Annotated in this window: 58 protein-coding genes and 1 riboswitch (1 of these 59 running past the window's edge); of the genes, 38 read left to right on the forward strand and 20 right to left on the reverse strand. The window is 36.7% G+C overall.

Going from position 1 to position 57,671, the window contains the following annotated elements; all coding sequences use genetic code 11:
• Positions 1-46: 46 nt before the first annotated feature.
• Together MHB75_RS03285 and MHB75_RS03290 are read right to left on the reverse strand one after the other, a co-directional pair.
• Positions 47-424 carry a transposase gene (locus MHB75_RS03285; RefSeq protein WP_340995908.1) on the reverse strand — a complete coding sequence of 126 codons (378 nt, stop codon included), beginning with the start codon at positions 422-424 and terminating at the stop codon, positions 47-49.
• The gene (locus MHB75_RS03290) at positions 408-1,184 is read right to left on the reverse strand and encodes an ISL3 family transposase (RefSeq protein ID WP_340995910.1); all 777 of its coding nucleotides are present in this window, start codon (positions 1,182-1,184) and stop codon (positions 408-410) included. Before MHB75_RS03290 ends, MHB75_RS03285 begins: the two co-directional genes overlap by 17 nt.
• A gap of 671 nt (positions 1,185-1,855) precedes the next feature.
• Between MHB75_RS03290 and MHB75_RS03295 the strand changes: the two genes are divergently transcribed.
• The 8 genes from MHB75_RS03295 (at position 1,856) to MHB75_RS03330 (ending at position 10,805) form a co-directional block, all read left to right on the forward strand.
• A complete protein-coding gene (locus MHB75_RS03295) occupies positions 1,856-3,211 on the forward strand; it encodes a transposase (RefSeq protein WP_109350943.1) in 1,356 nt (451 codons plus the stop codon).
• 42 nt (positions 3,212-3,253) lie between these two features.
• The gene (locus tag MHB75_RS03300; RefSeq protein ID WP_340995911.1) at positions 3,254-3,676 is read left to right on the forward strand and encodes a hypothetical protein; all 423 of its coding nucleotides are present in this window, start codon (positions 3,254-3,256) and stop codon (positions 3,674-3,676) included.
• Between the two features lie 65 nt (positions 3,677-3,741).
• A complete protein-coding gene (locus MHB75_RS03305; RefSeq protein WP_340995912.1) occupies positions 3,742-4,932 on the forward strand; it encodes a DUF4272 domain-containing protein in 1,191 nt (396 codons plus the stop codon).
• A 292-nt stretch (positions 4,933-5,224) separates the two neighbouring features.
• Complete coding sequence (locus MHB75_RS03310) at positions 5,225-6,229, forward strand: ABC transporter ATP-binding protein (protein ID WP_141274491.1); 1,005 nt, start codon at positions 5,225-5,227, stop codon at positions 6,227-6,229.
• Positions 6,222-7,214: an ABC transporter ATP-binding protein gene (locus MHB75_RS03315; RefSeq protein ID WP_087682599.1), complete on the forward strand. Its 993-nt coding sequence runs from the start codon at positions 6,222-6,224 to the stop codon at positions 7,212-7,214. The genes MHB75_RS03310 and MHB75_RS03315 overlap by 8 nt, the downstream gene beginning before the upstream one ends.
• 21 nt (positions 7,215-7,235) lie before the next feature.
• Positions 7,236-8,828, forward strand: coding sequence for an ABC transporter substrate-binding protein (locus MHB75_RS03320; protein ID WP_141274492.1), 1,593 nt, complete (start codon positions 7,236-7,238; stop codon positions 8,826-8,828).
• Between the two features lie 67 nt (positions 8,829-8,895).
• Positions 8,896-9,900 carry an ABC transporter permease gene (locus MHB75_RS03325; RefSeq protein WP_068454132.1) on the forward strand — a complete coding sequence of 335 codons (1,005 nt, stop codon included), beginning with the start codon at positions 8,896-8,898 and terminating at the stop codon, positions 9,898-9,900.
• 14 nt (positions 9,901-9,914) lie between these two features.
• Positions 9,915-10,805 carry an ABC transporter permease gene (locus tag MHB75_RS03330; protein ID WP_141274493.1) on the forward strand — a complete coding sequence of 297 codons (891 nt, stop codon included), beginning with the start codon at positions 9,915-9,917 and terminating at the stop codon, positions 10,803-10,805.
• A gap of 42 nt (positions 10,806-10,847) precedes the next feature.
• On the opposite strand, the gene MHB75_RS03335 is transcribed toward MHB75_RS03330, so the two are convergent.
• Both MHB75_RS03335 and MHB75_RS03340 read right to left on the reverse strand, forming a co-directional pair.
• The gene (locus tag MHB75_RS03335; RefSeq protein ID WP_340995915.1) at positions 10,848-11,339 is read right to left on the reverse strand and encodes a hypothetical protein; all 492 of its coding nucleotides are present in this window, start codon (positions 11,337-11,339) and stop codon (positions 10,848-10,850) included.
• A gap of 74 nt (positions 11,340-11,413) precedes the next feature.
• Positions 11,414-12,301 carry a LysR family transcriptional regulator gene (locus tag MHB75_RS03340; RefSeq protein WP_068454123.1) on the reverse strand — a complete coding sequence of 296 codons (888 nt, stop codon included), beginning with the start codon at positions 12,299-12,301 and terminating at the stop codon, positions 11,414-11,416.
• Positions 12,302-12,428: 127 nt separating this feature from the next.
• On the opposite strand from MHB75_RS03340, the gene hutG reads away from it, so the two are divergent.
• The 3 genes from hutG to MHB75_RS03355 all read left to right on the forward strand — a co-directional run bounded on the left by hutG (position 12,429) and on the right by MHB75_RS03355 (position 16,130).
• Positions 12,429-13,376, forward strand: a complete 948-nt coding sequence (hutG, locus tag MHB75_RS03345; RefSeq protein WP_340995917.1) for a formimidoylglutamase — start codon at positions 12,429-12,431, stop codon at positions 13,374-13,376.
• A gap of 1 nt (position 13,377) precedes the next feature.
• Positions 13,378-14,559 (forward strand): sodium/glutamate symporter, encoded by a 1,182-nt coding sequence (gene gltS / locus MHB75_RS03350; protein WP_340995919.1) that lies wholly within the window; start codon positions 13,378-13,380, stop codon positions 14,557-14,559.
• 1,331 nt (positions 14,560-15,890) lie between these two features.
• On the forward strand, positions 15,891-16,130 hold the full coding sequence (locus MHB75_RS03355) for a hypothetical protein (RefSeq protein ID WP_340995920.1): 240 nt from the start codon (positions 15,891-15,893) through the stop codon (positions 16,128-16,130).
• Between the two features lie 364 nt (positions 16,131-16,494).
• Here the strand turns inward: MHB75_RS03355 and MHB75_RS03360 are convergent, their stop codons facing one another.
• A complete protein-coding gene (locus tag MHB75_RS03360; RefSeq protein ID WP_141275080.1) occupies positions 16,495-16,704 on the reverse strand; it encodes a hypothetical protein in 210 nt (69 codons plus the stop codon).
• Between the two features lie 264 nt (positions 16,705-16,968).
• Here MHB75_RS03360 and MHB75_RS03365 point away from each other — a divergent pair, with 264 nt between their 5' ends.
• The 9 genes from MHB75_RS03365 (at position 16,969) to MHB75_RS03405 (ending at position 23,048) form a co-directional block, all read left to right on the forward strand.
• Positions 16,969-17,583, forward strand: coding sequence for a hypothetical protein (locus MHB75_RS03365; RefSeq protein WP_340995921.1), 615 nt, complete (start codon positions 16,969-16,971; stop codon positions 17,581-17,583).
• Positions 17,584-17,693: 110 nt separating this feature from the next.
• Positions 17,694-18,134 (forward strand): BrxA/BrxB family bacilliredoxin, encoded by a 441-nt coding sequence (locus tag MHB75_RS03370; protein WP_068454104.1) that lies wholly within the window; start codon positions 17,694-17,696, stop codon positions 18,132-18,134.
• Complete coding sequence (locus MHB75_RS03375; protein ID WP_340995923.1) at positions 18,122-18,919, forward strand: class I SAM-dependent methyltransferase; 798 nt, start codon at positions 18,122-18,124, stop codon at positions 18,917-18,919. Before MHB75_RS03370 ends, MHB75_RS03375 begins: the two co-directional genes overlap by 13 nt.
• Before the next feature lie 109 nt (positions 18,920-19,028).
• Positions 19,029-19,181 (forward strand): hypothetical protein, encoded by a 153-nt coding sequence (locus MHB75_RS03380; protein ID WP_340995924.1) that lies wholly within the window; start codon positions 19,029-19,031, stop codon positions 19,179-19,181.
• A gap of 157 nt (positions 19,182-19,338) precedes the next feature.
• Positions 19,339-19,734 (forward strand): hypothetical protein, encoded by a 396-nt coding sequence (locus MHB75_RS03385; protein WP_340995925.1) that lies wholly within the window; start codon positions 19,339-19,341, stop codon positions 19,732-19,734.
• Positions 19,735-19,809: 75 nt separating this feature from the next.
• Entirely contained in the window at positions 19,810-20,370 is a 561-nt protein-coding gene (locus tag MHB75_RS03390) for a TVP38/TMEM64 family protein (protein ID WP_121176622.1), read from the forward strand.
• A 151-nt stretch (positions 20,371-20,521) separates the two neighbouring features.
• Complete coding sequence (locus tag MHB75_RS03395) at positions 20,522-21,097, forward strand: YpjP family protein (protein ID WP_141275076.1); 576 nt, start codon at positions 20,522-20,524, stop codon at positions 21,095-21,097.
• 125 nt (positions 21,098-21,222) lie between these two features.
• Positions 21,223-22,074 carry a VOC family protein gene (locus tag MHB75_RS03400; protein WP_340995926.1) on the forward strand — a complete coding sequence of 284 codons (852 nt, stop codon included), beginning with the start codon at positions 21,223-21,225 and terminating at the stop codon, positions 22,072-22,074.
• A gap of 335 nt (positions 22,075-22,409) precedes the next feature.
• Positions 22,410-23,048: a LysM peptidoglycan-binding domain-containing protein gene (locus MHB75_RS03405; RefSeq protein WP_285216108.1), complete on the forward strand. Its 639-nt coding sequence runs from the start codon at positions 22,410-22,412 to the stop codon at positions 23,046-23,048.
• Between the two features lie 203 nt (positions 23,049-23,251).
• On the opposite strand, the gene MHB75_RS03410 is transcribed toward MHB75_RS03405, so the two are convergent.
• Together MHB75_RS03410 and MHB75_RS03415 are read right to left on the reverse strand one after the other, a co-directional pair.
• A complete protein-coding gene (locus tag MHB75_RS03410) occupies positions 23,252-23,875 on the reverse strand; it encodes a hypothetical protein (protein WP_141274137.1) in 624 nt (207 codons plus the stop codon).
• A 54-nt stretch (positions 23,876-23,929) separates the two neighbouring features.
• A complete protein-coding gene (locus MHB75_RS03415; RefSeq protein ID WP_340995928.1) occupies positions 23,930-25,318 on the reverse strand; it encodes an alkaline phosphatase in 1,389 nt (462 codons plus the stop codon).
• A gap of 212 nt (positions 25,319-25,530) precedes the next feature.
• Between MHB75_RS03415 and MHB75_RS03420 the strand changes: the two genes are divergently transcribed.
• From MHB75_RS03420 to MHB75_RS03430, 3 genes are read left to right on the forward strand one after another with little or no spacing between them, the layout of a single operon-like run.
• A complete protein-coding gene (locus tag MHB75_RS03420; RefSeq protein WP_340995930.1) occupies positions 25,531-26,502 on the forward strand; it encodes a glycosyltransferase family 2 protein in 972 nt (323 codons plus the stop codon).
• Positions 26,503-26,518: 16 nt separating this feature from the next.
• Positions 26,519-26,902 (forward strand): GtrA family protein, encoded by a 384-nt coding sequence (locus MHB75_RS03425; protein WP_340995931.1) that lies wholly within the window; start codon positions 26,519-26,521, stop codon positions 26,900-26,902.
• Positions 26,883-29,447, forward strand: a complete 2,565-nt coding sequence (locus MHB75_RS03430; protein WP_340995932.1) for a YfhO family protein — start codon at positions 26,883-26,885, stop codon at positions 29,445-29,447. Before MHB75_RS03425 ends, MHB75_RS03430 begins: the two co-directional genes overlap by 20 nt.
• Before the next feature lie 58 nt (positions 29,448-29,505).
• Here the strand turns inward: MHB75_RS03430 and MHB75_RS03435 are convergent, their stop codons facing one another.
• The 3 genes from MHB75_RS03435 to MHB75_RS03445 all read right to left on the reverse strand — a co-directional run bounded on the left by MHB75_RS03435 (position 29,506) and on the right by MHB75_RS03445 (position 31,814).
• Positions 29,506-30,252, reverse strand: coding sequence for an amino acid ABC transporter ATP-binding protein (locus tag MHB75_RS03435; RefSeq protein ID WP_141274133.1), 747 nt, complete (start codon positions 30,250-30,252; stop codon positions 29,506-29,508).
• A gap of 11 nt (positions 30,253-30,263) precedes the next feature.
• The gene (locus tag MHB75_RS03440; protein WP_087680570.1) at positions 30,264-30,923 is read right to left on the reverse strand and encodes an amino acid ABC transporter permease; all 660 of its coding nucleotides are present in this window, start codon (positions 30,921-30,923) and stop codon (positions 30,264-30,266) included.
• A gap of 111 nt (positions 30,924-31,034) precedes the next feature.
• Positions 31,035-31,814, reverse strand: coding sequence for an amino acid ABC transporter substrate-binding protein (locus tag MHB75_RS03445; RefSeq protein WP_340995933.1), 780 nt, complete (start codon positions 31,812-31,814; stop codon positions 31,035-31,037).
• Positions 31,815-32,005: 191 nt separating this feature from the next.
• On the opposite strand from MHB75_RS03445, the gene MHB75_RS03450 reads away from it, so the two are divergent.
• Positions 32,006-33,301: a hypothetical protein gene (locus MHB75_RS03450; RefSeq protein ID WP_340995934.1), complete on the forward strand. Its 1,296-nt coding sequence runs from the start codon at positions 32,006-32,008 to the stop codon at positions 33,299-33,301.
• A 171-nt stretch (positions 33,302-33,472) separates the two neighbouring features.
• Here MHB75_RS03450 and MHB75_RS03455 read toward each other — a convergent pair whose 3' ends face one another.
• The 4 genes from MHB75_RS03455 to MHB75_RS03470 form a co-directional block, all read right to left on the reverse strand.
• A complete protein-coding gene (locus MHB75_RS03455; protein WP_340995935.1) occupies positions 33,473-33,841 on the reverse strand; it encodes a hypothetical protein in 369 nt (122 codons plus the stop codon).
• A gap of 273 nt (positions 33,842-34,114) precedes the next feature.
• The gene (locus tag MHB75_RS03460; RefSeq protein ID WP_340995936.1) at positions 34,115-35,107 is read right to left on the reverse strand and encodes an MFS transporter; all 993 of its coding nucleotides are present in this window, start codon (positions 35,105-35,107) and stop codon (positions 34,115-34,117) included.
• Positions 35,108-35,131: 24 nt separating this feature from the next.
• Positions 35,132-35,437, reverse strand: coding sequence for a hypothetical protein (locus MHB75_RS03465; protein ID WP_340995938.1), 306 nt, complete (start codon positions 35,435-35,437; stop codon positions 35,132-35,134).
• 756 nt (positions 35,438-36,193) lie between these two features.
• Positions 36,194-37,165 carry an aromatic ring-hydroxylating dioxygenase subunit alpha gene (locus tag MHB75_RS03470; RefSeq protein ID WP_340995939.1) on the reverse strand — a complete coding sequence of 324 codons (972 nt, stop codon included), beginning with the start codon at positions 37,163-37,165 and terminating at the stop codon, positions 36,194-36,196.
• 254 nt (positions 37,166-37,419) lie between these two features.
• Between MHB75_RS03470 and MHB75_RS03475 the strand changes: the two genes are divergently transcribed.
• Together MHB75_RS03475 and MHB75_RS03480 are read left to right on the forward strand one after the other, a co-directional pair.
• Complete coding sequence (locus MHB75_RS03475; protein ID WP_068454054.1) at positions 37,420-38,757, forward strand: uracil-xanthine permease family protein; 1,338 nt, start codon at positions 37,420-37,422, stop codon at positions 38,755-38,757.
• Between the two features lie 85 nt (positions 38,758-38,842).
• The gene (locus MHB75_RS03480; protein ID WP_340995941.1) at positions 38,843-39,802 is read left to right on the forward strand and encodes a thymidylate synthase; all 960 of its coding nucleotides are present in this window, start codon (positions 38,843-38,845) and stop codon (positions 39,800-39,802) included.
• A gap of 45 nt (positions 39,803-39,847) precedes the next feature.
• Here the strand turns inward: MHB75_RS03480 and MHB75_RS03485 are convergent, their stop codons facing one another.
• Positions 39,848-40,144, reverse strand: coding sequence for an SLAP domain-containing protein (locus MHB75_RS03485; protein WP_068454048.1), 297 nt, complete (start codon positions 40,142-40,144; stop codon positions 39,848-39,850).
• 167 nt (positions 40,145-40,311) lie between these two features.
• On the opposite strand from MHB75_RS03485, the gene folA reads away from it, so the two are divergent.
• Both folA and MHB75_RS03495 read left to right on the forward strand, forming a co-directional pair.
• On the forward strand, positions 40,312-40,782 hold the full coding sequence (gene folA / locus MHB75_RS03490; protein WP_340995944.1) for a type 3 dihydrofolate reductase: 471 nt from the start codon (positions 40,312-40,314) through the stop codon (positions 40,780-40,782).
• Between the two features lie 50 nt (positions 40,783-40,832).
• Positions 40,833-41,897, forward strand: a complete 1,065-nt coding sequence (locus tag MHB75_RS03495) for a CAP domain-containing protein (RefSeq protein ID WP_340995945.1) — start codon at positions 40,833-40,835, stop codon at positions 41,895-41,897.
• Positions 41,898-42,148: 251 nt separating this feature from the next.
• Here the strand turns inward: MHB75_RS03495 and trhA are convergent, their stop codons facing one another.
• A complete protein-coding gene (trhA, locus tag MHB75_RS03500; RefSeq protein ID WP_141274125.1) occupies positions 42,149-42,787 on the reverse strand; it encodes a PAQR family membrane homeostasis protein TrhA in 639 nt (212 codons plus the stop codon).
• A gap of 186 nt (positions 42,788-42,973) precedes the next feature.
• Here trhA and MHB75_RS03505 point away from each other — a divergent pair, with 186 nt between their 5' ends.
• The 5 genes from MHB75_RS03505 to msrB all read left to right on the forward strand — a co-directional run bounded on the left by MHB75_RS03505 (position 42,974) and on the right by msrB (position 46,336).
• A complete protein-coding gene (locus MHB75_RS03505; protein WP_340998546.1) occupies positions 42,974-43,813 on the forward strand; it encodes a DegV family protein in 840 nt (279 codons plus the stop codon).
• Positions 43,814-43,970: 157 nt separating this feature from the next.
• Positions 43,971-44,783 carry a GDSL-type esterase/lipase family protein gene (locus tag MHB75_RS03510; RefSeq protein WP_340995946.1) on the forward strand — a complete coding sequence of 271 codons (813 nt, stop codon included), beginning with the start codon at positions 43,971-43,973 and terminating at the stop codon, positions 44,781-44,783.
• Positions 44,776-45,357, forward strand: a complete 582-nt coding sequence (locus MHB75_RS03515; RefSeq protein WP_340995947.1) for a YpmS family protein — start codon at positions 44,776-44,778, stop codon at positions 45,355-45,357. The genes MHB75_RS03510 and MHB75_RS03515 overlap by 8 nt, the downstream gene beginning before the upstream one ends.
• An 18-nt stretch (positions 45,358-45,375) precedes the next feature.
• A complete protein-coding gene (gene msrA, locus MHB75_RS03520) occupies positions 45,376-45,912 on the forward strand; it encodes a peptide-methionine (S)-S-oxide reductase MsrA (RefSeq protein WP_121176645.1) in 537 nt (178 codons plus the stop codon).
• Positions 45,902-46,336, forward strand: a complete 435-nt coding sequence (gene msrB, locus MHB75_RS03525; RefSeq protein WP_340995949.1) for a peptide-methionine (R)-S-oxide reductase MsrB — start codon at positions 45,902-45,904, stop codon at positions 46,334-46,336. Before msrA ends, msrB begins: the two co-directional genes overlap by 11 nt.
• A 46-nt stretch (positions 46,337-46,382) precedes the next feature.
• On the opposite strand, the gene MHB75_RS03530 is transcribed toward msrB, so the two are convergent.
• The 4 genes from MHB75_RS03530 to MHB75_RS03545 all read right to left on the reverse strand — a co-directional run bounded on the left by MHB75_RS03530 (position 46,383) and on the right by MHB75_RS03545 (position 51,549).
• Positions 46,383-47,549: a PLP-dependent transferase gene (locus tag MHB75_RS03530; protein ID WP_340995950.1), complete on the reverse strand. Its 1,167-nt coding sequence runs from the start codon at positions 47,547-47,549 to the stop codon at positions 46,383-46,385.
• A complete protein-coding gene (locus tag MHB75_RS03535; RefSeq protein WP_340995952.1) occupies positions 47,542-48,663 on the reverse strand; it encodes an aminotransferase class I/II-fold pyridoxal phosphate-dependent enzyme in 1,122 nt (373 codons plus the stop codon). The genes MHB75_RS03530 and MHB75_RS03535 overlap by 8 nt, the downstream gene beginning before the upstream one ends.
• A 77-nt stretch (positions 48,664-48,740) precedes the next feature.
• Positions 48,741-48,847: riboswitch (SAM riboswitch) on the reverse strand.
• Between the two features lie 142 nt (positions 48,848-48,989).
• The gene (locus MHB75_RS03540; RefSeq protein ID WP_340995953.1) at positions 48,990-49,565 is read right to left on the reverse strand and encodes an SH3 domain-containing protein; all 576 of its coding nucleotides are present in this window, start codon (positions 49,563-49,565) and stop codon (positions 48,990-48,992) included.
• A gap of 181 nt (positions 49,566-49,746) precedes the next feature.
• Positions 49,747-51,549 carry a methyl-accepting chemotaxis protein gene (locus tag MHB75_RS03545; protein WP_340995954.1) on the reverse strand — a complete coding sequence of 601 codons (1,803 nt, stop codon included), beginning with the start codon at positions 51,547-51,549 and terminating at the stop codon, positions 49,747-49,749.
• A gap of 131 nt (positions 51,550-51,680) precedes the next feature.
• On the opposite strand from MHB75_RS03545, the gene MHB75_RS03550 reads away from it, so the two are divergent.
• From MHB75_RS03550 to MHB75_RS03570, 5 genes are all read left to right on the forward strand, one after another.
• On the forward strand, positions 51,681-51,902 hold the full coding sequence (locus MHB75_RS03550; protein WP_340995955.1) for a YozE family protein: 222 nt from the start codon (positions 51,681-51,683) through the stop codon (positions 51,900-51,902).
• A 116-nt stretch (positions 51,903-52,018) separates the two neighbouring features.
• On the forward strand, positions 52,019-52,723 hold the full coding sequence (gene deoD / locus MHB75_RS03555) for a purine-nucleoside phosphorylase (protein ID WP_325942809.1): 705 nt from the start codon (positions 52,019-52,021) through the stop codon (positions 52,721-52,723).
• A gap of 196 nt (positions 52,724-52,919) precedes the next feature.
• The gene (locus MHB75_RS03560; protein WP_340995956.1) at positions 52,920-54,932 is read left to right on the forward strand and encodes a type I restriction-modification system subunit M; all 2,013 of its coding nucleotides are present in this window, start codon (positions 52,920-52,922) and stop codon (positions 54,930-54,932) included.
• Positions 54,929-56,209, forward strand: a complete 1,281-nt coding sequence (locus MHB75_RS03565; RefSeq protein ID WP_340995957.1) for a restriction endonuclease subunit S — start codon at positions 54,929-54,931, stop codon at positions 56,207-56,209. The genes MHB75_RS03560 and MHB75_RS03565 overlap by 4 nt, the downstream gene beginning before the upstream one ends.
• Positions 56,210-56,224: 15 nt before the next feature.
• A protein-coding gene (locus MHB75_RS03570) for a type I restriction endonuclease subunit R (protein ID WP_340995958.1) crosses the window boundary here: on the forward strand, positions 56,225-57,671 show its 5' end (the start). 1,544 nt of this gene lie beyond the right edge of the window; the window shows 1,447 of its 2,991 coding nt (coding positions 1-1,447); its start codon is at positions 56,225-56,227; its stop codon lies beyond the right edge, outside the window.

The raw sequence follows: 57,671 nt of genomic DNA on the forward strand, positions 1-57,671 counted from the left end.
TTTAACAGAATAAACGAGTCGGTTTTTCGAGCGAGCTGTGTTTCATTTATGAAACGCAGCTCGCTCTTTTCAATTTGAAATGAATGAAGATTCGTTGACGGTAGTTCGTGAAATTACGATACCCATAGGCAACACGATTTAAGACTTTGATTTTATTATGGATGCCTTCAATTCTTCCGTTATTGAATGGATACATAAAACTGTTTTCAATGGAACTTAAGTGATGTTTTAGTGTGCGTATACTTCTTCTAAAATCAAGTGAAATTTCTTCGTGTAAAGGCTGTTTTAAGAGCGTTTGTAAGGCGTTTATATCTTTTTCTTTCATGGCGTTTAATAGGGATTGATACAGTGTATAGTTGACTTGTAAACGTTCATCATAACTCAATAATGTATCGACAACGGTCCTGTCAAGTCGTTTGCCCAAATAACCCAAACGGTTTATAAACGGCGTAGGTTAGGTCTTTTTCGTTTTTTAAAAGTAGTTTCCAATATCTTTTCAGTCGACGATATTTCTTCTGATCTTCGTTGTGCCCGCGTCTAAAACCATTCATGACTTGGATTCGCAGTTGATTCATCGAACGACTGATCAATTGAACGAGATGGAATCGGTCGATGATGATCTTCGCTTTTGGAAACAGTTCTTGTATGAGTTTTTCATATCCGGCATTCATATCAATCGTAATGGTTTTGACCGAACAGCGTTCACGATAGCTGTAACGCGTGTAGAAATGGTTCTTAATATGAAAACTGAAGCGACTCGGTAAAATATCCAAAATCGTGCCTGTTTGGGCATCAATATATTGAAAAGCCATGCGCCCTTTGGCATATTTAAATTCATCGAACGACAGGTTTTCCGGTAGTCGATTCGTTGGTTTCAGGCATTCATTCGCATACGCTTGAATAAAGCGTTGCACAGAAGACACCGAAATCATCGCATCTTGGGCAATCAACGTGATGGATTGCGCTTCGGTCGCTTTCATCGTAACGCGTGCTTTCGTTTGATTGGAAATAAAACAATGGCGATCGACAATAGACGAACGCGCCACGAAAGTACATGAACAGCTTTTACAAAAGAAGCGCTGTTTTTTGAGTAAAAGGAAGGTACGATGCACCCCCGTGAGTGGCAACGTGATGCGGGATGTTTGTGTCCCGTTTTTAATCACGGAAAAATGTTCATTTTTCATACCACAAACCGCGCAATGGGTCGGTATATAGGTAAGTGTAGCGGAAATAAATTTACATACCTTTCCTCTATCTTGCTTTATTTCCACACATGCATCGGAAAAAGTGATGTTTGGGTCTTGTATATCTAGTAAATTTTTAATATCATGAGTAGTATGCAAGTGAGTCTCTCCTTTAGTATGGGTTTTAGTCGACTTTTATTCTATCGGGAAACTCACTTGTTTTCTATGGTTTTATATAAAAAAATAACGCAAGTGAAGTTCCAGCACCGATCTCATGTGAGTTCGGTGCTTTTTTCTTCACCAACGTTATTTATTGTAGAGCCCATTTTTCATATAGAAGGGTTTGAAGTAATTGTTTATTTGTATTCATGCACATCATTCAAATCAGAAGTGGATGGACGCCGTATTACCGGGCGATTAATTACAGTATGTTGTCATCGGAAATTTACTAGCATGCACAGAACGTCTGCAAGTAGAAAAAAAGGTATTTGAAAAGCTAGAAAGTTTATGTGAGAATCAAAAACCAATTGCTATTTTTATTACATGTGAGTTAATTTCATAATTCCAATCCCTTTGTTATCAAGGGGTAAAATTAAATAAAAATGAGGCACCTCCCCAAATTCGGTATAATGGTAGCGACTAAACAACCCACCCGAAAGGAATGATGCCTCATGACTATTGTAAAACAAATTAGCCTGTTTGACATCCAAGAATTATTCGAAATGGAAAGTTCGCACCGATTTGATGCCATTTTCTCCACTTTCGATGTACAACCTATCTTTCATCTCTTTTCTAAAAAGACAATGCGTGGTGCTCCACGCGAATGTAATTACGGGGCCATGATTCAATCATTAATAGTACGTATCGTCGAACGTATTCCAACAATAAAGGACTTAGTCAAACGTTTAGTCAACGACCCTTTATTCCGTTTGGATTGCGGATTTCTTGTTTCGGATTCAGTTCCGTCAGAAGCGTCATATTCTCGTATGATTGATGTCATTAGTCAATCTGATGTACTAGATTTCATGCAGGATCAACTTATCCTAGCCGCTTTGACGGAAGGATTTCTCGAAGACGAGTGTCTCGGTTTTGATGCAACACACTTCGAATCACGTGATGCCTCAAAGCCTTCAGAGAAAAAAGAAGCAGCTCCACCAAAAAAACGTGGTCGAAAAACGTCTGAAGAACAAGCGATTTGGTTAGCTGAACAATCTGAGATTGAGGTCAATCAAACAACCTATGAAAAGAAGCTAGAAGCTCAGTTGACGATTCCGACGAACACACTTTGGCAAGATATCCCCATTGAACCGAAGTGGGGAATTAAGAAAAATAGTAATGGCAAAAATACGTTCTGGTATGGCTTTAAGGGACATTTAGCTGTTTCAACTAAAAGTCAATACATTGTCGCTCGCATCATGTCCTCAGGGAATTTAAGCGATAGTAAAGCAGCTATACCCTTGTTGAAAAAAATCGCAGACTTCTTGCCAAATCATTTCGCTACCGCAATTTTTGATGCAGGATATGATTACGAGCCAATTTACCGTCAAATATTAAATCAAACAATGCGTGCTGTTATTCCGTATAATGTCCGACGAGAGAGCGAAGTAATTGGATTTGACCAACATTTCCGCCCAACCTGTGTGCGCGAACATAGTTATCGTTATGACAGCTTTGATGAAAAATATCAGACACTCAAATTCACAAGACCAAAGGAATGTGAAACTTGTCCATTACGCGATGATTCCCTATGTCAAAAGGTTTTCAAAATAAAATGCGAAACAGATATTCGTAAGTATACGTCTCCAGCACGTGGCTCAGATTTATGGAAGAAACTCTATAAAGAACGTACGGCAGTAGAACGTGTAAATGCTTATTTAAAGCAATATTTCCAGTTAAATAACATCCGTCACAGAACAGGTCGCAAAGCAAAATTGCATTTCAATCTAGTGACGTTTATTTATAATGCCTGTAAGTTAGCAGTTGACCGCATCAATTCGCAATTAAGTCATGCAAAAGTACCTGCATAAATTTTAAAAACGATAGTTTTTACATCGGAGCAATCTAAGCTCTTGAAAAAATCGAATTATGAAATTGATTCATGTACGTATTTTGCTGCACATCTACCAAAAGAGTATAAAGTACTGCTCATTCCATTAGATGCTTTATTATTTGAACAACTAGCTATATTACTCGCTATTCAAATCGTCTTTACAAATCCTGGGACAGTTGAACCAACAATGGCTAGATATCAATCGTGGCAACCAGAAAATCAGCAAGTAACTGTACATGTAATACCTAACGTATTTCAATATATTGAACAAGAAAAGTGGGAAGAATACGCACAGAAAATTACGCAGTTTGTAGCTAATTTACCACAGGAAATTCCGACTGCTTTTGCACAGCTATCAATGGAATGTGCCATTCGTACAGATGACTATAGTTGCTTGACAGCATTGCCTAAAACCGTTCAAAAATTGAAATCTTTTGCATAGAAACAGAACAAGGAATCATCTATACTAAGGTGGATATAAAAGAATCATAAAGGAGGATGTTCTAATTGTCAGTAAACATCACGCTCTATGCATCATTAGAAAGTCCAACAACGATTTTTGAAAAAATAATGGAACAAAAACAAGATCGTTATATAGTAGAATTTGGGGAAGAAACACTCCAAATTTTTAAAAAAGGTCTATTTAAAAAGAAATTAATTGGACAATTCACACATCGAACTCGACAACAAGAAGATGCCAATCAATTTACACAAGGTTTAATCGGATATATTCATCAAGAAATACATGGTGATGAAGCAATTAAACAAAAGTTGCTTATTCAAGGCGAACATACGAATGTTATGCTCGGTTGCATGATTGAAGAAGATGAAGCAGAAGCATTTTTCCCTTCGTATTTTCAATTCATTCAACAATTGAATGGTTTCATCTATGTACCATCAGGCGATATTATTTCGGTTGACGGACAAGAAATTGCAAATGGTGAAGGGCAAATTGTTGCTGAAGATTTCACCGTACAAGTAGCAAAACGTGAATTGAAACCATTATTTGACGTAACAGAAACAGTTGAAAATCAGGGAAGACGTGTAGCCACGATTGCTAAAATAAAGGCAAGACATATTCCTTATACGGAAAATCTCTCGCTATTACCAGACTCAAAACAAGTGCGCATGCGCTCAGCAGAAGAAATTGCGAGACGTGCTGTAGTCGTGTTAATTCTTATTCAATTTGTTCGTGAATTATTAGATGAAAAAGAAGAAACGAATTTAAAAACGTCAAAACGCATTGCAGAAGTCTTTTTAAATCGCTACGGTGTAAAGATGAATTTAACAGCTGAAGAAGAAGCTTTTTTAGCGCAAGAAGACTATACACAACAAGAATTAATTAATAAAATGTGGCTATATGAAGCCGTATGGGTGATGTTATGGAGTATTCATCTAGTTGAAGAATTAGTTGAGCCAACACAGATTTGCGATGTAGAACACACATTAAATCTTTTAATGAATTACACAAATATTGGTGAGTTATTACAAGATGCGGAAGCACGTGACGTAACAGAAGTATTAAATCGTATGGATGAAAACTATTTATATCACTGGGCATGTACAGAAGCACGCTTACAAGGTAAAGAATCACCAGCTGATTTAGATGATGGTGTTGTACTTGAACGTCAACGGGCATTCAATTGGATGACACAATTACATGAAGAACAATGGGATGATGTAACTGTTTATTCTTAAGATAAAACAAGGTCTATTTTGTTAGCGAAATAGATCTTGTTTTTATTTTGTTTAAAAAGAAAATCAACTAAATAGATGACTTGTATTGTATAAGTAATCAAGGTTCATTAGTTTTCCTTTTATTTCAAAATAATGAATTTCACGATTTAAAGCGTTGAATTGAAGATAAAATAAAACATATATTGTATAAAAACCTTTTTATACAATATATTTAAAAAGTTGGCTTTTTTTGTAAAGATATTGTAAAATAAAAACAAGAATTTTCAGAAAATTAAATCGGGGGCTACTTACTATGAATAATGAACCGAATGAATTGCTTAGAGTCCACAATTTAGAAACGACTTTTTTCACAGATGATGGTGCAGTGCCAGCAGTAGATGGTATTTCATTTACATTGAGAGAAAGAGAGATTCTTGGGATTGTTGGAGAGTCTGGCTCGGGAAAAAGTGTGACATCTCTTTCGATTATGGGATTAATTCCTTCACCACCTGGCAAAATTACAAATGGTGAAATTCAGTTTGGTGGTAGAGATTTAACAAAATTAAAAGAAAAAGAGATGCGAAAGATACGAGGAAATGATATCGCGATGATTTTCCAAGAACCGATGACATCACTCAACCCATTATTTACAATCGGTAAACAATTAAACGAAGCCATTTTATTACATAATAAAGGGTGGTCAAAAAAACAAGCGACTGCACGTGCCATCGAAATGATGAAATTAGTTGGATTACCGCGTGCTGAACAATTAATCAAAGAATACCCACATCAACTTTCGGGTGGTATGCGTCAACGTGTCATGATTGCGATGGCGTTAGTTTGTGACCCGCAAATTTTGATTGCGGATGAACCGACAACCGCACTTGATGTAACGATTCAAGCGCAAATTCTCGCGTTAATGCGCGACTTAAATGAACGTCTAAATACAGCAGTTATGCTCATTACCCATGATTTAGGTGTTGTAGCAGAAACATGTGAGCGCGTTATTGTCATGTACGGGGGACAAATTGTTGAAGAAGGTCCTGTAAAAGAGATTTTTGAATCACCGCAGCATCCTTATACAAAAGGATTAATTCAATCTGTTCCGGATATGCGCTATAAAAAAGAGCGATTGTATTCGATACCGGGAAATGTACCAAAGCCAGGTTCGATTAAAAAAGGCTGTCGTTTTGCAGCACGTTGTGAATATGCATTTGAGCGTTGCTTAAATGAAAATCCACAAATTTATCATACGAATGATCATCATATTTCAAGATGTTTCCTTGCAGAAGAAAAGGAGGTTGCACTGAATGACTGAACCATTATTAAAAGTTAAAGGATTAAAAAAATACTTTCCCATTAAAGCAGGTGTGATTGGTCGTCGTGTTGGAGATGTAAAAGCAGTCGATGATGTTTCTTTTGAAATTATGGAAGGTGAAACACTCGGTATTGTAGGAGAATCCGGGTGTGGAAAATCAACAACTGGTCGCTCCATTATGCGCCTCATTGAGCCAACTGCTGGTGAAGTTTATTTTGAAGGAAAAAATGTTTCGACAATGTCAAAAGAAGAATTACGAAAAGCAAGACGTGACATTCAGATGGTCTTTCAAGATCCGTATGCGTCGCTTAATCCTAGACATAATATTCAGAAAATTTTGGAAGAACCGCTTAAAGTGCATGGCATTGGTAACGACAAAGAGCGAAAAGAAAAGGTCGCAAAATTGCTCGAAATTGTTGGATTGAGTAGCTACCATGCAAGTCGTTATCCACACCAATTTAGTGGTGGACAGCGCCAACGTATTGGGATTGCACGCGCCTTAATGACAAATCCGAAATTGATTATTGCAGATGAACCTGTTTCAGCACTGGATGTATCGATTCAGGCACAAGTATTAAATCTAATGAAAGATTTACAACAAGAATTAAAGCTAACGTATATCTTCATTGCCCATGATTTAGGCGTCGTTCGCCACATAAGTGACCGAGTAGGTGTCATGTACTTGGGTAAAATGATTGAAATTTCTGAAAGTGAAGCGCTATATGAAAAGCCATTACACCCATATACACAAGCTTTACTAGCCGCAGTACCTGTACCTGATCCTGATTTTATGCGAGAAACGCAACTTTTAACAGGCGATATACCGAGCCCAGCGAATCCGCCAACAGGATGTGCGTTCCATACGCGGTGTCCTTTAAAAATGGAGCATTGTGACCAACGTGTTCCATTATTAATCGAAGTTGAACCTGGTCATTCTGTTGCATGCCATCTCTATACAGAGGCATTCAGCAATGATAATAAATAGAAAAGTTTTGGAGGGAATTGTATGAAGAAAAAGAGTTTTGTGTTCGTCCTACTCTTAATTCTCGTTTTATCAACTGCTTTAGCAGCATGTGGCGAGAAAAAAGATAGCGGTTCAGACGGCGACAAAAAAGAAAAAGTTCTTGTCTTTGGTCGTGGAGCTGACTCTGTAAAATTAGATCCAGCTGCTGTAACAGATGGTGAGTCACTGAATGTAACAAAAAATATTTTTGAAACATTAATCAATTTTGGTGAACAAAACACAGATTTAGTACCTGGACTTGCTTCAAAATGGGAAACATCAAAGAATGGCTTAGAATATACATTCGAGCTACAAAAAGGTGTTAAATTCCAAGATGGTACAGATTTTAATGCTGAAGCAGTTGTGAAAAACTTCGAGCGCTGGATGAATGGTAATGCTAAAAAGTTCCCATACTTCCAATCGATGTTCGGTGGTTTTAAAGGCGATAAAAATGCCGTTATTAAAGAAGTAAAAGCAGATGGTGAAGATAAAGTTATCATCACATTAAATTATCCGCAAGCACCATTTTTAAAGAACTTAGCGATGACGCCGTTTGCGATTGCATCGCCAACAGCACTTGAAAAAGAAGGTAAGAATTTCGAAAAGAAACCAGTTGGTACAGGTCCATTTACATTTGTTGAGTGGAAACGTAACGATTCCATTACATTGAAGAAGAATGAAGATTACTGGCAAAAAGGATTACCTAAACTAGATAAAGTCATCTTCCGTTCTATTCCAGATAACTCAGCACGTCTAAATGCTTTAACATCTGGTGAAATCGATTTAGCAGACGGTATTAACCCATCAGATGCAAAAATGATTGAAGATAATCCAAATTTACAATTATTCAAACGTCCATCTTTAAATGTTGGATACCTTGGTTTAACCGTAACACGTAAACCATTTGATGATAAAAAAGTACGTCAAGCTGTCAACTATGCAATTGATAAACAAGCGATTGTTGATACGTTCTATGAAGGACAAGCGGATGTAGCGAAAAATCCAATGCCACCAGTTATTAAAGGATTCAATGATTCGGTTGAAGACTATAAATATGATCCTGAAAAAGCGAAGAAATTATTAGCTGAATCAGATTATAAAGGTGAAACAATTGAACTTTGGGCAATGCCAGTGCCACGTCCATACATGCCAGACGGACAAAAAATTGCTGAAGCAATTCAAAAGAATTTAGAAGATGTTGGAATGAAATCTAAAATTGTCAACTACGAGTGGGGCACATATTTAGATAAAGCTTCAAAAGGTGAAGCAGATGCCTTCTTACTTGGTTGGACAGGTGATAATGGAGACGCTGATAACTTCCTATACACACTTTTAGATGAAGATAATATCGGTAGTAACAACTACACATTCTTCAAAAATGCTGAAACACACAAATTATTAAAAGAAGCGCAAAAAGAAGTAGATGAAGAAAAACGTGCGAAATTATACGAAAAAGCACAAGAAATTATCCATGATGAAGCACCTTGGGTAGCGATTGCTTACTCAACACCTTTATTGGCAGGTAAAAAAGAAATTACTGGTTTCAAAGCTCATCCAACAGGCTCTGACCGCTTTGACACAATTGATTTTAAATAAGTAAACATGCGCTGTCGCACAGAGTTGAACAGTGTGACAGCGCATATTATTTTAGGAGGTAACGTGTATGCTACGCTATACAGGAAAACGACTTTTACAATTAATCCCTGTCCTCTTTGGTATGACATTTATTGTGTTTATGATTGTACGAGCTATTCCCGGTGACCCAGCGAAAATCATCCTCGGTCAACAGGCAAGTAAAGAAGCTGTGGCTGCATTACGAGAAAGTTTAGGTCTCGATAATCCATGGTACATACAATACTTTAATTATCTAGGACAATTATTTACAGGTAACTTGGGAGAGTCGATTAAAACAGGTGAAGCTGTTAGTGCAGAAATCTACCCATATTTAGCCGCAACAATGGAATTAGGCTTTGTTGCAATGGTTATTGCTATTGTCATTGGCGTCAATGCAGGAATTGTGTCTGCATGGTTCCAAAATTCATGGTTTGATTATAGTGCGATGATTTTAGCACTAATTGGTGTATCGATTCCGATTTTTTGGTTAGGTTTATTAGGACAGTGGGCATTCAGTGTTGAACTTGGTTGGTTACCAACTTCCAATCGATTTGATCCACGAGATCCTGTTGAAGCCATTACGCATTTCTATTTAATTGATACATTAATTGAAGGGCGTTTTGATCAATTTTTAGATGTTGTGAAGCATTTAATTTTACCAGCGACTGCTTTGGCTACAATACCAATGGCAATAATTGCACGTATGACACGTTCAACAATGATTGAAGTGATGCGTTCGGACTTCATTCGTACAGCACGAGCGAAGGGACAAAAGATGTTTTGGGTTGTTTATAAACATAGTTTAAAAAATGCAGTCATTCCCGTATTAACAGTAATTGGTTTACAAACAGGACTTTTACTTGGCGGGGCTATTCTAACGGAAACCATCTTTAGTTGGCCAGGTATTGGACGCTATATTTATGATGCGATTAGTTCTCGTGATTATCCAGTTATTCAATCAGGTATTCTAGTTGTAGCATTCTTATTCGTCATGATTAATTTACTGGTTGATTTACTTTATAGTGTGATTGATCCACGTATTAAATACGATTAAGAGGAGGGAACAACATGACAGGTATTACACCCGAAATACAATTACCAGAAGAGAAAAGTAAGGCACGTAGTCCATTCCAAGATAGTCTACGAACTTTTCGGAAAAGTAAAGTAGCTGTAGTAGGCACAATCATTGTTGCTTTCTTCATCTTACTTGCTATTTTCGGTCCGTGGATTGCACCACAAGGGATTAATGAACAAAATTTAAAATTGCGACTCTTACCACCTTCTAGCGCACATTGGTTTGGGACGGACGTATTTGGACGCGATATTTTCTCACGCGTTATTTTAGGCGCAAGATTATCTTTACTAGTAGGTTTTGCGTCTGTTGCACTTTCCATTATTATTGGTAGTATATTAGGAATTTTAGCAGGTTATTACGGAAAATGGGTAGACACTATCATTTCACGTTTCTTTGATATCCTACTTGCCTTCCCAAGTATTCTACTGGCAATTGCAATTGTCACAGCACTCGGACCATCTTTATTCAATGCGCTACTAGCGATTGCGATTGTCAATGTACCAAATTTTGGTCGTCTTATTCGTTCTAAAGTATTAAGCATTAAAGAAGAAGAATTTATTACAGCTGCTCGTGCAGTCGGAATGCGTGATACACGTATTTTATGGGGACATGTATTACCTAATTCCATGACACCGATTATCGTACAAGGTACGCTCGCGATTGCCACAGCGATTATTGAAGCAGCCGCACTTGGTTTCTTAGGTCTTGGCGCACAAGCACCACAACCTGAATGGGGTAAAATGTTAGCAGATGCGCGTATTTATTTAATCAATGCACCGTGGACGATGATTTTCCCAGGTCTTGCGATTATGCTAACTGTACTCGGATTCAACTTAATGGGTGATGGTTTACGCGATGCTTTCGATCCAAAAATGAAAAATTAATACGAAAAAAGGACTTCGGCATAATCCGAGTCCTTTTTATTTTTAGAAAAAGTATTTGAAATATAAAAAGATAATCGCTGCGTACACTGCTGTCGCAATAACCATATGTAATGGATCTTTTGAACGGAAGCCTATAATACGGTTATACCATTTACGGTCGACAACGATTAATTTTACTTTATCAGGTAATGCAGAACGAAGTGTCGCAGAAGATACCCATGTTTTAACGATTAATTGTTCACCATTTGGACGTGTAAATGTGTAGCGTTGTGATAACGAAAACTGATCGTATTTCACCGTCTCAAACTCAGAAAATTTATAAGATGCTAATTCTTCAATCGCTAAAATTTTATCCGTTGTCGGTGTATCACGTGTTGGTTCAATAATCCGCACGAATAAAAAACGATCGACACCTGCTTTAAATAGTAAATGACTGGCACCAGGAACTTGTTTTGAATCCGTTTGTGCCACTTGATAACCTTTATATTGTTTATTTTTATTCATAAACTGTAAAATTTCATAGTTATTAATCATACATGCTGTCTCCTTTTCAATATACCTAGCGTAACATAGTTGAAAGCGAGTAAAAAACCCTCTCCTTCAACTTTCTATAGCATTTTTGTGAAGGTTTGAATTTCCTCAAATAATGTAAGGACAGAACCTGGAAAACGACGATTTTTTAAATAATATAAAAAAACAGGACGAGCTAAAATATTATCTTCAATCACACGATAGTCGAGTGTATCGGGAAAGGCATTTTTAATATAGTTTTCAGGCAAAATACTAATACCAAGTCCTTCATTCACAAGAAGTTTCGCCATTTCAAAGCGTTCAATTTGATAGTCAATTTTAGGTGTTAATTGTAATTTATCAAAAGCACTTAAAATCTGTTTACATGTTTCAAATTTCGGCATCCCTGTAATAAGAGAATCATCACATAAATCTTTCAATGTGATATGTTCTTTTTTAGCGAGTGGATGCTCCTTTTGAAAAATAACAACAAAGCGTTCTGTATAGAGCTGAATCCCTGTAATAGAAGGACTTTGAATGCGATGATTCGAAATCGCTGCGTGAATATGATATTTCTCAAGAGCTGTTACAACACGTGTGTTATACAGTGTATCAATCACTGAAAATTGAACAGCTGGATATTTCTTTGCGTAATCATACATAACCTTTGTAAACCAGCCATGTGCCGATTCAATCATGCCAAATACAATCTCGATTTCCTCTCCATGTACAATATCTTGAATTTCCTCATTCATAATTGAAAACTGTTCAAGTAAGGAAGTCGCACGTTCAAGTAGTAACTCACCTGTATCTGTTAATTTTAATTGTCTAGTCGTTCGTTCAAATAAAGAACTTCCAATCTCTTTTTCTAAATTCGCAATGGAATTACTAAGAGAAGGTTGTGAAATATGTAGCCCGAGCGCAGCTTTTGAGAAACTAAGTGTTTTGGCTACTGTCACAAAATACGTTAATTGCTTTAAATCCAAGTGAATCATCCCTTTCATTTATAGTTTGAAACTATAAATATATACAAAATCAGTATTAGTAATTATATATAACAGAAATTATACTAAGAATACGCTTTCATGTAAAAGTTTTAAAGGGGGAGAGTCTATGTATGATTCGAAAGTATCAGCTTATTGGAATGGACGTGTTGATAGCGAAATAAATGAAGAGAGTTTTCGTTTACATCAAGTTGTCACACAGAAGAAAATCGATGAGCTTGAACATAATGCAGCAGACCTTGTTCTAATGGGGTTTGTTTGTGAAGAAGGAGTAAGACGTAATCAAGGAAGACTTGGCGCAGCACAAGGGCCAAACGCTTTACGAAAAGGTCTTGCAAGCTTACCGAAGAATGACCAACATATTCAGAATATTGTGGACGTTGGCAATATTGTGTGTGAAGGACAAAAACTTGAACAAGCACAACAACAATTAGGGGACGCTGTTCAACAAGCACTACAAACGAATGCGAAATGTATCATTTTAGGCGGTGGACATGAAACATTATATGGACATTATTTAGGTGTACGTGCAGCATACGGTCAAGATGCTAAAATCGGTTTAGTTAATATTGATGCACACTTTGATTTAAGAAGTTACGATGAACAACCTTCATCTGGTACAATGTTCAAACAAATTTTAGATGAAGATGCAAATGCTTCTTACTTTGTTTGCGGTATTCAGCGCTATGGTAACACGAGAGAATTATTTAATCGTGCAGATGAGCTAGGCGTGACGTATTTATATGAAGATGAGATGACATTGGCAGATGTTTCGGTAGAATTCGACCGTTTTGCAAATGAATGTGATATTGTAATACTTACGCTTTGTACAGATGTGATTGAATCGGCACATGCACCAGGGGTTAGTGCGCCGTCACCATTCGGGCTACATCCGAAAATGGTTCGTTCTATTATTCAACTCGTTACACAACATAAAAAAACAACAAGCTTCAACATTTGTGAGGTGAATCCAGCACTTGACTCAGAGGGGATTACAGTTAAGTTGGGAGCCTATTTAACAAATGAAGCGATGATTGGAATTACAAGGGGGAAATAATATGTTAGAAGTCAATCAAATTACAACATTATTCATTGCGGTAGCGATGTTTTTATTAGGTACATTTTTAGTTCGTAAAGTCGGCTTTTTAAGTCGCTTCTGTATTCCAGCACCGGTTGTTGGTGGTTTAATTTTCGCAATCATTGCGACAACTTTAAAAGCAACAGGCGTTGTCGAAATTGCATTAGATACATCATTACAAAGTATCTTTATGATTACATTCTTCACAACGATTGGTTTAGGCGCAAGTTTTAGACTGGTACGCTTAGGTGGCAAATTATTAATTATTTATTGGATTGCTTGTGGTTTCTTAGCACTTATGCAAAATGTTATCGGCGTTAGTTTCGCTAAATTATTCGGTTTAGAGCCATTATTAGGTGTAATGGCAGGCGCGGTATCAATGGAAGGCGGACACGGAGCAGCTGCAGCATACGGTGAAACATTACAAGGATTAGGCGTTGACTCAGCGATTTCAATCGGTTTAGCAGCCGCAACACTTGGTTTAGTTGCTGGTGGTTTAATCGGTGGTCCAGTTGTTCAATATTTAGTGAAAAAATTTGATTTAAAACCAGTAGAAGTACCAGAAGAAAAATATGTTGAACAATACGAACATCCTGTAACTGAAAAATCTTTTATGAATCAAGTATTCTTAATTACATTCAGTATGGCAGTCGGTACATATTTAGGCGAATTATTCTCAAATACGACGGGCTTTGTATTACCAGGTTATGTCGGTGCGATGTTTACAGCTGTTATCTTACGTAATGTAATGGACCGCGTAAAACCAGGCTTTATTAATATGAAAGAGATTAATTTGATTGGCGATATTTCATTAGGTATTTTCTTATCCATGGCTTTAATGAGTATCAAACTTTGGGAAGTAGCAGGTGTAGCACTTCCAATTATCGGTATTGTATTCATTCAAGTCGTATTCATCACTGTTTTTACGATTTTTGTGTTATTCAGAGCGCTTGGCAAAGACTATGATGCAGCCGTTATGGTTGCTGGTTTCTTAGGACATGGGCTTGGTGCAACACCAAACGCGATGGCAAACATGTCAGCAGTTGTAAAGAAATTCGGCCCATCTCAAAAAGCATTTTTAATCGTTCCAATTGTAGGAGCATTTTTGATTGACGTATTTGGTATGCCGATCATCATTGCAACGATTAATTTATTCAAATAAAATGAAAAGGAAGCGCATCGTGGTGCGGTTCCTTTTTTGATTACTGAATGAAAGGGACAAATCTGAGTGCGAAAGGGAATTCTGCTCGTTGAAAGGGACAAAAGTCGGCGCGAAAGGGAATCCTGCTCGTTGAAAGGGACAAATCCGCGCGTGAAAGGGAAAGTGGTTCGTTGAAAGGGACAAAACTGTGTACGAAAGGGAATCCTGTTCGTTGAAAGGGACAAATCCGCGCGCGAAAGGGAAAGTGGTTCGTTGAAAGGGACAAATCTGAGTGCGAAAGGGAATTCTGCTCGTTGAAAGGGACAAATCTGAGTGCGAAAGGGAATTCTGCTCGTTGAAAGGGACAAATTCGAGTGCGAAAGGGAAAGTGGCTCGTTGAAAGGGACAAATCTGAGTGCGAAAGGGAATTCTGCTCGTTGAAAGGGACAAATCCGCGCGTGAAAGGGAAAGTGACTCGTTGAAAGGGACAAATCTGAGTGCGAAAGGGAATCCTGCTCGTTGAAAGGGACAAATCCGAGTGCGAAAGGGAATCCTGCTCGTTGAAAGGGACAAATCTGAGTGCGAAAGGGAAAGTGGTTCGTTGAAAGGGACAAATCCGCGCGTGAAAGGGAAAGTGGTTCGTTGAAAGGGACAAATCCGCGCGTGAAAGGGAATCCTGCTCGTTGAAAGGGACAAAAGTCGGCGCGAAAGGGAAAGTGACTCGTTGAAAGGGACAAAAGTCGGCGCGAAAGGGAATCCTGCTCGTTGAAAGGGACAAATCCGCGCGTGAAAGGGAAAGTGGTTCGTTGAAAGGGACAAATCCGAGCGCGAAAGGGAAAGTGGTTCGTTGAAAGGGACAAATCCGAGCGCGAAAGGGAAAGTGGTTCGTTGAAAGGGACAAAAGTCGGCGCGAAAGGGAATCCTGCTCGTTGAAAGGGACAAATCCGCGCGTGAAAGGGAAAGTGGTTCGTTGAAAGGGACAAATCCGCGCGTGAAAGGGAAAGTGGTTCGTTGAAAGGGACAAATCCGAGCGCGAAAGGGAAAGTGGTTCGTTGAAAGGGACAAATCCGCGCGTGAAAGGGAAAGTGGTTCGTTGAAAGGGACAAATCTGAGTGCGAAAGGGAATTCTGCTCGTTGAAAGGGACAAAAGTCGGCGCGAAAGGGAAACGTCGCTGTTGAAAGGGACAAATCTGAGTGCGAAAGGGAATCCTGCTCGTTGAAAGGGACAAATCCGAGCGCGAAAGGGAATTCTGCTCGTTGAAAGGGACAAATCTGAGTGCGAAAGGGAAACGGTCGCTGTTGAAAGGGAATCTTAACTATGCATAATACAATACACAAAAAAGAGAGACACCATGATTCGATTATTCCAAGAAAAAGATCGTCAGTCGCTTCAACAATTATTTTTAGAAGTACGAACAAAGCATTTCCTTTGGGAAGATGGGGCATCTTTTGAGCTACAAGATTTTGATTTGCAAACACAGGATGAAATTTTACTTGTTGCAGAAGATGAAAAAGGTATACTTCAAGGATTTTTGGCAATTTATGAACCAGATCAATTCATACATCATCTTTTTATTGCAAATGATACGTAAGGAAAAGGAATTGGTAAACAACTTATTGATGAAGCGGTTAAACGTTTCTGAACACCACTTACATTAAAGTGTGTAAGCAAAAATACAGCCGCCTTACAATTTACTTAAAAAACAACTTTTATAGAGTGGGAGAAGTTGATGCGAATCTACCGTATCATTTAATGCGCTTAGAATAAAGGAATTGAGCTGCTTTATGTAGAATACGAACAGTAATACGAATAGCGGTTGGGGGAATGTGGTTATGCTTCGTAAATTATTCGGAATGGTGCTCATTGTGTTACTTATTTATTTAATTATAAATTATTTACAAACTGGCGTATAATCAAAAAAGACTTTAGCGCGCGCGCCAAAGTCTTTTACATAATTATTCTTTTACTTCAAATTCCCAGTAAATATCTTTGGCATCTAATGTATTAGTTGGAACATACTTCACTGTATATTCCCCAGCGCCTTCCACATCATATTGAACTGCACCGTTTACGTCTGTACCTTTTTCGTAGTCACCACCAAGCCGCTTGGCCCCACCATAGAAAGCATCTAGCTCTTTGCCGTCTTTGTATAAACGGAATGACATAGATGAAATATACACTTTACGATCAAAGTTGTTTTTACGTTAAAATCAAGTGTTAAGATTTTTCGGTTTTCGGTTTACCCCAAGGGTCACTATCTGATAATTTCGCTGATTTTAATGGGTAATGGAATTAATAATTTTTTCATGTACATGACCTTCTTCTAATTTATCCCTCATTTTCTGAATCTATAAACATTTCTTTTATTTTCAAGTAATTTTTTACTAAATATGATAAATTAATAATAATTAAATGTTAGGAGGAAGCGTATGAAGAAGTTATTATTAACACTATTTTGTATGACGGTGGTTTTGTCAGTGTATGGAACAAAAGCATTTGCAACGTCTGTAAAGTCGAGTGATTATTTACCAAGTACACAAAAAAGTCATTACAAAGAAGGTACAGGTTATTATTTAGACAATTATCGTTTTAAATATAAAACGGTATTTAAAAAAGGATATTGGCATACATATGAATATGATTATAAAAAGAAAAAATATAATACATATATGTCTTCAAAATTAAAATATGTTGTGAAAAAAGATGGTATTCACACGATTGATTATCAAAAAAATTATGGCGAAATTGATCGTATGGAGAGTAAGGTCTTACCAGCAACATTGAAAAAAGGAATGAAGTTTACAACGTATGCTAAACTGAAAGGTTATCCAACAGCTAAGTATCATAATGTAGTTGCTTCAACAAACGTAAATATGACGATAAAAGGCAAGAAATATAAAAATGTCGTAAAAATTGTTCAAGCCAATAAAAAAGAAAAACTAGTGCAGTATTGGGCAAAAGGTAAAGGGATTATCAAACATACGTATACGAATGGTGAAAATGGTGCATCGAAAATGCGCTCAACGTCTTATTTAATCAAATAAAATGATAAAAGTTCATAGAGTTTCTTCTATATAAATAGCGTGCTATAATTATAGTGGAAACGATGTAAATAAATTCGTTTGATTTACAATGTAGAAATGAGGAAATCAATATGTCAAATGCTTATGAAGAATATATGCGCGGAATCGTTGCGCCAATGCGTCAAGAATTAGTAGATGCAGGTTTTACACAATTATTAACTGCTGATGAAGTAGCAGAACATATGCAAGAATCAAAAGGTACATCCTTAATTATGATTAACTCAGTATGTGGTTGTGCAGCAGGTCTTGCGCGTCCAGCTGTTATTGAAGCAGTACAGCAAGTAGAGAACAAACCAGACCACTTAGTAACGGTGTTTGCAGGTCAAGAAAAAGAAGCAACAGAACAAATGCGTGCATTCTTTGAAGAAGTGCCACCAAGCTCACCATCGATTGCTGTTTGGAAAGATGGTAACCTTGCTTACTTCATTCCACGTGAACAAATCGAAGGACATATGATGGAAGAAGTTCGTGACCATTTAGCAGGTGCATTAGAACAAGTATGTGCAAAATAAGAACTGTTGCCACTACAGGTGGTAGACCAGACGCGCTTTCTATTGAGAAGGCGCGTTTTGTTGGTCATACGTTACAAATCGATGTTGTGCCGCGCGATAAAAAATCGGTTCAAAAAATAGCAGAACGATACGAAGCAAATGTGATTGTAGCAGGGAAAAATCGCTATGAGTATTATGCTTATGGCACAAAAGACCCTTTCTTTTTCCATCCGAGTTCGGCTGCTTTTCGTGTGAAAAGACTTGCAAAGGGACAAGCAGATCCACTATTGGAACTTGCGGAATTGAAGCAAGGTGATTCATTTTTAGATTGTACGTTAGGACTTGGAACGGATAGTATGATGGCAGCAGTAGTAGTTGGAGAAGAAGGTCGCGTAGTAGGCTGTGAAGCGAATCCTAACGTAGCTTTTGTTGTGGAACAGGGTTTACAACACTATGATTTCGAATCAGAGGGTTTATCACTTCTTCGAAACATGCGTCGTATTGAAGTCGTTTCGCAAAATGCAGTAGACTACTTAAAAACCTTACCAGACAATACCTTTGATGTGGTCTATTTAGATCCAATGTTTGAAGAAACAATCGAAGAATCCGTTCATTTTCAGCCACTTCGCCAAGCAGGTGTTCATGATGTGGTAACAGAAGAGTGGATGACGGAAGCAAAACGAGTGGCAAAAAGAAGTGTGGTTTTAAAGGCACATTACCGTTCTACTTTATTTGAAGATTTCCATTTTCAACGAATTGAACGTAAAAATACAAAATTTCATTTCGGGATTTATAGAATAGGATGAAAAATATAATATATAATTACTACGTATGTGTATGAAATTGTTCATTTGTTTAAGTCCTGAAGATTATTTATACTAAATATAATCATATGTAAAGAAAGGAAGTTTTGGCTTGGAGTACGTACAGCACCAAGTTCTTCGTAAAGGATGCAATGGACATAATGATGTAATGGTAATTTTATGTTCAAAGGACTTATCAAAAGAAGAACGTGAAGAGATTGTAAAAGAAAATAAACAGAGAGATTGTTTTTCTTTTTCCATCTAACACAGCAGACTTTCGCGCAATTTTTTACAGGCATAAAAAAGAACAAGATTTATGCTTTTTAGGGTTAACGGAAACTTTGCAAACACTACTTCAACAATATCCCTCTTATAAAGATTATTCGAAAATTATAATCGAAACAAATGTAGGACCTTTCGAAATGGATCATGTCACGAAAGAATTTTCGTTAAAAGATTATCAACTATATGAAAAAATTAAAACAGCCGTAAACTCAGAACAAACGCTATATTGGACGAACGATGTTCCACACTTAAATGAATATCCTAAAGAATGCTTTTTGTTAGATGTTCCTGAACCTTCGTTTGTATTAAGTGAACCGAATACAGAACACTATTTTTTGAAGTCGACACTCGTACGTCGAGAAGATATAGATGAAAGTTTTGCTAATCTATTTTCGATTTTTGATCAATTAAAATATCGACTACAGGTGAAACGGCATACACATCAGGTAGGAGCCATTTTTGTTACGCTCGATATTCAAAATTTAGCAACAGGAAGTATGCTTCGACTGGACTCGTTAAGTTTAGAAGCTTAAATAGAAGTAAATGAAACTGTAAGCAAACCGAATGAATCAGTTTGTTTACAGTTTTTTTATCGTAAGGAGGAAGCGATGCAGCAAGCTATTATTGAATTATTTCAAACAAATCCCCAAGTAGCGATTATGATTAGTCTACTTTTAAGTATAGCTATTAGTATATTAGGTGTAGTGCCGAGTGTATTTCTAACAGCAGCCAATTTAATTGTATTTGGTTTTTGGGGTGGTCTCTTGTTATCCTTCGCAGGAGAAGTATTAGGTGCGACCGTATCATTCTTCTTATACCGCAAAGGTTTTAAACGATTGAACGATACACGTGCTTTTCAATATCCCAAAGTTCAAAAATTATTACAGGCCAATCAAAAAGAGGCTTTTGCTCTCATTATTTCTTTGCGTATTTTACCGTTCATTCCATCAGGGCTTGTGACATTTGTCGCGGCAGTTGGACAAACGACATTTTTTACATTTTTTATTGCGAATATGATTGGGAAGATTCCTGCCATTGTGATTGAAAGCTTATCTGTTTATCAACTGCTTCACCTATCATTTGAATGGAAAATTGGTGTCACGATTCTAGGCTTAGGCGTTCTCATGTATATAATGAAAAAAGTAGGTGTAGTTGGGCGAAGTTCATAAAGTTTACTAGAAAAATCGTCAGTAAATTGCAACTTTTCTGTAGAAAAGTGCGTTCTAAAAAGTATTGAGGGTTTTTCTTATAAATATTTTTCAGTCTATTGTACAATAGAGACAAATCAGGTGAACGACTAATAAAAAAGAGGGTGATTTTATGAAGAAATGGATTCAAAAGTTCCTTGTTTCAGCGGTAGCAGTAGTAACATTAGGTGTTATTACACCAAGTCATACCATTTGGAATAATATTTTAAGTGATGAACAGGCAAGTGCTAAGTCACAAAATATTGGCGAGGATACACAACACTCCACCTACATAGAATCGACTTTTGAAGAACCAACACAACCAGAAGTTGATTTGATTGTGGAAGCCAAAGAACAGGCTTATCAAAAATTCGGTTCTCGTATCGGACCGAAAATTCAGGAAGACTTTGATACACATATTTTTCCGAAAATGCAAGAAGCCATTGATCAAACTGTAACGAACGCAGAAGTACAGCAGCTAGCAATTACCGAAAATCCAAGTGGCAACTATGCTGAAAAGATGTTCAATATTTACGATGAACAAACCGGCAAAGACTTAATTCGATTCCACGTGCGAACAGAAAATCGCCCAGGAGAAGGGTATTACTACAACTTCCACTACCATACAGCTGAAGATCAATTTGCAACACATCATAATCTTGGGGATGTTTATTGGAGTAAAAATACGCCACCTAAATGGTTATCTTAATAATAGAAGAAAATACTGAGCGATTCATCGCTTGGTATTTTTTTATTGCTAATTTTAAGTTATTAATATATAGTAAGTTACATAAAGTAAGTTACATAAAGTAAGTTAATGAGAGAGGGATTTATATGCCAACAACATTTCATCAAAAACCAAATTTATTTATTCAAAACGTTACATTAAAAGTTTCAAATCTTTCGCGTTCGATTGATTTTTATACGGAGATTATTGGTTTTCGTGTTTTACAGCAAGAAGAAGGACGAGTTACGTTAACAGCAGATGGTCAGCACGCACTGATTACATTAGTAGAAGTACCGAATGCTCAGTTTGTAAGAGGCGCAACTGGTTTGTATCATTTTGCATTATTATTGCCAAGTAGAAAAGATTTAGGAAACTTAATTCAGCATTTTATTCAGAAGAATGTTCAGATTGGTGCTGGAGACCATGATGTGAGTGAGGCACTTTATTTATCAGATCCAGACGGTAATGGCATTGAAATGTATATTGATCGACCAACTGATACGTGGAAGTGGGATTCGAACGGACAAGTTTACATGACAACAGACCCTGTACAATTCCAATCTGTATTACGTGAGGCAGATGGTACGTGGAGTGGTTTACCAATAGATACAGTAATGGGACATATTCATCTATCTGTGCGCAATCTACAAGAGTCGGAAGATTTTTATACATCGTTATTAGATTATGCCGTTGTTTCACGTTACGGTGGACAAGCGTTATTCATTTCTACAGGTGGTTATCATCATCATATTGGTTTGAATACATGGCATAGTGAAGGAGCAGAGGCTTTACCAAAAGATGCGGTAGGTATTCAATCTTATACAGTTCAATTACCGGATCAAGACTATGCGGTAAACTTAAAAAAACGTTTTGTTGAGCAAAATATGGAAATAAAAGAACAAGAAAACATTTTTTCAATCATTGAACCAAATGGAATTGAAGTTAAATTTACAATATAAGGATAAAATAAAGGCTCTTTGTAACAATTGGGCATTTATAAACAACATATTTTCATTTTAAACGTGTATTTCGATAGAAAATACACGTTTTTTATTTATTTATTTTGTTGAAAAATGTCGAAAAAACAAATATAGATACCAAAAAATGGAACACTTAAAATATTGATATAACGCGATTTATGAAAAAAATCCATTAAAATTGCGAAACTACATCCATTTTATACCATGGTATGTAACATTGCTGTAACATGCGTGAAAATGAACTGACATCTGATTGAAATTTATGCTTGGTATAGTAGTGACAGTTAGAAAAACCGAGGAGGACATTTCACATTATGAAAAAACAAATTATCGCACTGACAGGTGCCATCGCATTATCAACAGCAGCATTCGCAGGTACAGCGTCAGCGAAGACAATTACGATCCAATCAGGTGACACACTATCGAAATTAGCAGCAGAGCACAACACAACAGTGCGTACGCTTCAAAATATGAATCATATTAAATCAGCAAACTTAATCTATGCAGGCGCTCAACTAGAAGTTGGTGACGGCAATGGCAACGCAACTTACCAAGCTCCTGTAAAACAACAAACAACACAATCAACATATAAAGCACCAGCGCAACAACAAACACAAGCAAAATCAACATATAAAGCGCCAGTACAACAAAAACAACAAGCACAAACACAAACAAAGTCATATCAATCAACACAAAAAGCAAGTAATGCATCATCATACCAAGGTTCATCATCTTCAGCGAAATCATGGATTGCACAAAAAGAATCAAGCAACTCATATGAAGCAAGAAGTGCAACAGGTAAATATATTGGTAAATACCAATTAGATAAATCCTATTTAAATGGTGATTATTCAGCAGCTAACCAAGAACGTGTAGCGGATAACTATGTGAAACAACGCTACGGTTCATGGGAAAAAGCAAAACAATTCTGGGTTTCAAACGGCTGGTACTAAGATTTTTTAAAACAGTGAACTAAAGAGGGGCTGCTACGCGCAGTTTCTCTTTTTTATTAGGTAAAAATCAGATTGAGACATGAGTGTAAAAATACCCTCCTATATGAGCATAAGAAAAACTGGAATCGCGCTGTGACGCGGTTCCAGTTTTTCTTTGTGAACGCTAAAAAAGAAAGTGACATATTTCATCCCAGTCTGATTTTCTATTTTGGCAGAATGATTTGCCAATCAGCTGCTTTTTGAATTTTTTTAGATTTTTCATCAAGAACATCTGTTGTCTTCACTTGGATTGTTCCTGCTGACTTTTCATGTAAAATAACGCCTAAATTACCACGCTTTATTTCACCAGGAAGATAAGTACCATTCAAATTATCTAAATAGACTTCTTGCTCATGTGTCCACATCTGTTTTCCTAAAGAAGCAACAGCAAATGGCGCAAACTGAATTTTTTTCTTTCCGGTATTTTCGATTGTCACAAATACTTTCGCAATCGGAAAAGTAGTACGGTCTGTTAATCCATGAAAATAATCAATCATACTGTGAGAAGGTGTCAGTTGTAAAATTTTTGTTTCGTGAACGGTCAATTTTATATCACCTAAATTATACGTATCTACTTTGAATGAAGCATTCTCTAATGTAGCAACACCAAGGCGAGAACGAACGGTATCTTCTTGTTCTTTTAAATTCGTATCATCGGGTACTTGAGGGTTGACCGTATAATCTGTCCGATAATCTTCTTGTTGTTTTTCTGGTTTTGTTTCAGCTTGTGACGTGCAACCTGCGAGTAATAAGCACAAAAATAAACTACCATACATCCATTTTTTCATATAAGCCTCCTATGTAAAACAGAGACAATTCATATAGAATTGCCCCTGTATTCCTTAGCGGTCTTTAATGACCGTTTGTTTTTTCGCACCTTTTTCAATAATCTTAAAGATTTTTTTCGCTTGGTCAGTATTATCAAGTAACCCGCGGAATTGGTCTGATCCTGGTCCATATGCATAAACGTTTACATCTTCACCTGTATGTCCACCTGTTGTCCAACCGGTATTTGAGCGCTGATTGACAATTTTTTCGATAGCGTTATCAATCGTTGTTACATCTTTTTCCTTTACAGTGACAACAGATTGAATTTCTTCTTCACTTAGAGGGAATTGAATGTATTTTTTTAATACTTTTTCAGGTGCGACACCGTCTGTAATTTGTTCTGCCATAAAGTCAGGCGTTCTTGTAATGGAACGAATCACTTCAGGATTCCAATTATAGTCGCCACCTTGCGCTACTGAGAATCCACCCGTTGAATGGTCAGCTGTTGCCACAACTAATGTATGTTTATCTTTTTTAGCGAACTCCACAGCTGCTTCGAAAGCATCTTCAAAATCTGCCATCTCACTCATAGCACCGACAATATCATTATCATGTCCAGCCCAGTCAATTTGACTGCCTTCTACCATTAAGAAGAAACCTTTTTTGTTTTTAGATAATTGTTTTAATGCTGCATTCGTCATATTACCGAGAGAAGGAGTCGAACTATTGCGGTCGATTTTTTTATCTAATCCACCATCTGCAAATAATCCAAGTAGTTTTTCATTTGTATTTTTTTGAAGTTGATCTTTTGATGTGACATAACGATAACCTGCTTTTTTAAATTCCTTTGTTAAGTCACGGTCTGTTCGTACAAAGTTCGCTTTACCACCACCAAGTAGAACGTCTATCTTATGTTTACCTTTAATTTTTTCATCAAAATAATCATCCGCAATCCCATTCATATTCTTACGCGTTTCATCATGAGCGCCAAAAGCAGCTGGTGTTGCATGTGTAATTTCAGATGTTGCAACAAGACCTGTTGATTTGCCTTGTTCTTTTGCGGCTTCTAAAACGGTTTTCACATTTGAACGGTCATTGTCAACAGCGATGGCTGCATTGTATGTTTTAACACCAGCAGACATGGCAGTAGCTGCACTTGCAGAATCTGTTACATTTTGCGCTGGATCTTCAGGATATGTCATCTGTTGCCCAACTAAATAGCGATCAAATACACTTTTATCGACGAACTTAGTCGATGAGCTATTTTGTAAGTAACGATAAGCAGATGTATAGGATGTTCCCATACCGTCACCTATTAAAAAAATGACATTTTTAATTTCGGGTGTAGCTGGTTTTTTCTTTGTTGCAGCAGAGACATCAGACGTTTGTCCAGCTGCAATGGTAGAGAATGCTATTGCAGATGCAGCAAAAGTAGAGAGTAATTTTTTTGATATGATTTTCAAGGGTAAATCCTCCTTTAGTTTTATAATTTTACTATACAGAATAATTGTAAAGGAGGATTGTTCTAAATGTAAAAGTATGTAAAAATAATAAAATGATTGTCTTTTCTATAAAAATACTTTTTTAATATTTTAGTAAAAACTAGCAACCATGTTTAAAGTATTTATTTTTAGGATAAGATAATAAAAGAGTCTTGCTGTAAGGAGGAAGCTATATGTCAAAAATATCGTTTATTCTACCGGCATACAATGAAGAAGAGAATGTGCCGCGAATTTACGAAGCGATTGATCGGGAGGTTCGAGAGTCCAAATACGACTACGAATTTATTTATGTCGATGATGGGAGTAAAGATCGAACGCTAGAACGTATCAGAGAACTACAGCAAAAAGATAATCACGTGAACTACGTATCTTTTTCAAGAAATTTTGGTAAGGAAGCGGCTATCTATGCAGGTTTACAACATGCTACGGGAGATGCAGTCATCTTAATGGATAGTGATTTACAACATCCGCCAAGTTTAATAATGGACATGATGAAAGGTTTCGAAGAAGGGTATCACCAAGTCATTGCTTGCCGCGATCGTCGTGGAGAGAGTATGGTTTATCGTGGTATTACAAACACTTTTTATCGAATGATGAATAAATTAAGTACAGTAGAATTGCAAAATGGCGCAGGAGATTTCCGTCTATTAAGTCGCCAAGCAGTTGATGCACTTTTATCTTTAAGTGAAAATAATCGCTTTTCAAAAGGGCTTTTCGAATGGATTGGATTATCAAAAAAGAATATCTACTATGAAAATGTCGAGCGTCAATTTGGCGAAACGAAATGGTCCGTTAGTATGTTATTCTCGTACGCAGTAGATGGTATTTTATCCTTTAATACAAAACCGCTTCGCATCTGTCTATATTTAGGGTTATTGACGATGCTTTCAGGGATTGCTTATATCGCAATTATGCTTGGAGGAATCTTTTTCAAAGGAATTGACGTACCTGGCTACTTTACAACGATTTCTGCCATTCTTGTGCTGGGAGGTTTACAGCTGATGAGTTTGGGCGTAATTGGCGAATACATCGGACGGATCTATTGTGAGGTAAAAAGAAGACCACACTATATTGTTGGCGAAACGAATGTGAATCGTGCATTACGTGTTGTAAGTATGGAGAAAAGTAAAGTCAAATCAAAATAGAAAATGAGTCATGCATATGAATACTAGAAAAGAATATATCAAATTTATCATTGTAGGTGTTCTGAATACAGGCCATTATTACTTATGGTATCTGCTACTCTATACAGTATGTGAATGGCCTTATCTCCTCAGTCATATTGTGGCGACATTTAACAGTATGATTGGTTCATATTTTATGAATGTATACTTTACGTATGAGGAAAAACCATCATGGAAATCATTTTTACTCTTTCCATTAACACAAGTAACGAATATCGTCATTCAAACGATTGGTATGTTTGTATTTGTGGAATGGCTATCTGTATCACCTTATTTTGCACCGATTGCAACAGTATTAATTAGTATTCCGATTACTTTTGTTGTGACAAGGAGGATTATCCGTGTTTCAAAAGAAGCGTAGAAGGGTCAACGGAGTTGTGCTAATAAGCATGCTCATCATCTCTTTATTGGCACATCTTTTTTACATAATTACCTGGCAACAAGGTACTGTAATGAAGGGGATTAATGATGGCTTATCACAAATGCTGCCTTTTAAACAATTTATTTATAATCAATATGCAGAAGGACGTTTTTTCTATTCTGCTGATTTCGGACTAGGTGGCGATTTTTTTAGTTCGCTCGCTTATTACTTCACAACGAATCTCTTTTTCTTACCATGGGTTATAGGAACATGGTTATTCGCATCAATCTTTTCCTTTATACCTGATTTTGATTATTGGGCAATGCTTGTACTACCAATGAGTATATTTAAACAAACAGTCATCATGTTTGTTGCGTATATATTTTTAAAGCAAATCTTACAATCCATTCGCGGGGCATATGTTGGTGCAGTTTTTTACGCACTAAGTCCATTTTTCTTCCGGCATGAGATGTACTGGGATATTTTAACGGATGCGATGTTCTGGCTACCGCTTATTTTAATTGGTGTTGAGCGAATTATACGTAAACAGTCACTATTCGTATTTACACTATCAGCAGCACTCATGATGATTAGTAACTTTTATGTATCCTATGTTGTCTTATTAACCGCAGTAATCTACATGATCGTACGTCAATTTATACATCTAACAGATAATGAAAGAAGCGCTTTTGAGCAGTTAAAGCGATATATCGCAAGTGGCATCATTAGCTTTGCTCTTGCTTGTTTTGCGTTTATACCAGCTGCTTATGGATTTATAAATAATGTGAGACCGCCATTTCAAGACCCAATCAAAGGTTTTGAAATCAATGACGCCATCATCATGAGTCCGCGTGTTTTATGGTTACCGATTTTTATCTTTATTTTATTCTTTATCAAACCGTTATATCGTCATCGTACATTCCGCTTCTTTGCAATTTTTGCAGGGGGAGGAATCATTGCGCACTTTATTCCATATATCGGCAGTATCTTTAATGGTTTTTCAGCACCACAACAGCGCTGGGAATCGATTGTTATCTTAAGTTTTGCAGGGATGCTTGGTGTAGCGATTAAGTATTTTGAAGAATGGCGTCGAGATCGTACGATTGTTTATGGAGTCATTGGCTTCATAGCACTATGGAGTCTCTTTATATGGCTCATACCACAATATGAATCATCTGTGCCATTACTGATTACCACAGCTATATGGCTTGTTATTTTCGCTATTACACAGTGGTATCGTGCACCACTCATTTGGTTTTCAGCAAGTATTCTCGTGTTTAGTATAATTGAAGCCAATATTTTTTCAGAAGATTTAACAAAAACAGGTGTTGCAACGAAGTCCTTTATCACATCAGAAGCGTATCATTCGAATGAGCAACAACAAGCAGTTGAATGGATGCAACAACGTAAAGTTTCAAAAGATGCACGCATTGATTGGATGGTACCTTATCGTAATAATACACCGATGGTTCAAAACTTCCGAGGAACGAGTATTTATTCCAGTATTCTAAATGGAGATTTACTATTATGGTATTTACGTGACTTGCAAATTGATATGGCACGTGAAAGTGTTAGTCGTTATGGAACGCTTGGTAATCGCACAAACTTAATGGCGATGCAGCAAGTTCAATTTTATATGCGTGAAAAGTCGAATGAAGCAGTACCATATAATTACCGTCTCGTAAAGGTAAATGAAAATACGCAAATTTACGAAAATGACCAATATTTACCTGTATTTCGTATTGCGACAAAAACGTATCGTCAGTCTGATTTAGACGATGCACCGGTTCTTGCGAAAGAACATGCAATGCTAGATGGCGTTATTATGACAGATGGTAAGGAAAAAGCACCGAAAGTCAAAAAACGTAAGATTCTAAGCAATACGGTACAAGGTGGGCATTGGGATGGTGAGGAACTAATTATTGATCAAGATAAAGGTCGTGTAGCATTCAGTCTTGCACCAATTATGGGTGCTAAAACAATGTATGTACAGATGTATATAGAAGGTATTCGGAATTACACAGGCTTTACAATGGAAGCAAATGAATACCGTACAACACGTAAAAAATCGAATTCCATCTATCGTACGAATTATAATCATATCACGCTCGCAGTCGATGCTTCTGATCAATTACTCATAGAATTACCAAAGGGAACGTATCGTTTAAAAGATGTAGCGATTTATGATGAGGATTATACAACATTAAATGCAGCTTATAATAAAAAGAATGAAGCAGATGTCTCGTGGAACCACGGCGAGGCGAGTGGTGAAGTAAATGTGAAAAAAGACGATGTACTCGTATCGTCGATTCCTTACGAAAAAGGATGGCATGCTAAAGTAGACGGAAAAAAAGTAGCAGTCGAAAAAGTGAACTATGCTTTCGTTGGTGTTCCAATGGAGGAGACAGGGAAGCATGAAGTCGAACTATACTACCGTCCACCATACTGGCCATATGCCTTATGGGTTTCGGTTATAACATGGATAGGATTTTTACTCTATTGGTGGCGACAACGACAAAAAATACCGAAATGGCAACGTGTTTAAAAGAAAGCAAATTAAATAACCCCTATCAAATTTATATACGATTTGATAGGGGTTATTTTTATTTGTAGTTCTTACTTAAAAAAGCTTTTGTTCGCTCGTGTTGCGGATTGTCGAAAATTTCTTCAGGTGTTCCTGCTTCTACAATCTCACCATCTGCCATAAAGACAACACGATCGGCAACTTCACGCGCAAATGCCATCTCATGCGTTACGACAATCATCGTCATATCTTCACGCGCTAAATCTTTCATTACTTTTAACACTTCACCTGTTAATTCAGGGTCTAGTGCAGAAGTCGGTTCATCGAATAATAGTAGTTCAGGGTTCATCATTAATGCGCGCGCAATGGCGACACGCTGCTTTTGACCACCTGATAGACTATTTGGCATCGCCTCAGCCTTATCTGATAAGCCTACTTTTTGTAATAGTTCGCTACTCTTTTGACGAAGGGCTTGTTTCTCTTGTTTTTTCACAAGACGAGGTGCCATCTCTAAGTTTTCTTGAACCGTTAAGTGTGGGAAGAGGTTAAAATGTTGGAACACCATACCCGTCTTCGCTGTAATCGCACGAATATCCTTTGCTTTCGGATAGTGACCATCTTTTGCAAGATATTCGCCGTCAATGACAATCGAACCACCATCAATTTTCTCTAAATGTACAAGACTACGAAGCATTGTACTTTTACCTGAACCAGAAGGACCAATCACTGCTACAACTTCATTCTTTTCAACAGAGAACGTAATACTTTTTAATACTTCATTTTGACCAAATGATTTTTTTAAACGATCAATTTCAATAATAGCCATGAAAATCCCTCCTATTCAAATGAAAATTTCTTTTCGAGTAGTTTAAAGATGAATGTTAAGACTGCAGTTAATAATAGATAGATGACACCCGCAATAACGAATGGGAAGAAGTTTAAATCACGATTTACAGCTGTCTGTGCATAGTGTAATAGTTCAGGAACTGCCACTGCGTATAGAAGTGCTGTATCTTTCATTAATGTAATCGACTCATTTGCAAGTGCTGGTAGGGCAATACGGAACATTTGAGGAATGACAATACGTGTTAATGTTTGGAATTTATTAAATCCAAGTACCTGTGCTGCTTCGTATTGACCTTTATCAATTGATAATACGCCACCTCTAAAGATTTCTGCAAAGTAAGCTGCATAGTTTAAAACGAATGCAATTCCTGCCGCTGTGAAACGATCTAATACTAAATATTCGCCAATACCTGGAATGACAGGAAGACCAAAACACACAACAATCAGTTGTAATAATAGCGGTGTACCACGCATAACATAAACGAATGTATGCGCTAACCATGCAAGTGGCTTAAATGCACTTTTTTGTGCCAACATGACTAAGAAGCCAAGTGGAATCGACAAAACAATCGTAATAAAGAATAACAGCAGTGTCATTTGAGCGCCTGTCAACATAGGTTTTAGTACAGACATAAAATAATCAAAGCTCATAAATAAATTGTCCTCCTCATTTCTTGTAAAAAGCTCCTTTGTAAGTGTATCGTGTTCACAAAAAGTCGACAAGTGTCAATTTCTCACACTTGTCGATGTGTTACGACCTTTTTACTTTAATACTTTACTTTCACCGAACCATTCTTTTGAAATCTTTTCAGCTTCGCCATTTGTATTCATTGTATCAAGTGCTTTTTGTAACTTGTTTAATAATTCTTCATTACCTTTTTTCACACCAATACCATATTGTTCAGGTGCTAAAGATTCTTCAAGTAATGTGTATGTGCCTTTTTCTTTTTTCATGTAGTAATCAATAACGACTTCATCAATAATGACTGCGTCTGTACGGCCTGATTTTAAATCGTTTAGTGCGAGCACATTATCTTTATATTCGCTCACGTTTTTCACGTCTTTTTTAATTGGGTTTGCATTCAATGCCTCAGAAGCTGAAGATTGTGCTTGTAAACCGATGTTTTTACCTTTTAAATCGGCTAATTTTTTAATTGGTGAATCCGCTTTTGTTACGATTACTTGTGCATTTTCTAAGTAAGGTTTAGAGAATAATACTTTTTGTTTACGTTCATCTGTAATTGTATAACCGTTCCAAATTAAATCAATACGTCCACTTTGTAATTCAGCTTCTTTTGTTGACCAGTCGATTGGTTGGAATTTCGCTGTATAACCCATTTCTTTCGCTGCTGCTTTTGCGTAGTCGATATCGAAACCAACTAGTTCATTCTTGTCATCTCGGAATCCCATTGGTGCAAATTGATCATCAACACCAATTACCAATTCTTTTTTATCTGAGCTATCTGCTTTTGATGTGCCACAACCTGCTAAAATAACTGACAAAGCAAGTAGTAGCGTAAAAATAAGTCCCATCTTTTTCATATGTATTCGCTCCCTTTTTTAAGTAAACACTTTAGTGTGCTAATGTATTAGTAAGTGAATATAGTATAACATTAAAAGACGAAATTAGACAACAGCTTTTTACGAAAAATAATAAGAACTTTTGGATTTACATTTACAACCAACTACCATTTTGTTACTGTAAACGTACAGTCAAAAAAGAGGAGGATTGTATGAAAAAAATCGTTACAGCTAGTTTATTGTGCGGTACTTTACTATTAACTGGTTGTACAGAATCGGCAGACAACAAAGAGTATACACGTACAGAACAACAAGCCAAAAATTATACATTATCAAAAGATTTCATAATGAATGAGATGAAATATAAAAGTTACACCATATATATAGAAGAAAGTCAAAAACAAATAGAAAAGACCATCGCAAGTTATGTAAAAAAAGAAGGCTTTAATGAAGAAGGGTATGACAAAGAAGGGTATGATCGACGTGGTTATAACCGGAATGGTTTTGATCGAGAAGGTTATGATCCAGATGGTTTTAACCGTTTAGGTATAAATAAAGAAGGTACTACACATGAAGGTAAACCATCGCATTTTAGAGCGCCATACGACCGTTATGGTTATGATGCAGCAGGATATGATGCAGATGGTTATGACCGCTATGGTTATAATCGACAAGGCTTTAATGAAGATGGTTTTAATAAAGAGGGAGACTATAAAGATGCGAGTGAGGAATCAATTCAAGCCTATAACAAACGAGAGTGGAATGAGATTCCGAAAGAAGAACAATTTCAGCATGCGCTGTATTTTCCATTAGTTCAAAATTGGATGAAAAAACAGCCGAAGCTTCAAGAACAATATTACGAACAAGGCGCACATCCATTTAGTGAAGCAGCCTACCACTTGAATTTACTTTATAATACGCAACCAGCACTGTTTGATGATTTACTACCATTTGTTCGTATAAAAGCAGTTGCACAGTTTCAACCAAACCATTTAAATAAGCATGATCAAAAAATTCGACTAGAAGCAAAAGACGGAACGATGTTAACGCTAATACAAGATGATGCACTATTACCGAAATATTTAGAGCGTAAATGGTCGACTCTTGAATCTGTGAAAGAGGGGCAAACCATCACATTAGATACTGAAGAAGGAGTAAGCGTAACTTACGAGGTAGTACAAGTGACAGATTTAGCACCAACTGAACAAATCTATATCGATGTAGCTCGCCAAGCCATTCAACAGTCAAAAGGCAAGTGGGCAGAAGCACAGTATCGTTTTGATGAAGCTTTTTATAAAGCAGTAGATGCAGAAGAAAAAGAGATTGCTTTGAATCAAGCTGTTTTAAATGAATTAAAAAAAGAGCGCGAAAAATCATGGCCTAAAAACTATCTACATGATTCTAATGAAGAAATTGAAGTATTTAATGAAGAAGCAAGAGAACAGCTGATTACACAACTCATGCATGATGTGAGTGGCTATGATTTGATGAAAAAAGAATTGAAGTAAATAAAAAATTGGAACCGTGCTGTGGCGTGGTTCCGATTTTTTGTTACGAAATGACATATTTTGAAGGTTTCATTGTTATTATTCAAATACAGGCTTATATGTAAAAGTTGTGTACCCACCAAGAATGCCAACCCCTTCAATAAGAAAAGCCTTCCTTTTTCATCTTCTAATTTAATACTTTTTTTTATTGAAGAAAAAATAATCTTCCGACGTTCTACTTACTACTTTTTCACCTTCTGTATTCGACACACATGCTTTTTCTTGGCAATCGAATGGGTGTTGAACGGCTAACCAATCAGTGAAAGAAGCATTAGATGGTTTTGCCAGTGGTAATATAAAAAGAAATATAATAAAAAGTGACCAGATAATGAGACTACTATGTTCACGTTTAACAATTGCTATCGTACCTATTACGAATGCAGCTATTAATAGAACAATTCCTAAAAACATTACGATGAAAGATTGTTTGATACCAAGAAAAATAATTATAATACCTAAAAAACCAAACAATAATGATAAACGTGAGTAACTTTTCTTCATAGTGATCCTCCAATTTCGCTTGAATTCTGATTTATTAAGGTTAGAGAAGACTTCTTTACTCAACATAAGAATAAGAGGATGCCTTGATGTAAATAGAGCAAGTATATAAGTTTAGATCAACACCTTCTACCTTACAATCCATTAAATTCGGCACCCACACATAAGTTGCTTGCTATTTTATAAAAAAGTCATACAAAAAAGAGACTGCGTAGGCAATCTCTTTTTCTATAAAAAACAACATGAGTAAAATGTGTTTCTATCTATTAAAAGGAATTAAGCGTTTTTTGGTTCGGCTGTAACAGCGGCTTCTTTTGGAGCTTCTGTTGTAACAGCCACTTCTTCCCAAGCGCCTTGAGCAAGTAATTTTTTCTTGCCAACCAATGCCCAGATAATTAAGAAGATGTTAATTACTAATAAAGCAAGTACTACGAATAGTACAGAATTATAAGAACCTGTTAAATGGAACATGAAACCGTATGCTGGTAACGCTAAGATCCCTGCTACTGCAAGACCAATTGCAGCTAGAGAGTAGATTTGAGCATAATCCTTCATACCAAATAATGAAGAAGTTAATAACGGTCCTAATGTACCTAATGAAGATGTTATAAATCCAAAGATTGTTACACCTACGATGAACATAGCAGGGCTTTGTGGAACTAATAAGAAAATGATAATTGGTACAACACCTAAAATCATTGCAAAAATTGCTGTGTTACGAGCGCCAATTTTGTCGGCTAAAATACCGAATGAAAGTGCACCAACTACGATACCAAGTTGCATGATACCAAGAGCAGTACCCGCGAATTTGATTGAGTAGTCATTTGTCATAGCGAATGGTGCTAAATGCTGACTGAATGAAGCGATTGACGTAATAATGAAGAAGAATAAAAATAACGCGATGAACGCAGTTGATTTTTTCGCTTTTGCGAAAGATACGCCACTGATTACTTGTGGTTCACTGTTTCCTTGTGCATTTGTTACTTCTTCAGCACCTAATGGTTGTAAACCTTTATCTTTTGGAGCAAAACGAATTGTTAATAAGATAATTGGAATAACGATTGCTGCAACTCCACCAGCTAAGATGAAGTAAGTGTTACGCCATCCAACGTCTGCGATTAAGTTACCAGCAGCAGGTTGTAAGATTGAACCGATAATACCACCAGTTGCTACCATGATCCCTAAAGCTAAACCGTTGTGTTTTTTAAACCAGTTGTTTAATAGAACAGGACCTGCGATTTGTGTTAAGAATACAGAACCGATTGACATTGGGATACAGAAGATGTACCAACCTCATACAGAGTTCATTAAACCGAATGCTGCAAAACCACCAGCTTGTAATAGCATAGCTACTACTAATACAACGCGAATATTATATTTCGCAATAATTTTACCTGCTAAAGGTAAGAAGAACATCGTTACAATTGAAGCGATTGAGAAGTATAGCGTTAAGCTACCCATACCAATACCTAAATCAGTTGTAATCGGTGTTAGGAATAAACCACCAATTGTCGATAAACCAGCTTTAGTTAAACCGACCATTAGAGCTACACCAATTAAAATTACCCAAGCGTAATGAAGTTTTTTCTTTGTTTTCATTTGATGGATCTCTTTCTATAGTCTCTGCTTAAATTTGTAAAATGTTAAAAAAATGATATTTTGATTTTTAGTATGAAAGCTAAAATATGATGTATGAATGAATCATTTTTAAAACTGAGAGACCTTTTTTATTTTTTTAAGTGCCGCAGCAGCTGTTTGCTGTACAAATATTAACGGAAGGTTAGAAATGTGTCAACACTGTGAATTGGCTGTAAATCGCTATTTATAAAGAAAAAAGTAGCTGGGAAATAGGTCAAAAAAGTATTGTCATAATTTAGAATAAAATATTTTAGTTCTAAAATATTAAACCTTAATACAATGGGTTTTTTAGAGATGTGTTAGTAGCGTGTCGAAAAAGCTCGATAAATAGATGAAAAAGAATTATTATTAATAATAAAAGATTGATTTTTGAGACTTTCTGGGAAAGAAAATAATAACGTGTAAAACTTTTAAAAAATCAACCCCTAAATTCGTGAAAAATTTTTTATTTTTAGCGTTTTGCGCTCGTTTTTTTCCAAAAATTACAAGTTTTTTTATAAATAAAAGGATATTTTTTGAAAAATATGCACAAAAAATTCATCTTAAAATTACTCTAATTTGAGTATTTTTTAAATAAATTCTCAATTAAATACGTTTAATTTATAAAATATTCCATATCAAAAATGTTATAAAACAGAAAAAAGGAATGTAACAGCTGTTACATTCCTTTTTGTAGTAAAGTAAGTTGTTTTCTAGTTCTCGATTTGGATATGAGTATTATTCAACGCCAAGTGTAACGCCCGTTTTTTTCAAGTATTGGCGATATGCAATACTTAATCTGTCGAATTTTAGCGATAATTCAGCTTGTAAATCAAGTGGTAGTTCTTCAGGTTTTTGATTTTCAACAATTGGCTTATCTTGTGCGAAGATCATATCTTGGAAAGCAACAATCTCCTCATCTGTTTGTCCTGTTTCATAATTGAACGACAAAATACCGTAAGCAACCGACTTTAATTCCTCAACTGGTTTGATTGTTAGAAGGATTGTCATCTTCGTCCCGTTATTTGGTTCTTCTTTTGTGAAACGAACGGTTAAAGGACGTAATACTTCATATGTATAGTACACGTTCTTCGATTGTCCAGAACCATCTGGATCAGGTTGGAAGACATCAATTGGTGTTGTGTAAATACGTTCGTCTTCTGTAATCACGCGATAATCACCAATAACAGGTTTGTCTTGTACACCTAAGTAGCCCTCGTGTACGAACGCTAAGTGACCAACATCTAAGAAGTTCTCTACAATACGTGGTGGTTTTGCTTCCACAGATTGTGGTCCCCATAATACATTACGGAACTCACCGCCCGTAACTTCTTCATATGGGAAGAAATCAGGGTTATTATTATTTAAATTTACCCATACAAAGCCATAAGCTACTTTACAACCATATTTGAATGCCTGTGCTTTTTGCGAGATTTGTTTGCCTTCAGGTAATTGTGGAATCTTCGTACAATGACCTTCATCATCATATTGCCATCCATGATATGGACAAACTAATTGGTCGTCTTTTACACAACCAAGCGATAATGCTGCCCCGCGATGAATGCATAAATCTTTGAATGCATGAATTCCTTTACGGTTACGGAATAATACAATACGTTCCCCAAGTACGATTTGTTGTAATGGCTGTTCTTTTATATCTTCCTCTTTGCAAACGACAATCCAATCGTTACGCAAAACTTCATCTTTCATCAATGTACATCTACTCCTTAACTAGCTAAATGGTATAGCTTTATTCTATAGGATAGAGAAAGGAGTCGTCAATATAAAACACGAACATTTTAAGTTTAAAATTTTAATAATGTTTGTATTTTGGTGTTTACAATTCAAAAAAACGTTTGTATAATGCAAATATAGTTTTGAAAGGGAACAATCGAATCCCTTTATTTTAAAAGATGTACATACAACTTGTTAAGACGTAAATTGAAATTAAAGGAGCAGTTCAAGTGGAGAATCCAAAGGAAAACACGAACAATTTTATTGGGGTGAATGAAAAGATTGGATGGGGGAGAGCTTTTTTACTTGGCACACAGCATGTATTAGCCATGGATTTATACATAGCACCGATCATCATCGCGAGCTTACTTGCATTAGGCAGTGATACATCTTTCTTCGTACAAATGTGCTTTTTAGCAGCAGGGATTGCAACACTGATTCAAACGGTTGGGGGACTAAAACTACCTGTTGTTCAAGGACCATCATACATTCCAGTTGGTGCCCTTGCAGCCATTGGCGGTAAATTAGGTTTAGGAGCTGTATTCGGTGCATTATTACCTGGTGCATTGTTAATTGCATTACTTGGTTATCCATTAAAAGTATTTGCGAAAACCGTTAAGAAAATCATTCCACCATTAGTGGGTGGGACAGTGATTGTTATTGTCGGTATCTCATTAATGCCGACAGCTTTTACAAGTCTTTATGACGGCGATGTAAAAACAAACTTAATCGTATCGGCAGTAACAGCAATTGTCTTAGTCGTTATGATGTTATTAGGTAGAAAAACGAGTGGTTCAGGTACATTCTTCCGTTTAACGTCTGTTGTTATTGCGATTATTGTCGGAACGATTGTTGCATCATTCTTCGGTTCAGTTAGTTTTGCGAAAGTAGCAGAGGCGAAATGGTTCTCTCTACCGACAGCATTCCCATTCGGTAAACCAGAGTTTAATTTACAAGCTGTTTTAACGATGGTATTCATTTATTTCATTATCTTAATTGAGACAACAGGTACATGGTTCGTTGTATCAACCGTAACAGGCGAAAAGTTGAATGAAAAACGCTTAAATAAAGGAGCAGTTGGTGAAGGTCTTGGCTGTTTCGTTGGTGGAATCGCTGGTGGTACACCAATGACAGGTTATTCATCAAATGCAGGGATTATCGCAATTACAAAAGTAGCGAGTAAACGCGCAATCATTGCAGCAGGGATTATTTTAGTCTTACTAGGCTTAATGCCAAAATTAGCGACAATTATTACATGTGTACCACTGACAGTTATTAATGCTATTTTCGGTATTGTTTGTGTGGCGATTATCATGAACGGTTTAAAAGTTATTCAAAAAGTAACAATTAATGACCGTAATATGATGGTCATCGGGATTCCAATCCTTTTAACAATTGGTACAATGGGGATTCCAGCAGAAGTGATGAGTAGTGTACCTGACTTCGTGAATTACATCTTATCATCAGGAACAGCTGTTGGTGCAATCGCAGTACTAATTTTAAACTTAATTATTCCAGCTTCAAAAGAAGATCAAGCAGAGGCAGCAAAACACGCTATTACAGAATAAAGTAATGGAAGGAATCGTATGAAGGATGGTACGGTTCCTTTCGTTTTGTTATAATGAAACACAAACAGTTTTAAGGAGAATGACAATGAAGAATCACGTAGATGAGGCGTATTTAAAGCTTTGCCAACATATATTAGAAGAAGGTCATGCAAAAGGAGACCGTACAGGTACAGGTACATGGAGTACATTCGGTTATCAAATGCGCTTTGACTTACAAAAGGGTTTTCCACTTTTAACAACAAAACGTACTGCTTTTCGCTTAATTGCGACAGAGTTATTATGGTTTTTAAAGGGCGATACGAATGTTCGTACATTAATCGCACAAAATAATCATATTTGGGATGAGTGGGCATTTGAAAAATGGGTGACAAGCGAGGAATACACAGGACCTGATATGACAGATTTCGGACGTCGTGCTGTAACAGACGAAGATTTTGCGCCAGTTTATGCGGAACAGATGCGTATATTCCAAGAACGTATTGTAGAAGATGCGACATTTGCTGAAAAATATGGAGATTTAGGACCTGTTTATGGTAAACAGTGGCGCTCATGGCCATCAGCAGATGGGGGAACGATTGACCAAATTAAACAAGTCATTACGTCAATTAAAGAAAATCCGAACTCTCGTCGTCATATTGTGAGTGCATGGAATCCAGCCGAAGTAGATGACATGGCATTGCCACCTTGTCATACATTATTCCAGTTCTATGTAGCAGACGGAAAATTATCGTGCCAATTATATCAACGCTCAGCAGATGTTTTTTTAGGAGTACCATTCAACATCGCTTCATACGCACTATTAACGCATTTAATCGCAAAAGAATGTGGTTTAGAAGTAGGCGAGTTCATTCATACCTTAGGTGATGCACACATCTATAAAAACCACCTAACACAAGTGGAAGAACAGATGTCACGTGAACACCGCGCATTGCCAACACTTGTATTAAATGAAGAGAAGTCCTCTATTTTTGATTATGAAATGGAAGATTTAAAAATCGAGGGGTATAATCCGCACCCAAGTATTAAAGCGCCAATTGCGGTGTAATACAAAAAGTCAGCTAGATGTTCTGCATACTAGCTGATTTTTTAGTTATGATTTGAAAATGAAAGTCCAGGGCATGCTTGTATAAGGAGGAATAGTTAGTTTAGGAATCGTAAAGATCCCCTCTAAATCACCAAAGCGGACAAAACGTTCTTGGAATGTAATGGTGTAATCTGTTGTATTATGAACAAGTAATGTGACAAGTTGTTCATTCTTGTGGTTCATCGCTGTTCGAATATGTGTATAGCACACATCCTTATTACAATATTCGAAAATTTGTTCAATTAATGTGCGATCTTGATGTGAAATGGTTCTATCCCAAGTTTGTTCAAATAGTAGTTTCATTTACTCACTCCCTTTTTTTAACAGTAGCAAAAAAAATCGAAAAACAAAAGTTAAGATTGTGTGAAAAGTTACTATTTTTAGTATGTATTACTCATTATAGAGAAAAAGAGTGAAATCCAATGTTTCTTCTATTAGAATAGAGAGGATAGAAAGAGAGGTGTAAAGAGATGATTTCTTTAATTGTAGCACACGATAATAATCGTGTAATTGGTCTGAATAACGAAATGCCGTGGCACTTACCAGGCGATTTAGCGTATTTCAAAGAAAAAACAATGGGAAAACCAATTATTATGGGACGCAATACATTTGAGTCAATTGGTCGTCCACTCCCGGGGCGTCGTAATATTATTATTACACGTAACAAGGCATACGAAGCAGCAGGAGCAGAAATTGTACATAGTTTAGAAGAAGCACTTGAGCTGACAAAAGATGCAGAAGAACAGATGGTGATTGGCGGCGAGCAAATCTTTAAAGAGGCATTGCCATTAGCAGACCGTCTATACATTACAAAAATCGACTATTCATTTGAAGGCGATACATTTTTCCCATCATATGAAGATTGGGTAGAAAAGACTACAACGGAAAACCATGAAGCGAATGGTTTTACTTTCCGTTACACAATTTATGAAAAAAGATAAGCACTGTACTACTATTGTAGTATAGTGTTTTTTTAGTAGGAGGAAATAGGATGCGAAACACATTTAAGCAAGTTCTATATGTTGTACTATTTGCGATGTTGATGACATGTACAATTGGTACAGCTGCACAAGCGGCAACAAAGCCAGCAATTAAAGGGGCAACAACAAAAACAATTACACTTGGAAGTACATTTGATCCAAAAAAAGGTGTAACAGCTGTTGATGCAAAAGGTAAGAGCCTTACAAAGAAAATTAAAATAACAGGCAAAGCCAACACAAATAAAGTTGGGACATACACATATATGTATCAAGTTACTATTTCAAAAAAACAAACTTTGAAAGTAAAAAGAAAAGTAATCGTTAAAGCCAAAAGTTATAAACTAAAAGAAGATACAAGACCTTTCACGGTAAAAGGTGGTTATGGTCGTCATGCACTGAAAAAAGCGGGTACGACTCTATCATTAATTGAAAAATCAACAGGCGGCTGGTATAAAACATCAGCAAATCATTGGATTAAAACAGGTCTTGTCGGGGACTATGTATTTATTCATGAAACAAAGCCAGTCTATGCAACATCTTCTACCAAAATATCGAGTGGTGTAGCTACATATGGTATTTCAAAAGTAGAAGGTACGTCGATTAAAAATAAGCGTATTAAAATTGCGAGTGGTTGGATTACAGCACCACCGTATATCGATCCTTTTGTATCAAAGGGAATTCAGGCACAGCAAGACGAAATTTTAAAGATTATGAACGCAGAACGTGCTAAAGTTGGCGCACAACCATTAGTGAAAGATGAAACATTATCAAAAATCGCCGTACTTCGTGCATATGATATGGTGACACATCGCTACTTCTCACATTATGCAACAAGTACGTATGGTCCTTACTATACACTTGTAAATCAATGGAATTACTGGTGCTGGGCAAGTGGTGAAAATATTGCAGCAGGAGCGAGTTCAGCAGCGCAATATATGAATATGTGGATGAACTCACCAGGACATAAAGCCAATATTCTCAATAAAAATTACAATCGCGTAGGCGTGGGCGTAGTGAAAAGTCCGACAACTGGTTGGTATAGCTCTGTCGCAACGCAAGTCTTTGCACAGCAATAATATAAGTAGAAAAGAGAAATCTCATTTGTATGGGATTTCTCTTTTGGGTATGGATAGGGGCAGTGACCCCTTTTCGCCCTCGAATGTCCTGTTTGAACGAGCGAATGTCCCGAATTGAAGGACGAGTGACCCAATTTTTTCTCCGAATGTCCCGTTTCGCCGGTCGAATGTCCCGAATCGAACAGCGAGTGCCTCTCTACATCTCTCTATCCCAAAATAAAAAAGATTGGATATTACTCCAACCTTCTCAATTAAACATATCCAATTATACAAATGAACATCATCGCACTACCGCCTAAAACGAATAGGTGCCAAATAGCGTGGTTATAAGGAATTTTTCTATTCGCATAGAAGTAAGCACCAACAGTATATAAAATACCGCCTGTTAATAGAATCCAAAACCCGTTCATCGTAATATGTGAGATGACGGGGTTGAATGCGAAAATAATGACCCAGCCCATCGCAATATAAAAGATGAGCGATAATGCTTCAAAGCGATGAATGAAGAATACTTTGAATACTATGCCGATGATTGTTAAACCCCATTCTAATGCGAAAATCGCCCAACCTAATTTCCCGCCGATTGCAAGTAGCGCAAATGGCGTATAAGTTCCTGCGATTAAAATATAAATGGACGAGTGATCAATAATCGAACAGATTTTTTTATAGCGCTCTGGTACGCTATGCAATAAAGTGGAAGCTAAAAAGAGAATCATCATTGAAATCCCGAAAATCGTGAAGCTCATCATGTAGAGGGGAGATTCCATCTTTTCTGCTTGCAAAATAAGAAGAATACAGGCAGGAATCGCGAGAATGAATCCAATACCATGTGTAATAGCATTCCAAAATTCCTCTCTCTTTGTTTTGTAATCATCTAGTGCACCATTCATGATGCATCCCTCCTTAAATTTGAACAACTTGTGATAATTCCATTATGAAACAATTTAACTTTAAAAAGAATTGACATTTGTCACATGTATAACATGACAAAAGAAAGTAAAATAGAAAATAAGAAAGCTCATTGTGCAAAAACACAACAAGATGCACGAAGGCAAATTTTAAAGGATGTGCTAGAAATGGGACGTATTCATATCGTAACCGATTCAACAAGTGGAATTACAAAAGAAGATATAGCAAAGTATGATATTCATATTGTACCGTTATCAATTCAATTTAATGGACAAACATATATAGACGGTGTTGATATTACACCTGAACAGTTTTTAGAGCGTATGGGAGAGTCAAAAGAGTTACCAAAAAGCTCACAGCCAGCAGTAGGTGTATTCGAAGAATTATTTAATGAGCTTGGTAAAGATGGCGATGAAGTATTAGTCATTACGATGACAGGTGGTATGAGTGGTACTGTGAAATCTGCAGAGGCAGCCGCAGCTATTTCAGATGCGCATGTAACGGTTGTTGATTCACGCTTTACATCTGGAGCGCTAGGGTTCCAAGTATTAGAAGCAGCAAAAATGGCGCAAGAAGGTCAACATTTAGATGACATCTTAGCTCGTATTGAACATGTAAGACAAAATACATACCTTTACGTAGTAATTGATACATTAGAAAACATGGTAAAAGGCGGACGAATCGGTAAAGCGACGAGTCTAATCGGTTCTTTACTCAATATTAAACCAATTGCGAACTTAGAAGGTGGCGAATATAACCTTGTGACAAAAGTTCGTAGCTACAAAGCCGTTACAAAGTATTTGTTTAAGCAATTTGAAGAAGATACGACAGGCAAAAAAGTACTTGGCGTGACGATTGAACACGCAAATGGTATGAAGATGGCCGAACCACTTGCCGAACAAATTCAAAAAAGTGGATTCAATGATTTAAAGCACAGTTTTACCTCACCAATTATTAGTACACATACAGGTCCTGGCGCAATTGGTTTTTGTTACTATACTGAATAATATCCCTTTTAAATAAAAGAAAACATTGTTACAATAAAAGGAAGTTAAGACGTTTTGTATGTGTTTTCAATCGATGAATCGTTTATTGAGAAATGAAAGAGATGAGAATCGCACAACAGGGCGATTCTCTTTTTCGGTTCAGAAAGGTGGAACGTGTTTGAAAAAGTATCATATACTTCTACTCGCCTTCATGTTACTCGCGTTGACAGGCTGTAGCGCAACGGAAGCAATTCGTGATACAGGGGTATTTAGTCGAGAAAAAGTATTACCTAAAAAAGAGATTGAACTAGTTGCATTAGGTGACTCCTTAACTGTAGGTGTTGGAGATGAAAAAGATGCAGGTGGTTATGTGGGGCGTCTTGCAAAAGAGATGCCTGAAAAAATGGATGGCGTTGAGAAAGTTAACATTACGCAAACTGCTAAAAAGGGTAGACGTTCAGATCAATTACTCACGCAGTTAAAGAGTGGTGAAATCAATGATGCATTAAAAAAAGCAGACATCATTACGATGACGATAGGTGGAAATGATTTGATGAAAATTTTAAGAGAAAATTTCACCACTTTGGAAAGACAGCATTTTGATAGAGAACGCCCGAATTATGAAAAACGTTATATAGAAATTTTTAAATTAATTCGTGCGCAAAATCAAACAGCACCAATTATTGCTGTAGGCGTGTATAATCCTTTAACTGTATATGCAGAAGACACATCTGAGTTTGAAAAAATTCTAGATGAATGGAATCAAGATATGAAAAATATCGTAGAAAAAGATGCATATGCCATTTTTGTACCAACTGTAGATTTATTTCATACAAATAGAGCAGAAGTTTATAGCGATGACTATTTTCATCCGAATGCAAAAGGATATACAAACATGAAGAATCGTATTTTTGAGACATTGGATACAGTAAGTGTCTATAAAAAATCAAACGGTCGCATGAAGATGAAGGGAGAAACAGTAAATGAATAAATGGAAAGTGGCATTCCTTACACTTTTAACATTAATTATACTTGGGTTTGCTGCACTTATTATTTTAATGTTAAGTGGTAAAGAAGACATGCCAAAACCAGAAGCGATTAATCGAACAGGTAGTAGTGTTAATATTTCAACAACACCAAAAGAATTCGAAGATTTGGCGAATACACTCATTCAGAATTCAAATGATACAAAGAATATTCAATTATGGTTAGAAGTAAATAAGGAATTGATTTTAAAAAGTAATGTAGAAGTATTAGGTGTTATAGTACCTGTTACGCTTGCTTTTGAACCAAAAGTAGACGATAAAGGGAATTTAGAGTTATATCAAACAAATGTAAAAGTCGGAATGCTTGATTTACCATCTCGAACAGCTTTACAATTGGTAAGAGATAGTGGTGGCTTACCCGAATGGTTGACAATTCAACCGAGCGAGAAAACAGCTTATATTGACCTATCTTCATTCAATTTACCAATTGATGGTGTAGGAACAGCGCATTTACGTGCGAAAACCTTTAATCTAGAGAAAAAAGAAATTACGCTACAAATCGTTATTCCTAAAAAATAATGAAAAGGAGTGAAATCGATGGCTACTGAAAAAGCAATTTTTGCAGGTGGATGTTTTTGGTGTTTAGTAAAGCCTTTTGATAAAGAAGAAGGGATTATTCGAGTCCTATCAGGTTATTCTGGAGGACATACAGAAAATCCAACATACGAAGAGGTATGCCTCGATTTAACAGGTCATTATGAAGTGGTGGAGATTGAATATGACCCAACAGTGTATCCCTATGAGAAATTAGTGGAAACATTTTGGACATTAATCGACCCAACGGATGAAGGCGGGCAATTCTATGATCGTGGCTCATCTTATCGAACAGCTATCTTCTATACAACAGAAGAACAAAAACGCATTGCAGAGAAGTCAAAAGCAAAGTTACAAGCCTCTGGTAAGTTCGGACATGAGATTGTCACACCGATTTTACCAGCGAAAAAATTCTATTTAGCAGAAGAATACCATCAATATTATTATCGTAAAAATCCAGAGCATTATGAACGCTATCATGTCGGTTCAGGACGCGCTGCTTTTCAAGAGAAACATTGGGGGACTCAACATGAGAAATAAAGAAGAACGTTTAAAAGAATTAACACCATTACAATATCACGTGACACAAGAAGAAGGAACAGAGCCACCTTATCAAAATGAATATGATAATCATTTTGAAGAGGGAATCTACGTGGATATCGTATCGGGTGAACCATTATTTTCTTCAACAGATAAGTACAATTCAGGTTGTGGTTGGCCTGCTTTTGCCAAACCAATTGATGAAACAGAATTGACAGAATTAGAAGATCGTCGCTTACTTAGTGTTCGTACAGAAGTGCGTAGTAAGGAAGCAGATTCACATTTAGGACATGTCTTCCCAGACGGTCCGAAAGAATTAGGCGGCCTACGCTACTGTATCAATTCAGCGGCACTTCGCTTTATTCCAGTTGCTGACTTAGAAAAAGAAGGTTACGGTAGATATCTAGTACTATTTAATAAATAAAATAATGAAGAGGACCTCAGCTCACGCTGAAGTCCTCTTTTTCTATTTATACAGTTACTTTTGCTTTTTCAAGTGCTTGTGAAATATCTGCAATTAAATCGTCAACATGTTCAAGTCCAACAGATAGACGAAGTAAACCATCTGTAATGCCACGTTTTTCACGTTCTTCTTGTGGAATGGCGGCGTGACTCATCGTAACAGGATACGAGAGAATCGACTCGACACCACCTAAACTGACAGCGAAGATTGGGATTTGCATGCTTTCTACAAATACTTTTGTGAAGTCACGAGTTGGTAGTTTAAATGATAGAACGGCACCTCCAGAAGTACTTTGACGCTTATGGATGTCATAACCAGGATGTGTCGGTAATCCTGGGTAGTAAACATCGACTACATCTTCATGTTGTTGTAAAAATTCTGCGATTTTTTGTGCATTACGTGACGACATCTCAAGTCGTGCATGTAATGATTTAATTCCTTGAATGACAGAGAAGCAGTCATGTGGTCCAAGAATACCGCCCATCCCGTTTTGAATCGCGTAAATCGCTTGACCGAGTTCTTCGTCTTTTGTGACAGCGAGCCCTGCAATGACTTCACTATGACCACCTAAAAACTTCGTCGCACTATGCAGTACAACGTCTGCTCCTAAGTCGAGTGGTTTTTGATAAAGAGGTGTCATAAATGTATTATCAACGAATGTTTTTAATTGGCGCTTCTTCGCAATTTTAACGACACCTTCTAAATCCGTAATCCCAAGCAGTGGATTTGCAGGTGTTTCAGCATAGAGTACAACTGTATTCGGCTGAATCGCTGTTTCAATCGCTTCTAAATCCGTGAAGTCAGCGAAGGTATGCGTAATCCCGTACTTCGGTAAAAGCGTTGTTACAAAGCGATAAGTACCACCATATACTTCGTTCGTTACAACAATATGGTCACCAGCATTTAATGTAAGTAAAGCTGCTGAAATGGCACCGATTCCTGAAGCAAAAGCAAAGCCACGTGAACCATTTTCAAGCTGTGCAATTGTTCGCTCAAGTGCATCGCGCGTTGGGTTACCAGAACGACTATAATCATATGGGCCAAAAGCATCGAAATGCTCTTGGTCAAAGGTAGAAGAAGCGTAAATCGGTACATTAACAGCCCCAGATTTTGCTTCGTAATCATGTTTTGTAGCACCTGTAATTAACGTTGTTTCAATTTGTTCTTTAGTCATGTACAACAGCCTCGCTTTCTAATACGTTAAATACGTTTTGTAAATCCGCAATTAAATCTTCTGCTTCCTCAATGCCAACCGAGAAACGAAGAAGTGAATCATCTACGCCACGCGCATTGCGAATTTCTTCCGGAATGTCTGCATGTGTTTGCGTTGTTGGGTACGTAATAAATGATTCAACACCGCCTAAACTTTCAGCGAAAGCAATCAGTTTTAAATTACGTAAGAATGGATCAATCTGTTTTCCAGATTGCAGGCGGAAGGATACCATGCCACCGCGTCCAGCATATAAAACGTCACGTACATGTGGCGACTTCTGTAAAAATTCTACAATTACTTGAGCATTTGCTGTATGTTGTTTCATACGAAGGTGTAGTGTTTTTAAACCGCGAAGTAGTAACCAGCTATCAAAAGGTGAGAGTGTCATACCAATCGCATTATGTTGTAAGAAAAGACGTTCACTTAGTTCAGCACCTTTTGACACAACCAGTCCTGCTAATACATCATTATGTCCACCAATATATTTTGTGCCACTATGCATAACAATATCTGCACCTAACGCAATTGGGCGTTGATAGTAAGGTGTTAAAAATGTATTGTCGACAATCAATAAAATGCCATGTTTTTTCGCAATTTTCACACATTCTTCGATAGAAATTTCCTGCATTAAAGGATTCGTCGGCGTCTCTAAGAAAATCGCCTTAACAGGATGTTCAATGACAAGTTGTTCCACCTCCTCAAGAGATGAAAAGTCGTTAAAGATTGCTTGAATACCATATTGTGCTTCATATTGTGTTGCCAGTCGGTATGTGCCGCCATATAAATCTTCCGGGTAAATCACTGCATCACCTGTTTTAAATAGCGAGAGGATTAAATGAATTGCAGCCATACCGCTACTACAGGCGAAACAAGCATCTCCGCCTTCTAAACGTGCAAATTCCTCCTCTAATACCGATCGCGTTGGATTTTTTGTACGCGTGTAATCAAAGCCTGTTGATTCTCCAAGACCTACATGGCGGTAAGCAGTTGAAAGGTAGATTGGGGCGTTGATTGCACCTGTTTTTTCATCTGTATGTGTTCCCACCTGAGTTAAAAGTGTTTCGATTTTTGTCATTGTCCTCATCCTTTTTTTGTGTAATAAAAAAAGTTTTCTTCTAATAGTAAGAAGAAAACTCTAAGTAAGAGTGATTCTTCTTATCTTCAAGAACTGCGTCTTACTGGATTTAGCACCTGTCCCTTTAAAGAGGGGGTTGCTGAGATTTCGTCGGGCCATGTCCCTCCATCTCTCTCGATAAGAAAACCTATTTAATTAATCGATTATTAGTCAATTAATGGAATCTTACCATGCAAACTGCAAAATTTCAAGCTAAATTAAATAATTATTCAGAATTTAGAGAAGATAAAAAAAGAACCGTAGTCTAAACTACGATTCCCATTTGATTATTTTTTTGTCATTGTTACAAAGTCTTTGTAGACGTAATTCTTTTGACCATTGAAGTCGAACTCAACCCAACCGAATTTACTTGTAGAATTCACATGAATTTTCGTACCTTTTTTCAAAATACCAAGTGATTTTCCTTTTGTTGAAGCTGTTTTATAGTAATATACATTCGATTTAATTGTCGCATTTGCAGCTTTTTTTGAAGGAACTTTTGATACAAGTGTGTCAGTTGCTGGTTTTTTAGTTGTTGTCGGTTTCTTTGTTGTTGTTGGTTTCTTTGTTGTTGGTTTTTTCTTTGTATTCAACTTCACGTGATCTTTTGAAATATAAGCCAATTTATTATTGAACTTCACTTGGTACCAATATGTTGTTTCTTTATAAATCGTAACATTTGTTCCTTTTGTTAATGTACCAAGATTTTTTGATTTTGGTGTAGATGCCGCACGTACGATTACGTCTTTTGACACAACACCTTCTTTTTTTGTGGTAGCAAAAGCTTCCGTAGCAGGTAAGGTATAAGGTAGAGTAGCACCTGTTAACATCCCAAATGCTAATACGTATTTTGTTAATTTCATTTTGAATCACTCCTCGATTGCTTATACTAGCACTTTTTATCAAAAAAGAATAGGGAATATCCGTTTATGTTGCTGGAAAAATGTTATTTTATGAAAAATAGGGCGTTTGATATGGAAATAAAAAAACAAAGACTAGGACAGAAGCAAAGTAAATACTTAGCTAGCCTAGTCTTTGGTCAGATTACATTTTAAACTGTTGAACTAAATCGCGTAATGAATCTGCTTGGCGTGACAATTCTTCTGAAGATGCATAAATTTCTTGAATAGATGCAGAGCCTTGTTCAGCCGCCGCTGCCGATTGATCTGCTTGATGTGCTGTATGTTCAGCCATCGAGTTGACTGCGATGAACGACTGCATAACATCTTGACTGACATTCTTCGTCTCAGCGATTCGCGTTACCATGTTTTCAATAATACGAATCGTTTTCTCTGTCTCGCGTGTAATGGCATCGAATGTTTGAATCGTTTCATTCGTAATTTCGACCCCTTGAATGACTTTCGACACGCCAGCCTCATTTTGCTTGACCATGACCGAAATCTCGTCTTGAATCGTGTGTACAATCGTTGCTACTTCACTTGCAGCGCGTTGTGATTGTTCTGCAAGCTTTCGGACTTCATCTGCTACAACCGCAAAACCTTTACCATGTTCACCTGCACGTGCCGCTTCAATCGCCGCATTTAAGGCAAGTAAGTTCGTCTGTTCAGCAATACTCGTAATCGTTCCGATAATCGATGTGATCTCTTCAGAACTTTCACCAAGACCTGTGACAGTTTGGTTCGTATTCGCAATAACTTCTTCAATCTCCATCATTGATTTTGCAGACTGTTGGATTTTATTTTGTCCTTCTTTTGCTGCTTCACGCATTGTCGCTGAAGTTTGACGTAAATCCTGTGCATCATCATTCAGTTGCAGTGTTGTTTCTTCTAGATGTGACATTTTGTTAGATGATTGCTCCATTGAACGAATCGTCTGTTCACTGCTCTCTGCGATTTCCGCAGTTGAGTTCGCAATCTGTTGAATTGTTGTCGCGTTTTCCTGTGCAGAAGCAGTCAGTTGTTGGCCACTTGCAGATACATTCTCTGTTAAAGCACTGACTTTTCGCACTAAATTCGCAATCGACTCAATTAATGTGTTTGTACTAGCAGAGATTTGACCAAATTCATCGTCATTTTTAATTTCAAGACGTTTTGTTAAGTCACCACCTGCACTTGCCATATCCAATAATGAACGATTAATTTTGTGCGTATTCACTTTAATTGTACGGAAGATCGCTGTACCTGACATAAATACGAGAATAATCGATAATAGTGTTAAAACGAAGAAAATAATCATCGAAACTTCCGTGCTTTTTTCTACTTTTTTAATTTGCGCTTTTGTATTTTTAGCTAATACCTTATTCATCATGTCTATGTGGATATTTACATACGACATAGCTTTAGCGCCTGTTCCAATCTGAACAATTCGTTGTGCCGCATCTAAACCACTCTCTTTACGAACATCAATGACGCGTTTAGAATAGGTTAAATAGTTATTATAAAATTGATCAATCGAATCAATTCGGTCACGCGCATCACCTTTTTTATTAAAGACTTTATGTAAATCTTGAAGTGTTTTATCAATTGTTTCTTTTTGTTCTTCATATTGTCCAAGATATACATCGCTACCTGTTATAATAAAGCTCTGTTCTAAGTTGGATAGTTGTGCAATTTCACCAGCGAGTAAATTGACGCGCATTTGCTGATTTACATTTTTACCCGTCAGTGTTTGGAGTTCATCTTTCAAGCGTTCTGTATTATTGTAAGATACAATAAGCATCGCTACTAAAATAATGGAGAGGACTGCGAAAACAAGTACTACACGCCCACGAATTAATTTAAGAACCTTGAACGATTTTAAAAATTTTTTGGGAGTGGCATTGTTTTTAGAACTTTTCTTACTCCGTTTCGTAGCTTTTTTAGAAGTGGGTACTTTCTTTTTTGTCATAACCATCGTGTCACCTACTTTACGTAATTTGAAATTTTCTATCTATTCTATATATTACGGAAAAAGAAGTAAAAAAGCCATACAAAAATTTCAAAAAACCAATTCTAATTTACTAGTTAAGGAGAATATATATGCGACATAGTTTCTATCAATTTGCATTAACTTACAGAGGAGGAGGTAAAAATGATGTTTTTGCACGATTTGCAGAAGCGATGTTTTTAGATCATACCTTTCCAAAACAATCGGAGGACTTTGATGAACTTTCTCGTTACATTGAGGAAGCCGCAGACTCTGATATGACAGCGATTACGTTCGATGATTTTTGGGTATTATACGTAGAGCGCGAAAAATAAGTTTTTAGATTGTCAGATGTCAGACATTAAGTTACAATAGCATAGAATGAAGACTTCCAAGCGAGTTAAAAAGAGCATTTGTTTTCAAAAATATACAGGAATGGTGAGGGAAAAACATGAGCATACACATTAACGCTGCACAAGGCGAAATCGCAGAAATCGTATTATTACCAGGAGACCCACTACGCGCTAAATTTATCGCAGAGACATTTTTAGAAGACGTAAAACAATATAACGACGTACGTAACATGTTCGGTTACACAGGTACATATAAAGGTAAACGTGTATCTGTACAAGGAACAGGCATGGGCGTTCCATCTATCTCAATCTACGCAACAGAATTAATGAAAGATTATGGCTGTAAAAAATTAATTCGTGTAGGTACAGCAGGCGCATTAAAACGCGACGTAAAAGTACGTGACGTTGTCATCGCACAAGGTGCTACAACAGACTCAAAAATGAACGAAATCCAATTCGGTGGCTTAGACTTCGCACCAATCGCAGACTTCGATCTATTATTAAAAGCTTACAATGCAGGTAAAGAAGCAGGCTTAAACCTACGTGTAGGTAACGTATACACAGCGGACCTATTCTACGGCGACAAAAATCCAAACGAACTACTAGCAGACTATGGTGTACTAGCAGTTGAGATGGAAACAGCAGCACTTTACACACTAGCAGCAAAATACGATGCACAAGCATTATCAATTCTAACAATCTCTGACCACCTAATCACAGGTGAAGCAACATCATCAGAAGAACGCCAAACAACGTTCAAAGACATGATGGTTGTGGCACTTGAAGCAGCGATTCAAGACTAATAGGATTTATATGAATGAACCACACACGACTGAAGGTTGTGTGTGGTTTTTTGTGTGGTGTTTATTTTGAAAGTTATGAATAACTATCTTATGGTTTGAAAATGACCTGTTACATTTATGTGTGCTAATGGATATAATGAGTATGTAAAGAGCTATTTTATAAAAGCTTAATTTAATAAAAAGAGGTACAAACCACATGATTAATTTCCAAGACAAAGTAAGCTTCATTTGGTCAATTGCAGAGATTTTGCGTGGACCATATAAGCCAGAAGATTACGGTAAAATCGTTTTACCATTAGCAGTGTTACGACGTTTTGACTGCGTATTAGAAAGTACAAAAGAAGAAGTATTAGCGAAAGCTGAACAGTTTGCGACAATGTCCGAGGAAGCACGTGAGCCGATTTTAAATCGTGTATCAAAACAAAACTTCCACAATACTAGTAAATATGATTTCAAAAAACTGTTAACAGATTCAGATAACATCGCAGACAACTTACGTGACTACATTAATGGCTTCTCAAAAGTAGCACGTGATATTATGGAGCACTTCGATTTCGACCGCCAAATTGATAAGTTAGATCAAAATAACTTGTTATATTTAACGATTAAACGCTTCAGCGAATTAGATTTGCATCCAGAAACGGTATCAAATGTTGAAATGGGTTATGTATTTGAAGAATTAATCCGTCGTTTCAGTGAACATGCAGAAGCAGGGGATCACTATACACCACGTGAAGTCATTCGTTTAATGACACATTTACTGTTCTTACATGATGATGCCAATATTTTAACGAAACCAGGCTTAACGCAAACGTTATATGATGCAGCAGCTGGTACAGGTGGCATGGGGTCTGTAGCACAAGAATACTTATTAAATCTTAATCCAACAGCGCATTTAGAGTTTTTCGGTCAAGAAATCAATCCAGAATCATATGCCATCTGTAAAGCAGATTTATTAATTAAAGGGGAAGATGCAACGAATATTCGTTTAGGGAATACATTATCCAACGATAAATTCCCGACAGATAAGTTTGATTACTTAATTTCAAACCCTCCATACGGCGTTGACTGGAAATCATACGAGAAACCAATTAAAGCAGAGCATGAACAACAAGGCTTTGACGGTCGTTTCGGTCCAGGGACACCACGTACAAGTGATGGACAGTTATTATTCTTACTACACTTACTTTCAAAAATGAAAGATGTAACGCCAGAAAACCCACAAGGCTCTCGTTTAGCGATTATTATGAATGGCTCTCCTTTATTTACAGGGGATGCCGGTTCTGGTGAAAGTGAAATCCGTAAATATGTGTTAGAAAATGATTTAGTTGAAGGTATCGTCGCATTACCGAACGATCTTTTCTACAACACAGGGATCGCAACATATATTTGGATTTTAACGAACAACAAGGCACCGTTATCAAAAGGAAAAGTACGCTTAATTAATGCGGTCGATTTCTATAAAAAAATGAAAAAATCAATGGGTAGTAAACGTAACGAAATTAGAGAAGATCAGTTAAATGAAATCGTTCGTTTATATGGCGATGCACAACCAAATGAATCTGTGAAAATCTTTGATAATGAAGATTTCGGGTATGCGAAGATTACAGTAGAACGTCCATTACGCTTAAACTTCCAAGTAAGTGAAGAACGTCTAGCACGTGTCGTTGAAGAAAAAGGATTTGCGAACTTAGCAACTTCAAAGAAAAAAGGTGACGCAGCGCACTTTGAAATAGAAGAAGGTAAAAAACTTCAAGCGCAAATCTTGCATGTCTTACGCACATTAGAAAGCGATGAAGTATACAAAAATCGTGAAGTATTTACGAAGATTTTAAAAGATGCGTTAGCAGAAGCAACTATTAAACTCGGTGCATCTGTATTAAAAGCGATTTTAAACGGTTTATCTGAAAAAGATGAAACAGCCGATGTATGTATGAAAAATAAAAAGGATATTGAACCAGACACTGACTTACGTGATACAGAGAGTGTGCCATTGAAAGAAGATATCGAAGAATACTTCGCACGTGAAGTATTGCCACACGTACCGGATGCATGGATTGATCACTCGAAAACAAAAATCGGCTATGAAATTCCTTTCACTCGTCAGTTCTATAAATATACAGCATTACGCAGTTCAGCAGAAATTATGGACGAAATTCGTACATTAGAAGTGGAGATTGCTGAGCAGTTGAAGAAGGTGATGGGATGAGTAAGATTAAAGAATTAGATGTGCCATGGTTAGGTGATTTACCAGAAAATTGGAGAGTGTTAAAGCTGAAATATTTATGCGAAATTAATACAGGAAGTAAAGATACTCAAGATAAAATACCTGATGGAAAATATCCATTCTTTGTACGTTCACCGCATATTGAAAGTTTAAATGAATTTACACATGATGAAGAAGCGGTTATGACAGCTGGAGATGGAGTGGGTGTGGGGAAAGTATTTCATTATTATGAGGGTAAATTTGCTGCACATCAACGAGTATATGTTTTTACAAAATTTAAAAATGTATTAGGTAAGTACCTATACTATTACGTAATGTCTAATTTGAAATTTGAAGTATTAATGGGTGGCGCAAAATCAACAGTTGATTCACTGCGAAGACCTATGCTCTCTGAGTTTCCAGTAGTATTCCCAATGATAAATGTTCAAGATAAAATAGTGAAATATTTAGATCGAAAGGTGAAACAATTAAATTATCTAATTAATTCTAAAGAAAAATATATCTCATTATTAGAAAAACAACGCCAATCTATCATCACAGAAGCAGTAACAAAAGGTTTAAATCCAAATGTGAAAATGAAAGATTCAGGTGTTGAGTGGATTGGTGAGATTCCTGAGCATTGGTCAATATTACCTTTAAAGTATATTGCCAGTGAAAAGAAAAATTCATTTGTAGATGGGCCGTTTGGTTCGGATTTAAAAAATGAAGAATATGTCGACTCAGGAGTACCAGTTATTCAATTAAATAATATTAAGAATGGCAAATTACGAATTAATAATATGAATTATGTAAGTGAAGAAAAATCAGAACAGTTAAGACGGCATACTGCATATCCAGATGATTTAGTTATAGCGAAAATGGCTTCTCCAATCGCTAGATCAGCAGTTGTACCTAATATGTTCCAAAAATATGTTATTGTTGCAGATTGTGTTAAATTAAAATTAAAAGAAAATTACTCTAATGCCTACATTAATTACGCTATGAACACCCCTTTTACTATCGCCCAAGCAGAAGCTTTTGCAAATGGTACAACACGTTCAAGGGTAAATTTAGGCATTATTAAAAATTTGAAAGTACCTATTCCACATTTTGAAGAACAAAAAGAAATAGTTAGTTATTTAGAAGGTAAAATATCAGAAATGGATAATGTAATAAAATCTGTTGAAAAGCAAATTGAAAAACTAAAAGAATACCGTCAATCTTTAATCTACGAAGCTGTAACAGGTAAAATTGATGTACGTGATATGGAACTTGATTAAGTGAGGTGAAATGGAATGGCAGTAGATACGTCTGAAAAAGGATTTGAAACGAATATTGAACTAGCATTAATTGGTACTGGTTATAAGAAGCGTGTATTAGCAGATGAAGCGAGTCAAGCGTTTAAAGAGCATGCGATTGATGTTGAAGAACTATTTGCTTTTTTAGAAGATACACAAGAAAAGCGTATGCGCACATTAGAAAAATCATACGGTCCTTCTTATAAAAAAGAAGTGCTAAAGCGTATTAAAATGCAGCTTCATAAACAAGGTCTAGTGGAGTGTTTGCGTAAAGGAATTAAAGACCGTGGTGTGACGTTACAGCTTGCCTATAATAAACCACCAACAGATATGAATAAAACATTGAATGAGCAATATGCGAAAAATCGTTTTAACGTTGTACGTCAAGTTTATTACAGCGATAAGCATAACAATAGCTTAGATATGGTGTTATTTTTAAACGGTTTACCAATCGTTGTGATGGAGCTCAAAAACCCATTAACGAATCAAACAGTAGAAGATGCGATGAAGCAATTGAAAAAAGACCGGGATCCACGTGAGCAATTGTTTAAGTTTAATGAACGTGTCGCTGTTTATTTTGCGGTAGATCCAGATGAAGTATTTATGACAACGAAGCTGGATAAAGAGAAAACATACTTCTTACCGTTTAATAAAGGCAACAATGGCGGGAAAGGGAATCCGTTAGCTTATGGTGATAACTACCGTACACATTATTTATGGGATGAAATTTTAACGCCAGATAGCTTATTAGACATTTTATATCGTTTCGTTTTCGTGAAAAAAGACGATATTAAAGACTCGAATGGTGAAACAATTGGAGAGCGTCAAATGCTTATTTTCCCACGTTTCCATCAATTAGATGCAGTGCGTAAATTAGAAATAGATGTTAATGAAAAGCAAGTTGGTCAAAACTATTTAATTCAGCACTCTGCTGGTTCCGGGAAAACGAACTCGATTTCATGGCTTGCACATCGTTTAGCGAAATTGCACAATGCAGATAATGAATCGATTTTTAGTAGCGTAATTGTCATTACAGACCGTCGTGTATTAGATAAACAACTGCAAGATGCAGTGTATCAGCTGGAACATAAAGCGGGTATGGTAGCGCCGATTGATAAAGATTCTGAGCAGCTTGCACGAGCGCTCAATAATGAAACTCGCATTATTATTACGACGCTTCAAAAGTTCCCATTTGTATTAGAAAAGGTCGCAGGATTAGAACGTAAAAAATATGCGGTTATTATTGATGAGGCCCACTCTTCACAAGGTGGGAAGGCATCTACTGCTTTAACGAACGTATTATCTGATAAAACACTTGAAGCAGCATACGAAGAAGATCGTATTGCGGAAGAAAACTTAGATGATGTCGATGAAAAAATCGTTGAAACGATTATGAAAAGTGGTAAGCAAGATAATGTATCGTTCTTCGCATTTACAGCTACGC

It is taken from the genome of Kurthia sp. FSL E2-0154 (assembly GCF_038003625.1).
GTDB lineage: Bacteria > Bacillota > Bacilli > Bacillales_A > Planococcaceae > Kurthia > Kurthia gibsonii.

Bases quoted from the DNA above. Each gene is read 5' to 3' on its own strand.
- MHB75_RS03540 (WP_340995953.1), bottom strand. From the start codon at position 49,565: ATGAAATTAACAAAATACGTATTAGCATTTGGGATGTTAACAGGTGCT.
- MHB75_RS03550 (WP_340995955.1), top strand. From the start codon at position 51,681: ATGCGACATAGTTTCTATCAATTTGCATTAACTTACAGAGGAGGAGGT.
- msrB (WP_340995949.1), top strand. From the start codon at position 45,902: ATGAGAAATAAAGAAGAACGTTTAAAAGAATTAACACCATTACAATAT.
- MHB75_RS03410 (WP_141274137.1), bottom strand. From the start codon at position 23,875: ATGAAAAAATGGATGTATGGTAGTTTATTTTTGTGCTTATTACTCGCA.
- MHB75_RS03315 (WP_087682599.1), top strand. From the start codon at position 6,222: ATGACTGAACCATTATTAAAAGTTAAAGGATTAAAAAAATACTTTCCC.
- MHB75_RS03560 (WP_340995956.1), top strand. From the start codon at position 52,920: ATGATTAATTTCCAAGACAAAGTAAGCTTCATTTGGTCAATTGCAGAG.
- MHB75_RS03495 (WP_340995945.1), top strand. From the start codon at position 40,833: ATGCGAAACACATTTAAGCAAGTTCTATATGTTGTACTATTTGCGATG.
- MHB75_RS03465 (WP_340995938.1), bottom strand. From the start codon at position 35,437: ATGAAAACAAAGAAAAAACTTCATTACGCTTGGGTAATTTTAATTGGT.
- MHB75_RS03310 (WP_141274491.1), top strand. From the start codon at position 5,225: ATGAATAATGAACCGAATGAATTGCTTAGAGTCCACAATTTAGAAACG.
- folA (WP_340995944.1), top strand. From the start codon at position 40,312: ATGATTTCTTTAATTGTAGCACACGATAATAATCGTGTAATTGGTCTG.
- MHB75_RS03515 (WP_340995947.1), top strand. From the start codon at position 44,776: ATGAATAAATGGAAAGTGGCATTCCTTACACTTTTAACATTAATTATA.
- MHB75_RS03330 (WP_141274493.1), top strand. From the start codon at position 9,915: ATGACAGGTATTACACCCGAAATACAATTACCAGAAGAGAAAAGTAAG.
- MHB75_RS03295 (WP_109350943.1), top strand. From the start codon at position 1,856: ATGACTATTGTAAAACAAATTAGCCTGTTTGACATCCAAGAATTATTC.
- MHB75_RS03405 (WP_285216108.1), top strand. From the start codon at position 22,410: ATGAAAAAACAAATTATCGCACTGACAGGTGCCATCGCATTATCAACA.
- MHB75_RS03565 (WP_340995957.1), top strand. From the start codon at position 54,929: ATGAGTAAGATTAAAGAATTAGATGTGCCATGGTTAGGTGATTTACCA.
- MHB75_RS03370 (WP_068454104.1), top strand. From the start codon at position 17,694: ATGTCAAATGCTTATGAAGAATATATGCGCGGAATCGTTGCGCCAATG.
- MHB75_RS03355 (WP_340995920.1), top strand. From the start codon at position 15,891: ATGATTCGATTATTCCAAGAAAAAGATCGTCAGTCGCTTCAACAATTA.
- MHB75_RS03400 (WP_340995926.1), top strand. From the start codon at position 21,223: ATGCCAACAACATTTCATCAAAAACCAAATTTATTTATTCAAAACGTT.
- deoD (WP_325942809.1), top strand. From the start codon at position 52,019: ATGAGCATACACATTAACGCTGCACAAGGCGAAATCGCAGAAATCGTA.
- MHB75_RS03480 (WP_340995941.1), top strand. From the start codon at position 38,843: ATGAAGAATCACGTAGATGAGGCGTATTTAAAGCTTTGCCAACATATA.
- MHB75_RS03360 (WP_141275080.1), bottom strand. From the start codon at position 16,704: ATGTCATTCCGTTTATACAAAGACGGCAAAGAGCTAGATGCTTTCTAT.
- MHB75_RS03390 (WP_121176622.1), top strand. From the start codon at position 19,810: ATGCAGCAAGCTATTATTGAATTATTTCAAACAAATCCCCAAGTAGCG.
- MHB75_RS03365 (WP_340995921.1), top strand. From the start codon at position 16,969: ATGAAGAAGTTATTATTAACACTATTTTGTATGACGGTGGTTTTGTCA.
- MHB75_RS03545 (WP_340995954.1), bottom strand. From the start codon at position 51,549: ATGACAAAAAAGAAAGTACCCACTTCTAAAAAAGCTACGAAACGGAGT.
- MHB75_RS03435 (WP_141274133.1), bottom strand. From the start codon at position 30,252: ATGGCTATTATTGAAATTGATCGTTTAAAAAAATCATTTGGTCAAAAT.
- gltS (WP_340995919.1), top strand. From the start codon at position 13,378: ATGTTAGAAGTCAATCAAATTACAACATTATTCATTGCGGTAGCGATG.
- MHB75_RS03455 (WP_340995935.1), bottom strand. From the start codon at position 33,841: ATGAAGAAAAGTTACTCACGTTTATCATTATTGTTTGGTTTTTTAGGT.
- MHB75_RS03530 (WP_340995950.1), bottom strand. From the start codon at position 47,549: ATGACTAAAGAACAAATTGAAACAACGTTAATTACAGGTGCTACAAAA.
- MHB75_RS03535 (WP_340995952.1), bottom strand. From the start codon at position 48,663: ATGACAAAAATCGAAACACTTTTAACTCAGGTGGGAACACATACAGAT.
- MHB75_RS03440 (WP_087680570.1), bottom strand. From the start codon at position 30,923: ATGAGCTTTGATTATTTTATGTCTGTACTAAAACCTATGTTGACAGGC.
- MHB75_RS03470 (WP_340995939.1), bottom strand. From the start codon at position 37,165: ATGAAAGATGAAGTTTTGCGTAACGATTGGATTGTCGTTTGCAAAGAG.
- trhA (WP_141274125.1), bottom strand. From the start codon at position 42,787: ATGAATGGTGCACTAGATGATTACAAAACAAAGAGAGAGGAATTTTGG.
- MHB75_RS03395 (WP_141275076.1), top strand. From the start codon at position 20,522: ATGAAGAAATGGATTCAAAAGTTCCTTGTTTCAGCGGTAGCAGTAGTA.
- MHB75_RS03375 (WP_340995923.1), top strand. From the start codon at position 18,122: ATGTGCAAAATAAGAACTGTTGCCACTACAGGTGGTAGACCAGACGCG.
- MHB75_RS03485 (WP_068454048.1), bottom strand. From the start codon at position 40,144: ATGAAACTACTATTTGAACAAACTTGGGATAGAACCATTTCACATCAA.
- MHB75_RS03460 (WP_340995936.1), bottom strand. From the start codon at position 35,107: ATGTCAATCGGTTCTGTATTCTTAACACAAATCGCAGGTCCTGTTCTA.
- MHB75_RS03420 (WP_340995930.1), top strand. From the start codon at position 25,531: ATGTCAAAAATATCGTTTATTCTACCGGCATACAATGAAGAAGAGAAT.
- hutG (WP_340995917.1), top strand. From the start codon at position 12,429: ATGTATGATTCGAAAGTATCAGCTTATTGGAATGGACGTGTTGATAGC.
- MHB75_RS03290 (WP_340995910.1), bottom strand. From the start codon at position 1,184: ATGAAAAATGAACATTTTTCCGTGATTAAAAACGGGACACAAACATCC.
- MHB75_RS03325 (WP_068454132.1), top strand. From the start codon at position 8,896: ATGCTACGCTATACAGGAAAACGACTTTTACAATTAATCCCTGTCCTC.
- msrA (WP_121176645.1), top strand. From the start codon at position 45,376: ATGGCTACTGAAAAAGCAATTTTTGCAGGTGGATGTTTTTGGTGTTTA.
- MHB75_RS03320 (WP_141274492.1), top strand. From the start codon at position 7,236: ATGAAGAAAAAGAGTTTTGTGTTCGTCCTACTCTTAATTCTCGTTTTA.
- MHB75_RS03335 (WP_340995915.1), bottom strand. From the start codon at position 11,339: ATGATTAATAACTATGAAATTTTACAGTTTATGAATAAAAATAAACAA.
- MHB75_RS03450 (WP_340995934.1), top strand. From the start codon at position 32,006: ATGAAAAAAATCGTTACAGCTAGTTTATTGTGCGGTACTTTACTATTA.
- MHB75_RS03385 (WP_340995925.1), top strand. From the start codon at position 19,339: ATGGATCATGTCACGAAAGAATTTTCGTTAAAAGATTATCAACTATAT.
- MHB75_RS03505 (WP_340998546.1), top strand. From the start codon at position 42,974: ATGGGACGTATTCATATCGTAACCGATTCAACAAGTGGAATTACAAAA.
- MHB75_RS03445 (WP_340995933.1), bottom strand. From the start codon at position 31,814: ATGAAAAAGATGGGACTTATTTTTACGCTACTACTTGCTTTGTCAGTT.
- MHB75_RS03425 (WP_340995931.1), top strand. From the start codon at position 26,519: ATGAATACTAGAAAAGAATATATCAAATTTATCATTGTAGGTGTTCTG.